The organism is Brachybacterium halotolerans subsp. kimchii (assembly GCF_020792675.1).
Lineage (GTDB): Bacteria > Actinomycetota > Actinomycetes > Actinomycetales > Dermabacteraceae > Brachybacterium > Brachybacterium halotolerans.
In genome coordinates, this window is record NZ_CP086254.1 from 1,581,494 (window position 1) to 1,639,164 (window position 57,671).

43 protein-coding genes and 1 tRNA gene (2 of these 44 running past the window's edge) are annotated in these 57,671 nt (G+C 70.6%); 21 read left to right on the forward strand and 23 right to left on the reverse strand.

What is annotated here, in order from left to right:
• From Bra3105_RS07360 to topA, 3 genes are all read left to right on the forward strand, one after another.
• Positions 1-654, forward strand: the end of a protein-coding gene (locus Bra3105_RS07360; RefSeq protein ID WP_228359240.1) for a DUF7059 domain-containing protein. The gene continues 1,005 nt to the left of window position 1, outside the view; only the last 654 of its 1,659 coding nucleotides appear in the window; its start codon lies beyond the left edge, outside the window; the stop codon is at positions 652-654.
• A complete protein-coding gene (locus tag Bra3105_RS07365; RefSeq protein ID WP_228359241.1) occupies positions 651-1,835 on the forward strand; it encodes a phosphatase PAP2 family protein in 1,185 nt (394 codons plus the stop codon). Before Bra3105_RS07360 ends, Bra3105_RS07365 begins: the two co-directional genes overlap by 4 nt.
• A 110-nt stretch (positions 1,836-1,945) precedes the next feature.
• The gene (gene topA, locus Bra3105_RS07370) at positions 1,946-4,708 is read left to right on the forward strand and encodes a type I DNA topoisomerase (protein WP_228359242.1); all 2,763 of its coding nucleotides are present in this window, start codon (positions 1,946-1,948) and stop codon (positions 4,706-4,708) included.
• 209 nt (positions 4,709-4,917) lie between these two features.
• Here topA and Bra3105_RS07375 read toward each other — a convergent pair whose 3' ends face one another.
• The 3 genes from Bra3105_RS07375 to Bra3105_RS07385 are packed head-to-tail and all read right to left on the reverse strand — an operon-like array spanning position 4,918 to position 8,141.
• Positions 4,918-5,847: a carbohydrate ABC transporter permease gene (locus Bra3105_RS07375; RefSeq protein ID WP_228359243.1), complete on the reverse strand. Its 930-nt coding sequence runs from the start codon at positions 5,845-5,847 to the stop codon at positions 4,918-4,920.
• Positions 5,844-6,815: a carbohydrate ABC transporter permease gene (locus Bra3105_RS07380; protein WP_228359244.1), complete on the reverse strand. Its 972-nt coding sequence runs from the start codon at positions 6,813-6,815 to the stop codon at positions 5,844-5,846. Before Bra3105_RS07380 ends, Bra3105_RS07375 begins: the two co-directional genes overlap by 4 nt.
• A 3-nt stretch (positions 6,816-6,818) precedes the next feature.
• On the reverse strand, positions 6,819-8,141 hold the full coding sequence (locus Bra3105_RS07385) for an ABC transporter substrate-binding protein (RefSeq protein ID WP_228359245.1): 1,323 nt from the start codon (positions 8,139-8,141) through the stop codon (positions 6,819-6,821).
• 272 nt (positions 8,142-8,413) lie between these two features.
• On the opposite strand from Bra3105_RS07385, the gene Bra3105_RS07390 reads away from it, so the two are divergent.
• Genes Bra3105_RS07390 through Bra3105_RS07400 form a run of 3 tightly spaced genes read left to right on the forward strand, consistent with a single transcriptional unit; the run spans position 8,414 to position 11,450 of the window.
• Positions 8,414-9,508: a Gfo/Idh/MocA family protein gene (locus Bra3105_RS07390; RefSeq protein WP_228359246.1), complete on the forward strand. Its 1,095-nt coding sequence runs from the start codon at positions 8,414-8,416 to the stop codon at positions 9,506-9,508.
• Positions 9,508-10,242, forward strand: a complete 735-nt coding sequence (gene tmk, locus Bra3105_RS07395) for a dTMP kinase (protein ID WP_228359247.1) — start codon at positions 9,508-9,510, stop codon at positions 10,240-10,242. The genes Bra3105_RS07390 and tmk overlap by 1 nt, the downstream gene beginning before the upstream one ends.
• Positions 10,239-11,450: a DNA polymerase III subunit delta' gene (locus tag Bra3105_RS07400; protein ID WP_228359248.1), complete on the forward strand. Its 1,212-nt coding sequence runs from the start codon at positions 10,239-10,241 to the stop codon at positions 11,448-11,450. Before tmk ends, Bra3105_RS07400 begins: the two co-directional genes overlap by 4 nt.
• A 47-nt stretch (positions 11,451-11,497) precedes the next feature.
• Here the strand turns inward: Bra3105_RS07400 and Bra3105_RS07405 are convergent, their stop codons facing one another.
• The 4 genes from Bra3105_RS07405 to Bra3105_RS07420 form a co-directional block, all read right to left on the reverse strand.
• Positions 11,498-12,550 (reverse strand): DUF3027 domain-containing protein, encoded by a 1,053-nt coding sequence (locus Bra3105_RS07405; protein WP_228359249.1) that lies wholly within the window; start codon positions 12,548-12,550, stop codon positions 11,498-11,500.
• Positions 12,551-12,569: 19 nt separating this feature from the next.
• Positions 12,570-12,956, reverse strand: a complete 387-nt coding sequence (locus Bra3105_RS07410) for a cold-shock protein (RefSeq protein ID WP_152352267.1) — start codon at positions 12,954-12,956, stop codon at positions 12,570-12,572.
• 261 nt (positions 12,957-13,217) lie between these two features.
• The gene (locus tag Bra3105_RS07415) at positions 13,218-14,015 is read right to left on the reverse strand and encodes an NUDIX hydrolase (protein WP_228359250.1); all 798 of its coding nucleotides are present in this window, start codon (positions 14,013-14,015) and stop codon (positions 13,218-13,220) included.
• The gene (locus Bra3105_RS07420; protein ID WP_228359251.1) at positions 14,012-14,734 is read right to left on the reverse strand and encodes an endonuclease III domain-containing protein; all 723 of its coding nucleotides are present in this window, start codon (positions 14,732-14,734) and stop codon (positions 14,012-14,014) included. Before Bra3105_RS07420 ends, Bra3105_RS07415 begins: the two co-directional genes overlap by 4 nt.
• A gap of 190 nt (positions 14,735-14,924) precedes the next feature.
• On the opposite strand from Bra3105_RS07420, the gene Bra3105_RS07425 reads away from it, so the two are divergent.
• The gene (locus tag Bra3105_RS07425; protein WP_152352270.1) at positions 14,925-15,602 is read left to right on the forward strand and encodes a Crp/Fnr family transcriptional regulator; all 678 of its coding nucleotides are present in this window, start codon (positions 14,925-14,927) and stop codon (positions 15,600-15,602) included.
• Between the two features lie 145 nt (positions 15,603-15,747).
• Here Bra3105_RS07425 and Bra3105_RS07430 read toward each other — a convergent pair whose 3' ends face one another.
• The 3 genes from Bra3105_RS07430 to Bra3105_RS07440 all read right to left on the reverse strand — a co-directional run bounded on the left by Bra3105_RS07430 (position 15,748) and on the right by Bra3105_RS07440 (position 17,206).
• Positions 15,748-16,584, reverse strand: coding sequence for an MBL fold metallo-hydrolase (locus Bra3105_RS07430; RefSeq protein ID WP_228359252.1), 837 nt, complete (start codon positions 16,582-16,584; stop codon positions 15,748-15,750).
• A complete protein-coding gene (locus Bra3105_RS07435) occupies positions 16,584-16,754 on the reverse strand; it encodes a Sp36 family protein (RefSeq protein WP_214651268.1) in 171 nt (56 codons plus the stop codon). The genes Bra3105_RS07430 and Bra3105_RS07435 overlap by 1 nt, the downstream gene beginning before the upstream one ends.
• A 149-nt stretch (positions 16,755-16,903) precedes the next feature.
• On the reverse strand, positions 16,904-17,206 hold the full coding sequence (locus Bra3105_RS07440) for a WhiB family transcriptional regulator (RefSeq protein WP_283257913.1): 303 nt from the start codon (positions 17,204-17,206) through the stop codon (positions 16,904-16,906).
• A 334-nt stretch (positions 17,207-17,540) separates the two neighbouring features.
• On the opposite strand from Bra3105_RS07440, the gene Bra3105_RS07445 reads away from it, so the two are divergent.
• The 6 genes from Bra3105_RS07445 (at position 17,541) to Bra3105_RS07470 (ending at position 25,500) form a co-directional block, all read left to right on the forward strand.
• Positions 17,541-19,913: a transglycosylase domain-containing protein gene (locus Bra3105_RS07445; RefSeq protein WP_228359253.1), complete on the forward strand. Its 2,373-nt coding sequence runs from the start codon at positions 17,541-17,543 to the stop codon at positions 19,911-19,913.
• A gap of 14 nt (positions 19,914-19,927) precedes the next feature.
• Positions 19,928-20,971 carry a metallophosphoesterase gene (locus Bra3105_RS07450; RefSeq protein ID WP_228359254.1) on the forward strand — a complete coding sequence of 348 codons (1,044 nt, stop codon included), beginning with the start codon at positions 19,928-19,930 and terminating at the stop codon, positions 20,969-20,971.
• An 80-nt stretch (positions 20,972-21,051) separates the two neighbouring features.
• Positions 21,052-21,128: transfer RNA gene (locus Bra3105_RS07455), tRNA-Pro, on the forward strand.
• 800 nt (positions 21,129-21,928) lie between these two features.
• The gene (locus Bra3105_RS07460) at positions 21,929-23,020 is read left to right on the forward strand and encodes a C40 family peptidase (protein ID WP_228359255.1); all 1,092 of its coding nucleotides are present in this window, start codon (positions 21,929-21,931) and stop codon (positions 23,018-23,020) included.
• A gap of 389 nt (positions 23,021-23,409) precedes the next feature.
• On the forward strand, positions 23,410-24,819 hold the full coding sequence (locus Bra3105_RS07465; protein ID WP_228359256.1) for a beta-N-acetylhexosaminidase: 1,410 nt from the start codon (positions 23,410-23,412) through the stop codon (positions 24,817-24,819).
• A gap of 21 nt (positions 24,820-24,840) precedes the next feature.
• Positions 24,841-25,500, forward strand: a complete 660-nt coding sequence (locus tag Bra3105_RS07470) for a LytR C-terminal domain-containing protein (protein WP_228359257.1) — start codon at positions 24,841-24,843, stop codon at positions 25,498-25,500.
• 64 nt (positions 25,501-25,564) lie between these two features.
• Here Bra3105_RS07470 and Bra3105_RS07475 read toward each other — a convergent pair whose 3' ends face one another.
• On the reverse strand, positions 25,565-27,736 hold the full coding sequence (locus Bra3105_RS07475) for an Ig-like domain-containing protein (RefSeq protein WP_228359258.1): 2,172 nt from the start codon (positions 27,734-27,736) through the stop codon (positions 25,565-25,567).
• Between the two features lie 279 nt (positions 27,737-28,015).
• On the opposite strand from Bra3105_RS07475, the gene Bra3105_RS07480 reads away from it, so the two are divergent.
• Both Bra3105_RS07480 and Bra3105_RS07485 read left to right on the forward strand, forming a co-directional pair.
• A complete protein-coding gene (locus tag Bra3105_RS07480) occupies positions 28,016-30,058 on the forward strand; it encodes an acyltransferase family protein (RefSeq protein WP_228359259.1) in 2,043 nt (680 codons plus the stop codon).
• 157 nt (positions 30,059-30,215) lie between these two features.
• A complete protein-coding gene (locus tag Bra3105_RS07485; protein ID WP_228359260.1) occupies positions 30,216-31,673 on the forward strand; it encodes a maltokinase N-terminal cap-like domain-containing protein in 1,458 nt (485 codons plus the stop codon).
• Here the strand turns inward: Bra3105_RS07485 and Bra3105_RS07490 are convergent.
• From Bra3105_RS07490 to Bra3105_RS07520, 7 genes are all read right to left on the reverse strand, one after another.
• Complete coding sequence (locus tag Bra3105_RS07490) at positions 31,660-32,271, reverse strand: hypothetical protein (protein ID WP_228359261.1); 612 nt, start codon at positions 32,269-32,271, stop codon at positions 31,660-31,662. The two genes, Bra3105_RS07485 and Bra3105_RS07490, sit on opposite strands and share 14 nt — an antisense overlap.
• A 239-nt stretch (positions 32,272-32,510) precedes the next feature.
• Positions 32,511-35,897, reverse strand: a complete 3,387-nt coding sequence (locus tag Bra3105_RS07495; protein ID WP_228359262.1) for an ATP-binding protein — start codon at positions 35,895-35,897, stop codon at positions 32,511-32,513.
• A 148-nt stretch (positions 35,898-36,045) separates the two neighbouring features.
• Positions 36,046-36,978 (reverse strand): hypothetical protein, encoded by a 933-nt coding sequence (locus tag Bra3105_RS07500; RefSeq protein WP_228359263.1) that lies wholly within the window; start codon positions 36,976-36,978, stop codon positions 36,046-36,048.
• 339 nt (positions 36,979-37,317) lie between these two features.
• A complete protein-coding gene (locus tag Bra3105_RS07505; RefSeq protein WP_228359264.1) occupies positions 37,318-38,682 on the reverse strand; it encodes an ABC transporter substrate-binding protein in 1,365 nt (454 codons plus the stop codon).
• A 137-nt stretch (positions 38,683-38,819) separates the two neighbouring features.
• Positions 38,820-39,764, reverse strand: coding sequence for a carbohydrate ABC transporter permease (locus Bra3105_RS07510; RefSeq protein WP_228359265.1), 945 nt, complete (start codon positions 39,762-39,764; stop codon positions 38,820-38,822).
• Positions 39,761-40,702, reverse strand: coding sequence for a carbohydrate ABC transporter permease (locus Bra3105_RS07515; protein ID WP_228359266.1), 942 nt, complete (start codon positions 40,700-40,702; stop codon positions 39,761-39,763). The genes Bra3105_RS07510 and Bra3105_RS07515 overlap by 4 nt, the downstream gene beginning before the upstream one ends.
• A 315-nt stretch (positions 40,703-41,017) precedes the next feature.
• The gene (locus Bra3105_RS07520; RefSeq protein WP_228359267.1) at positions 41,018-41,845 is read right to left on the reverse strand and encodes a DUF4194 domain-containing protein; all 828 of its coding nucleotides are present in this window, start codon (positions 41,843-41,845) and stop codon (positions 41,018-41,020) included.
• 41 nt (positions 41,846-41,886) lie between these two features.
• Between Bra3105_RS07520 and Bra3105_RS07525 the strand changes: the two genes are divergently transcribed.
• From Bra3105_RS07525 to Bra3105_RS07550, 6 genes are all read left to right on the forward strand, one after another.
• Positions 41,887-42,228, forward strand: a complete 342-nt coding sequence (locus tag Bra3105_RS07525) for an MGMT family protein (RefSeq protein WP_228359268.1) — start codon at positions 41,887-41,889, stop codon at positions 42,226-42,228.
• A 190-nt stretch (positions 42,229-42,418) separates the two neighbouring features.
• Positions 42,419-44,302 carry a glycosyltransferase gene (locus tag Bra3105_RS07530; protein WP_228359269.1) on the forward strand — a complete coding sequence of 628 codons (1,884 nt, stop codon included), beginning with the start codon at positions 42,419-42,421 and terminating at the stop codon, positions 44,300-44,302.
• Positions 44,302-45,603, forward strand: coding sequence for a CDP-glycerol glycerophosphotransferase family protein (locus Bra3105_RS07535; protein ID WP_228359270.1), 1,302 nt, complete (start codon positions 44,302-44,304; stop codon positions 45,601-45,603). Before Bra3105_RS07530 ends, Bra3105_RS07535 begins: the two co-directional genes overlap by 1 nt.
• Before the next feature lie 289 nt (positions 45,604-45,892).
• On the forward strand, positions 45,893-46,729 hold the full coding sequence (locus Bra3105_RS07540) for an ABC transporter permease (RefSeq protein WP_228359271.1): 837 nt from the start codon (positions 45,893-45,895) through the stop codon (positions 46,727-46,729).
• 476 nt (positions 46,730-47,205) lie between these two features.
• Positions 47,206-47,922 carry an ABC transporter ATP-binding protein gene (locus Bra3105_RS07545; RefSeq protein WP_228359615.1) on the forward strand — a complete coding sequence of 239 codons (717 nt, stop codon included), beginning with the start codon at positions 47,206-47,208 and terminating at the stop codon, positions 47,920-47,922.
• A 41-nt stretch (positions 47,923-47,963) separates the two neighbouring features.
• Entirely contained in the window at positions 47,964-49,865 is a 1,902-nt protein-coding gene (locus tag Bra3105_RS07550) for a CDP-glycerol glycerophosphotransferase family protein (RefSeq protein WP_228359272.1), read from the forward strand.
• 27 nt (positions 49,866-49,892) lie between these two features.
• On the opposite strand, the gene Bra3105_RS07555 is transcribed toward Bra3105_RS07550, so the two are convergent.
• The 5 genes from Bra3105_RS07555 to Bra3105_RS07575 form a co-directional block, all read right to left on the reverse strand.
• Positions 49,893-51,893 carry a glycosyltransferase family 2 protein gene (locus tag Bra3105_RS07555; RefSeq protein WP_228359273.1) on the reverse strand — a complete coding sequence of 667 codons (2,001 nt, stop codon included), beginning with the start codon at positions 51,891-51,893 and terminating at the stop codon, positions 49,893-49,895.
• Positions 51,894-52,027: 134 nt separating this feature from the next.
• Entirely contained in the window at positions 52,028-53,986 is a 1,959-nt protein-coding gene (locus tag Bra3105_RS07560) for a CDP-glycerol glycerophosphotransferase family protein (RefSeq protein WP_228359274.1), read from the reverse strand.
• 193 nt (positions 53,987-54,179) lie between these two features.
• On the reverse strand, positions 54,180-55,769 hold the full coding sequence (locus tag Bra3105_RS07565) for a glycosyltransferase (protein ID WP_228359275.1): 1,590 nt from the start codon (positions 55,767-55,769) through the stop codon (positions 54,180-54,182).
• A 230-nt stretch (positions 55,770-55,999) separates the two neighbouring features.
• The gene (locus tag Bra3105_RS07570) at positions 56,000-56,881 is read right to left on the reverse strand and encodes a CDP-glycerol glycerophosphotransferase family protein (RefSeq protein WP_228359276.1); all 882 of its coding nucleotides are present in this window, start codon (positions 56,879-56,881) and stop codon (positions 56,000-56,002) included.
• A 183-nt stretch (positions 56,882-57,064) separates the two neighbouring features.
• Positions 57,065-57,671, reverse strand: partial view of a hypothetical protein gene (locus Bra3105_RS07575; protein WP_228359277.1) — the 3' portion only. It continues 38 nt past the right edge of the window; only the last 607 of its 645 coding nucleotides appear in the window; its start codon lies beyond the right edge, outside the window; the stop codon is at positions 57,065-57,067.

Sequence of the window (57,671 nt, forward strand, 5' to 3'; positions counted from 1 at the left end):
GACGTGCATCCGCGGGCATGGCTCGAGCCGGTCCTGGCCGACGGGATCGACGCCTGGGTGATCCAGCGCGAGAGCGAGGACGCCGCCCAGTACGCGGAGACCTGGGCGCGCGACGGCGGGATCACCGTGCGGGACGCCGCGTGGCGGAGCATGCAGGAGGCCTGGCTCGAGGACTTCGAGGCCCGCGGCACCACCGGCATCGGCTTCGGCTACCTGTTGCTGCACCGCCCCGGGACGCCGCGCCCCGACGGCGCCCAGGTGCTCCTCGAGGAGGTCACCGGAACCGGGAGCGGCACCCTGTCCGAGCACATCGGGGCGGGCCTGACGGCCCTCGACGCCCTGGCCCGGCTCGACGACGAGGCCCTGCTCGCCTCCCGTCCGGTGCGCGCGGCGGACGTGGTCGAGCGCCGCCACCTCACCCCCGGCGAGTTCGACCCCATGCTCATCGAGCTCGTGCAGGGCGGAGGCTTCGCCCGCACCATCCGGGAGGACCAGGTGCTCGCCGCCGTCGTCGGCGCGCTCGACGGGACGCTGACGCTCGGCCAGGTCCTGGGCGCGGTCTGCGCCCTGACCGACGAGGACGAGGCCGCCGCCCGCGAGCGCGTGCTCCCGCAGCTGCGCGAGATGATCCGCACCTCGATGGTGACGCTGTGAACGCGCGGCGCGAGGACAGGCGGCACGAGGCCATGCGGCCCGGGGACGATCCGCACGGCTCCCGTCGCCCGGGGTCCGGGTACGGGCAGAGCACGCCCGTCGAGCCCGACGAGCCCGATGAGGTCCGTGCGCCCGACGATTTCCCGGGTCCCGACGAGTTCCGTCGGGCCGACGAGTTCCATCGGGCCGACGACCTCCCGGGGCCCGACGGGCCACGTCACCCCGAGGACGTCGACGCACTCGACCCGACCGCCCCGGCCGCGGTCCCCGTCGGCCCCCATCGCCGCAGCGGCCTCGTCCCCCGGCTGCTCGTGGGTCTGCTGGGCGCCGCGGTCTGCACGGCGCTCACGGTCCTGCTCGCGAAGGGCGCCGTCGGCACGGCGCGCGGGCAGCGGCTCGACCAGCTGATCCTCTCGGCGGCGCAGAACGACCACGGCCCGATCACGCAGGTCATCTTCCCCGCACTGAACACGGTGACGGTCCCGGTGGTGCTGATCCTGCTCGCCCTGGCCGCAGTGTTCGCGCTCGTGCGGCGGCGGCCGTCCCTGCTGCTGCAGATCCTCGTGATCGTGGCCGGCGCCAACCTCTCGGTGCAGATCGTGAAGTCCTTCGTCGTGGACCGCACCGCGCTCGCGCAGGACATCGACGTCACCCCGAACTCCTTCCCCTCCGGCCACACGGCGCTCGCGATCTCCGTGGCCCTCTCCCTGATCCTCGTCTGCCCCGCGCGGATCCGCGGCCTGGTCGCGATCCTGGGGACGGCATGGGTCGCCGCCGCCGGGGTGGGCACGATCGCGGGCGGCTGGCACCGGCCCAGCGACGTGCTCGGCGCCCTGCTGGTCACGGGAGCGTGGGCGTTCCTGCTGCTCGCGGTCGACGCGGCGCTCGCCCTCGCCCGCACCCCGCGCGGCCCCGAGGGGCTCGCGCATCCGCGCGACGCCCGTGCCGGGCGCGGGGCGGGACCGCTGCTCGCGGTGCTCGGCGCGATCGCTGTGGCCGCGGGCATGGTGGTGCTCGCCACGGTCCCCACCCCCATCGACCTCGACGACGCCTCCCACCAGGCCCGCGCCTACCTGGCCACGGTGCTCGTGATCCCGGGATGCGTCGCCGTCCTCACCGCCGCCGCGCTGGGACTGCGCGTGCCGGACCTCGCACGTCCCGCGGGACCCCTGTCCCGGTGACCACGTGGCCGGAGCGTGTACGGTGAGCACGCCGGAGCCACCCAGGCACCCGCGCAACGGCTTCCCGGACCCGCTCCGGCGCCGCCAGAACCCCCGGAAGGACGGTACAAGTGACCGGCTCGCGCCATCTCGTGATCGTGGAGTCCCCTGCCAAGGCGAGGACGATCGCCCGGTACCTCGGGGACGACTACGTCGTCGAGGCGTCCGTCGGCCACATCCGTGACATCCCGGTCCCCCGCGATCTGCCGGCGGACATGAAGAAGGGGCCCTACGGCAAGTTCGGCGTCGACGTCGAGAACGGCTTCGACCCCTACTACGTGGTCAGCGCCGACAAGAAGAAGACGGTCGCGGACCTCAAGAAGAAGCTCAAGGACGCCGACACCCTCTACCTCGCCACCGATGAGGACCGCGAGGGGGAGGCGATCGCCTGGCACCTGCTGGAGACCCTCAAGCCCAAGAAGTCCCTGCCGGTGCACCGCATGGTCTTCCACGAGATCACGCGCGACGCGATCCAGGCGGCGCTGACGAACACCCGCGAGATCGACGACCACCTGGTCGATGCGCAGGAGACCCGCCGCATCCTCGACCGGCTCGTGGGCTTCGAGCTCTCCCCGGTGCTGTGGCGCAAGATCCGCCCCTCGCTCTCCGCGGGCCGCGTGCAGTCCGTGGCGACCCGCCTGGTCGTGGAGCGCGAGCGCGAGCGCATGGCCTTCGTGCCCTCCGACTACTGGGACGTGACCGGCACCTTCGCCGGCTCGGACGCGGCCTTCTCGGCCCGCATCGCGAGCGTCGACGGCTCGCGCGTCGCGACCGGCTCCGACTTCGCCGACGACGGCACCCTGAAGCAGAAGGCGTCCGCTGCGACGGTGCTCACCGAGGAGTCGGCGACCGCGCTGGTCTCCGCGCTCGAGGGCGCGCAGGCACGGGTCGCGAGCCTGGAGTCCAAGCCCTACACCCGTCGGCCCGCCGCCCCGTTCACCACCTCCTCCCTCCAGCAGGAGGCCTCGCGCAAGCTGCGCCTGGGCGCCCGTCAGACCATGCGCGTCGCGCAGGGGCTGTACGAGAACGGGTACATCACCTACATGCGTACGGACTCCGTGGCGCTGTCGGGCGAGGCGATCAGCGCCTCGCGCGCCCAGGCCGCCGAGCTCTACGGCTCGCAGTACGTGCCCGAGAAGCCGCGCCACTACCAGAACAAGTCCCAGAACGCGCAGGAGGCGCACGAGGCGATCCGCCCCGCCGGGGACCGCTTCCGCACGCCCGCGCAGGTCGCCGGCCAGCTCTCGGGCGACGACTTCCGTCTCTACGAGCTGATCTGGAAGCGCACGGTCGCCTCCCAGATGGCCGACGCCAAGGGCACCACGAGCTCCGTCGAGCTGGCCGTCGAGAAGGCCGGCCGCGCCGCCACCTTCCGCGCCTCGGGCACTGTCATCACCTTCCGCGGTTTCATGGCCGCCTACGAGGAGGGCCGCGACGCCTCGCGCTACGGCGAGCAGGACGAGAACGACAAGCGCCTGCCGCAGATGGACGAGGGAGACATGCTGGACGTCGAGGCGCTCGTGCCCGACGGCCACACCACCACCCCTCCCCCGCGCTTCACGGAGGCCTCGCTGGTGCGGGCGCTCGAGGAGCGCGGCATCGGCCGCCCCTCGACCTACGCCTCGACCGTGACCACGATCCAGGACCGCGGCTACGTGCTGCGCCGCGGCTCGGCGCTCGTGCCCAGCTGGACGGCGTTCGCCGTGGTCAAGCTGCTCGAGGAGCACTTCGGGCCGTTCATCGACTACGACTTCACCGCCCAGATGGAGGAGCAGCTCGACAAGATGGCCCGCGGCGAGCTGGGCCGCAGCGAGTACCTCGACGACTTCTATCGGGCCGACGGGACCGACGGCCCCATCGGACTGCAGCCCATGGTCGAGCACCAGGGCGACATCGACCCCCGCGAGATCAACTCGATCCCGATCGGCGAGGACATCACGCTGCGCGTGGGCCGCTACGGCGCCTACGTGGAGCGCCCCGCGCCCGTCGACCCGGACGCCGCGCCCGCGGCTCCCGACGCCGAGCCGGCCCCGCCGCAGCGCGCGAGCCTGCCCGACGATCTCGCGCCCGACGAGCTGACCGTCGAGAAGGCCCGCGAGCTGCTCGAGCGCCAGAAGGACGACGGCCGCGTGCTGGGCGAGGACCCGGAGACCGGCCATGACGTGATCGTCAAGGACGGCCGCTACGGCCCCTACGTCACCGAGGTGCTGCCGGAGGACCCGGACGACAAGACCCCCAAGTCCAAGCGCCCCAAGCCCCGCACCGCGTCGCTGCTGAAGTCCATGGACCTGGCCACCGTCGACCTCGACGACGCCCTCAAGCTGCTCTCGCTGCCGCGCGTGGTGGGGGCCGACGAGGACGGCACCGATATCACCGCGCAGAACGGCCGCTACGGCCCGTACCTCAAGAAGGGCACGGACTCGCGCTCGCTGGAGACCGAGGAGCAGATCTTCTCGATCACCCTGGACGAGGCGAAGAAGATCTACTCCCAGCCCAAGCAGCGCGGCCGCGCGGCCGCGAAGCCGCCGCTCAAGGAACTGGGCACGGATCCGACGAGCGAGAAGCCGATCGTGGTGAAGGACGGCCGCTTCGGCGCCTACATCACCGACGGGACGACGAACGTGACCCTGCGCCGCGACGACTCCCTGGACGCCCTCACCCACGAGGTCGCCGTCGAGCGCCTCGCCGAGAAGCGCGCGAAGGGGCCGGCCAAGAAGGGCGGTCGCAGCACCACCCGCAAGACCACGACCAAGAGCGCGTCGAAGAGCACGGCCAAGAGCACGACGAAGAAGGCCGCGCCGAAGTCCGGCAGCTCGAGCACCACGAAGAGCTGACTCCCGCGCCGCCAGGTCACGACCTCGCAACAAAGCGACGAATCACGCGTTCCGGTTGTGTCCCGGATCACCGGAAAGGCCTAGAGTGACGGCGTCATGGTGACGCCGGGCCCGAGCAGCATCCGGCCGCCCGCCCCGTGATCGTCCGCCCCCGTCAACGTCGCCGGGGGCGGACCCGTTCGTCCGCCCCCCGCGCCTCGACGTCGGCGCTATTTCACGGACCCCGCCGCGAGGCCGCCGATGATGCGGCGCTGGAAGACCAGCACCAGGATGATCAGCGGCACCGTGACGATCACGCCGGCGGCCATCTTCGTGCCGTACGGGGTGTCGAACTGCGAGGAGCCGGTGAACTTGGAGATCGCGACGTTCGCGGTCTGCATCGCGGGCTGGTTCACCATCGTCAGCGCGATGAGGAACTCGTTCCATGCCGCGATGAAGGTGATGATCGCGGTGGTGAACACGCCCGGCGCGGCGAGCGGCAGGATGATCCGCCAGAACGCGCCGAAGCGGGTGGTGCCGTCCACCATCGCCGCCTGCTCGAGCTCGACCGGCAGCTGCCGGAAGAACGCGTTGAGGTTCCACACGGCCAGCGGCAGCGCGAACGACATGGTGGGCAGGATCATCGCCTGGTAGCTGTTGATCCAGTTGAACGGCCACCACTCGAATCCGCCGCTGAACAGCTTCAGCAGGGGGACCACGAGGGTGATCACCGGGAACATCGAGGTGGCGACGATCATGAACATGACGAGCACCTTCCCGGCGAAGTCCAGCCGCGCGAGGGCGTAGGCGCCGAAGGTGCCCAGCAGGAGCACCAGCACCGTCGTGCCGCCCGCGACCACGAGGGAGTTGGCCAGCGCCCGGGCGAAGTGGTTGTCCGGGTCGAACACCGCCACGTAGTTCTCGAAGCTGATCGGGTTCGGGATCAGCTCCGTGGAGCGGCCCTCGCTGGGCAGGCGGAGGGAGGAGACGGCCATCCAGTAGAAGGGCAGCAGGCAGTAGACGAGGATGAGCGCCATGCCGATCGCGATGACGATCGACCCGGCGCGCCCGCCCTTGATCTTCTTGGGCGAGAGCACCTCGCCGGTGCGCGAGCGGATCTGCGTGCCGCCGCCGGGTGCGCTGCCGGATGCGCTGGTCATGCCATGCTCCCCTCTGCCGTGGTGCGGAGTCTGCGGGCCGTGCGCCGCGCGGGCTTGTTCTGCTCGCCGATGACGTCGGCCCCGAGCACTCGGATGAACACGAACGCCACCAGGCAGATGTAGGCGAACAGGATCATCGAGTACGCCGAGGCGAGGCCGTAGTTCGTCTTGCCCGCGGCGTCGGAGGCGAGCATCGAGAGGGTCTGCCCGGATTCGAGCCGGCCCAGCAGGACGTAGGGCAGGTCGAACATGCGCATCGCGTCCAGGAGGCGGAAGAGCACCGCGACCACGAGCACGGGGCGCACGAGCGGCAGCGTGATCCGCCAGAAGGTGTCCCAGCGGTTGGCGCCGTCCATCTTCGCGGCCTCGTAGACCTGGTCGTCGATCGTCTGCAGACCCGCGAGGGTCAGCAGCCCGATGTACGGGGCGGTCTTCCAGATGTCCGCGATGAGCACGGCGGCCTTGGCCTGCCAGCCCTCGGTCGTCCACAGCACCTGGTAGTGGATCACCCGGTTGAAGATGCCGTTGGCGTCGAAGATCAGCTGCCACATGAGGGCGGAGACCACGGTGGGGATCGCCCAGGGCACCAGGATCGAGGCGCGCACGATGCCGGTCGAGCGCATCGCGCGCGCCATGATCAGGGCCATGGACACGCCCAGCACGGTTTCGATGCTGACGCCCACCACGGTGAACAGCGTCGTGTTCCAGAAGGCGTTCCAGAATCCGGCGCCGGCGCCCGAGCCGGTGAACGCCTCCGCGTAGTTGTCGAGGCCGACGAACGTGTCGCCCTGCTTGATGATCCCGGTCTCGGGGTCGATGTCACCGCCGGACTGGGTCAGCGACTGCCAGGCCGAGAGCACGAGCGGGAAGCCGACCACGAGGGCCAGCAGCACGAGCGTCGGCAGCAGCAGGAGATAGGCCATGCGGCCCTGCCCGCCGGTGACACGGCGGGAATGCGGGTCTGCCATGGCTCACTTCTCGGTGAGGTCGGTGAGCTGCTTCTGCAGATCGCTCAGCGCGGCGTCGGTCTCGGTGTCACCGGAGAGGCAGCCGTAGGCGGCCTCCTGGATGGCCTGCGTGACGTCGCCGTACTTCACGACCTGGGGACGCACGGCGCCCTTGTCGATCGAGTCCTTGAGGGTGTCGAGGAACGGGTACTTCTCCTTGAGGTCCTCGTCCTCGTAGACGGCGGTCGCGGCGGTCGGATTGCCCGTCTGCAGGAACCAGGCCTTCTGCTGCTCCGCGGCGCCCATGAACGCGATGAAGTCCAAGGCCGTGCCCATGTTCTTCGCGAACGCGCTGATCGCGTAGTTCAGGCCGCCGACGGTCGACGTGCCCTCGCCCTTGACCGCGGGCACCAGGGAGACGGAGACCTTGTCCTTGACCTTCGAGGAGCCGTCGTCGGCCTGGAACTTGTCGTACACGTACGGCCAGTTCTGCAGGAACACGAGCTTGCCGTCCTGGAAGGCCTGGCGGGACTCCTCCTCCTTGTAGGTCAGCGCCTCCTTGGGGATGTACTTGTTGTCGAAGCCGTCGCGGAGGGTCTGCAGGCCGAGCTTCGCGGTGTCGCTGTCGGCCTGAGGCTTGCCGTCCTTGTCGAACAGCTCCCCTCCGGCGGACTTCACGACCCCGGTGAGCTGGCAGGTCAGGCCCTCGTACTTGGCGAACTGGCCGCCGAAGCCGTTGATGCCGCTGTCGTCGGCCGTGACCTTCTCGATGATCTCGTACATCTCGTCGTAGGTGGCCGGCGGCTCGTCGTACCCGGCGTCCTTCAGCAGGTCCTTGCGGGAGAACAGCAGCTGGCCGTTGGTCGCGTAGGGCATCGCGTAGAGCTTGTCGAAGTAGGTCGCGGTCTCGACGGTCGCGGGGATCATGTCGTCGATCGGGAGCTTGTCCTTGGGCAGCTCGACGACCCACTGGTTGGCCGCGAACTCCGCGGTCCACACGACGTCGAGGCCCAGCACGGTGTATGCGTCGGACTTCGCCTGGGCGTTGTTGATGAACTGGCTGCGCTGGTCGTCGGCGCTCTCGGGGAGCTCGACGAGGGTGACCTTCTCGTCGGAGTGGTCCTTGTTCCAGCGGTCCAGGAAGTCCTTGAGGACGCCGGTGGTGTCCTTGCCGGTCGCGAACGTGATCGGCCCGCGCTCGTCGAAGTCCGCGCTCGCGCCGCCGCCGGAGCCGCCCGAGGACGAGTCGTCCGAGCCGCCGCACGCGGCGAGACCGAGCGCGGAGGCGCCGAGTCCGCCGGCCGCGAGGACCGAGCGCCGACCGAGACCGTGATTGCTGCTGCTCATCTGGGGCTCCTTCATGCCGTGTTCCGTGCCGCGTGCATGCGGTGGACGATGCGCTGACGGCGGTCGCCGCCGACGTGTGGTGCGAAGGACCCGCGGAGGCTCCGTCGCCTGGGCCGAGAGTAACCCGGGCTCACCTGTGGCGTAGCTCTCAGTCGACATTTCGGGCACTTTCTTCACCGATCCGTGACCTGCGGGCTCGTGGGTTCGGCCGACGGGACGCGGCCCCGTCCACACGAGCCCCGGGTGTCGGGGCGGACCGATAGATTGAAGGCATGACGTCCCGACCCCCGCTGGAGCTGCCCGCGTCCACGGTCGCGGACCCGCGCGAGGCCCCGCCGCTGCGCTGGGCCGTGGTCTCCCCGGGGCACATCGCGACCCAGTTCACCGAGACCCTGGGCCGGGCCACTGCCTCGCGCGCCGTGGCCGTGGCCTCGCGCTCCGCCGAGCGCGCCGAGGCCTTCGCCCGCACGCACGGTCTGGACGCCGCCTTCGACTCCCTGCCGCGGATGCTCGCCGCCGGCGGCTTCGACGCGGTCTACATCGCCTCCCCGCACTCCGCGCACCACCAGATGGCGCGCACCGTGCTCGAGGCCGGGTACCCGGTGCTGCTCGAGAAGGCCTTCACGATGACGGCCGACGAGGCCGGCGACCTGGTGGGCCTCGCCCGCGAGCGCGGGCTGTTCCTCATGGAGGCGCTGTGGTCGCGCTTCCTGCCGCGCTTCGACGTGGTGCGCAGCGTGCTCGCATCGGGCCTGCTGGGCGAGATCGTCTCGCTGCGCGCGACCCACGGCCAGCACTTCCCCTTCGACCCGGGTCACCGGCTCCACGCCCCGCAGCTGGGCGGCGGCGCCCTGCTGGACCTGGGCGTCTACCCCCTGAGCTTCGCGCAGATGGTGCTCGGGGACCTCACGGAGCTGACCGCCTCCGGCACGCTCACCCCCGCGGGGGTCGACGAGACCGTGCACGTGCTCGCGTCCTCGACCGCGCACCCGCGGGCCCGGGCCTCGCTCGTGACCACCCTCGCGGCGCGCGCGGGGAACGACGCCGAGATCCTCGGCACCGAGGGGCGCCTCGTGCTCGAGGGCATGTTCTTCGCCCCCGGCGAGGTCCGCGTCGAGATGCACGACGGCAGCACCGCATCCGTCCCCGACCCGACCTCGACCCACGACGGCCCCGTCGGCCCCGACGACGGACTCGCCTACGAGGCCGCGGAGGCGGCGCGCCGGATCACCGCCGGAGACCTCGAATCGCCGCTCATGACCTGGCACGACACCATCGCCGTGATGGAGGCGCTCGATGCCGCGCGTGCGCAGGTCGCCGCACCGCGCACCACCCCCGATGCCCGACCAGAGGAGACCGCCCGCTGATGACAGGATCGTCGATCGGCATGCGCACGCTGCGCGTCCCCGCGCCCCATCCCCCGCGCCGGGGGCTGTTCATCTCGTTCGAGGGCGGGGAGGCCGCGGGCAAGACAACCCAGATCGGGATGCTCCTCGATCACCTCGTGCATCGCCGCGAGGTGGCCGAGGACCTCGTGCTCACCACGCGCGAGCCCGGAGGCACCGAGCTCGGGAAGAGCATTCGCGAGCTCGTGCTGCACGGCGGCGACGTGAGCGCCCGTGCCGAGGCCCTGCTGTACGCGGCGGACCGGGCCCACCACATCGAGACGGTGGTGCGCCCGCACCTGGCCCGCGGCGGCCTCGTGCTCGCCGACCGCTACCTGGACTCCTCGATCGCCTACCAGGGTGTGGGCCGCTCGCTCTCCCAGGAGCAGATCGCCGCCCTCAGCCTGTGGGCGACCGACGGCCTGCTCCCCCATCGCACGATCCTGCTGGACCTGCACCCCGACGCCCTCTCGGAGCGCCGCGAGGCCCATTCGCTGGACCGGCTCGAGCGCGAGGGCCGCGCCTTCCACGACGCCGTGCGCGCCGAGTTCCTCGAGCTCGCCGAGGCCGACCCGGACCGCTTCGTGGTCGTGGACGCCTCCCGCAGCCCCCAGGAGGTGCACGAGGAGGTCCTCGCGGCGATCGCCGACGACCTCGCGACGCTCGACCCGACCTTCGAGGTCGACACCTCGCACCCCGGGGCCGACGACCGATGAGCACGCCGACGAGCGCCGGTCCGACCGGAACGGGTCCGACGGGAGCGGGTCCGACGGGTGCCGGGCCGGCAGGCGTGTGGGCAGACGTCGTGGGCCAGGAGGCCGCGGTCGCGCAATTCCGCCGCGCCGCCTCCCCCGAGGGCTCCCTCGCACAGGCCTGGCTGATCACGGGCCCGCCCGGCTCGGGCCGGTCGACGGCGGCCCGAGCCTTCGCCGCGACCCTGCAGTGCGAGACCGGTGAGGGCTGCGGGCACTGCCACGCCTGCCGGACGGTCCTCGCGGGCACCCACCCGGACGTCACCGCGGTGGCGACCGACAAGCTCTCGATCTCCAAGGAGGAGGTCCGCTCCCTGGTGCTCACCGCGCAGCGCTCACCGGCGACCGGCGCGCACCGGGTCATCATCATCGAGGACGCCGACCGCATGAGCGCGGGCACCTTCAACGTGCTGCTGAAGTCGATCGAGGAGCCGCCCCCGCACACGGTGTGGATGCTGTGCGCGCCGTCGGCCGAGGACCTCGCGCCCACGATCCGCTCCCGCTGCCGCGTGGTCACCCTCGCGATCCCGCGAGCGTCCGACGTCGCCGAGCTGCTGGTCCGCCGCGACGGCGCCGACCCGGACCTCGCCGAACGCGCGGCCCTCGCCGCGCAAGGCCACATCGGACTCGCCCTGCGGTACGCGACGCAGCCCGGCGCGCTCGAGGCGCGCGAGGAATCGGCCCGCACCCTCCTGGGTCTGCGCAGCAGCGGCCAGGCAGTGCTCGCGGCCGGCACGCTCATGGAGCGCGCGAACGCCGAGGCCGCCGCGACGGCGGACGACGTCGCCGCGAAGGAGAAGGAGCGCTTCCTGCGCTCGGCGGGCATCGAGGACGGCAAGGTCCCCCCGTCGCTGCGCTCGCAGATGCGCCAGCTCGAGGACGATGCGAAGCGCCGGCGCACGCGCCTGGTGCGGGACGTCCTGGACCGTTACCTGCTGGACGCCCATTCGGTGCTGCGCGATGTGCTCGTGCTGCAGCTGGGCACGGGCGCGGAACTCGTGAACCCGGGCGTGCGCGAGGACATCGTGCACGCCGCCGAGGGCGGGGATCCGCAGGTCACCCTCGCTCTGCTCGACGCCGTGCAGCAGGCGCGCACGAGGATCGCCGGCAACGTCCCGCCGCTGCTCGCGACCGAGGCGCTGCTCGCCCGGATCGCCGTCCGCGCCGGCTGAGCCTCCGCGTCGGCTGAGCCCCCGCTCTGGTCAGAGGCAGAAAGCGCTCAGAGAGCGGCGCTCGGCGAGTCCTCCGTGGTCTCCTCCGAGACGGCGTCAGGTGCGTCGGCTGCGTCTCCTGCGGCCTCGGCCTCGCCGGGCTCCGCGGTCGCAGCAGAGTCCGTGGCCTCGGCAGCGCCCTCAGTCTCGGCAGCGCCTTCGGTCTCCGTCGCTTCCTCGACCACCGCGGCATCCTCGTCGCTGCTCGTGCTTCGGTCGACGTCGACCCGGTACTCGTCGACGACGACACCCTCCTCGGGGTCGGAGTCCTGGTGGGACTCCTCCTTGCCGGTCTCCGAGTGCGAGCCGCAGCCGTAGTCGAGGTGCACCACGTGGCCGTCGGCGACGGACCACTCGTTGGTGCACACGCCGAACTCGGTGCGCAGCGAACCGGCCATGAGCGTGAGGAACCCGCACGAGGAGCAGGTCGCGGTCACGGTGCCCCGACGCTTGCGGGCCGAGACGGGACGCGGGCCGAAGTCGCCGGCGAACCAGCGGTCGGCGGCCTCCTCGCGCCCGACGGGCGAGAGCACGCGCGGGCGTCCGAGCCCGAGCTCCCACTGTGCGACGCGGTCGGCGTCGGCGTCGTCGGTCTGCTCGTAGCCCTGCTCGAGGCGCTCGTCGGCCTCCTGGTAGGGCAGCAGGTCGTCGGCGCCGACGTCGGAGGGCTTCAGGCGCTCCGCCCAGGGCTCCCAGTCGGGGGCGAGCAGCGCGCTGTCGCCGGGAAGCAGCACGGTCTCGCACACGGTGGCCTGCTTCGCGCGGGGAGCGCGGGCGAGGACGACGTTCCACACCCAGCCGCTGTAGCCGGGCATCGCGCACGCGAACACGTGCGTGACCAGTCGTTCCCCGCTCGCCTCGACGCGCAGGTGCTCGCCGACCTGGTCGGGCTCGGTGACCTCGATCAGCGCCTCGCGCGCGAGGTCGACCGCGGCGGCGCTCACGGCGTCGAGCTTCGGGCGCGCGGTGCGCGCGCGGGGCCGACGCTTGGCGGCGGCGGCCGGGGCGGTGGCGGGAGCGGCGCTCTCGCTGGTCTCGGGGGTGTCGGTCTCAGCAGTCATCGGCATGCGGTGGGTGTCCTCAGGCCTCGAAGTTGTCGGCGACGGCTCGCAGCACGGTCGCGATCTTGTGGGAGTGGCCCGCGTCGGGGTAGCGCCCCTTGCGCAGGCCGTTCCCGGCATCGTCCAGCAGACGGATCAGGTCCTCGACCATCCCGGCCATGTCGTCGGGCTTGGGCCGACGGGCACGGGTCACCGAGGGTGCGGCCTCCAGAAGGCGCAGCGACAGCACCTGCGGACCGCGGCGGCCGTCGGCGATGTCGAACTCGACCTTGGTGCCCGGGCGCAGGGTCTCGGCGCCCTCGGGGAGGGTGGAGGCGTGCACGTACACGCTCTCGCCGGACTCGTCGTCCCGCACGAAGCCGAAGCCCTTCTCGGCGTCGTAGAACTTCACCTTGCCACGAGGCACGCGGATCCCTGTCCTTCACGGAGTCGTCTGGGTGATGGTGATCGCCGCGTCGGGCCCTCGCGGGCGGCCCCGGCGGGCACTGCCCGGGGCGGTATCTGCGGGCGCAGACGCGGCGCTCCAGTCTAACGCCCGCGCGGGCGCGGACGCGCGGGTATTCCCCGCCGCGGTGAGGGGCGCCGCATCGGGGGCGACGGGCGCCGCATCCGGGGCGGCAGACACCGCATAGGAGCCGGCGAGACCGCAACGGCGGCGACGCGCCCGTCAGGCGCGCGGACCCTCGCGGCGGCGCTCGGGCGGGATCTCGATGCGGGGCGGTGCGGCGGGCACGGCGCTCCGTTCATCCGACGCGTCCGCGGCGCGGCCGGCGGCGGCGCGCGCCTCGCGGGCGGCGTCGTCCGGGGCCAGGCCCATGATCTCGAGCGCGCCCTCGACGAGCATCGCCGTGAATCCCCAGACGAAGCGGTCCTGGCTCAGGGAGAACACGGGGCCGACGGCGCGGCCGTCGAAGCTGCCCATGAAGCGGCAGGACGGGTCGGTCAGGGAGTCTGGGCCGACGAGCGGGAGGCGGACCACGCGCTCCACCTCCACGGGGTCGCCGACGGCGAGATCCGGACGGCGGGGCGCCCAGGCGGCGACGGGGTGGACGACCTGGCCGCGCCAGGGCATGCGGATGGGCGCGAACTCCCCGAGCACGTGCACCTGCTCGGCGTCCAGGCCGATCTCCTCGCGGGCCTCGCGGAGGGCGGTCGCGCGGACGTCGGCGTCCTCCGGCTCGACGCCGCCGCCGGGCAGGGCGAACTGGCCGGGCTGGGAGCGCATGCGGTGTCCGCGCTCCTCGACGACGAGCTCCGCCTCCTCGAGCGATGCACCGCTGACCAGCAGCAGGACAGCGCTGCGCCGGGTGATATCGCGCGCAGGACCAGGACTGCGGGGCAGGGCGAGCGTGTGGTCGCCCGCGCGAGCGCGCTCGGCGAGCGGGTGCAGGAAGCCCGGCAGCTCGGGCCGGTCCGGAGCGTCTGCTCCCGCACCCGTCCCCCGCGCGCCGTCGGGGCGGCTCATGCGGCCACGCCGATCCGCGGGCAGAGGTCGGCGAGCGCGCACTCCGCGCAGTGCGGCGACCGCGCGATGCACACGCGCCGGCCGTGCAGGATCAGCCGCAGGGACAGCGCCGTGAGATCGGTGGTGGGATCGGACGTCTCCGCCGCCGCGTCGCCCTCCTCTGCATCGCGCTCCTCCGCAGCTGCGTCGGCGCTCTGCACGAGGGCGACGACGTCGTGCTCGACCGTGCGGGCCTGCCGTGAGCGGGTCCAGCCCAGGCGACCGGCCACCCGGGCCACGTGGGTGTCGACGGCGAGCAGAGAGCGGCCGAAGTGCACGCCGCGCACCACGAACGCGGTCTTCCGGCCGACCCCCGGCAGCGCCTCGAGGGCGTCCTGGTCGTCGGGCACCTCGCCCCCGTGGTCCGCGAGGAGCGCGCGTGCCAGGGCGATCACGCGTGCGGCGCGCGTCGGCCCCATGCCCAGGGGCTTCAGCACCTTCTCGACCTCGGCGGGGTCGGCCCCTGCGAGCCCCTCCGGTCCCGGCCAGCGCCCGAACAGCTCCGGGGTCACGGAGTTCACGCGGGCGTCGGTGGTCTGGGCGCTGAGCACCGTGGCGACGAGCAGCTCGAAGGCGTCGCGGAAGTCCAGCTCGGTGCGCGCCCGGGGGTGCTCCGCGCGCAGCCGGGAGACGACCTCGCGGACGTCGGCCGGTCCGTCGGCCGATGAGACTCCCGACACTCGCTGCTCCTTCGTGGACCCTCCGCGGCCCCTGCTCCCGGCACCCCGGCGGCCTCCGCGGGGCGGGCCGGATGCGCCGTGCGACGCACGGATCAGGTGAGCAAGCACGCATATCCGCGCCACATCGGTCACAATGGTTCCCATGACGACGGTCCCGGACCCGACGGGATCACCTAGATCAGGAGGTTCCGTGGACGAGAACATCGTACGTTCATCCCCGCTCTTCGCGGCGCTCGACGACGACGGCAAGCAGGCCGTGCTGGCCTCGATGTCGCAGGAGGACTACCACCGCGGCGCGGTGATCTTCCGCGAGGGCGACCAGGGCGACCGCCTGTTCATCATCGGCGCGGGCAAGGTCAAGGTCGGCCACGCCTCGGGCGACGGCCGCGAGAACCTCCTCGCGGTGCTCGGCCCGGGCGAGACCCTGGGCGAGCTCTCGCTGTTCGATCCCGCTCCCCGCAACGCGACCGCCACGGCCGTCGCCGAGTCCACGCTGTACTCCCTCACCCAGCAGGACCTGTACCGCGTGCTCTCGCAGCGCCCCGAGGTGGCACGCCACCTGCTGGCCTCGCTCGCCCGTCGTCTGCGCAAGACCAACGAGTCGCTCGCCGACCTCGTCTTCGCGGACGTCCCCGGCCGCGTCGCCAAGAACCTGCTGGACCTCGCCCAGCGCTTCGGCCGCCAGACGGACGACGGCGTCATGGTCTCCCACGGCCTCACCCAGGAGGAGCTCGCCCAGCTCGTCGGCGCCTCCCGCGAGACTGTCAACAAGGCCCTCGCCGACTTCGCCTCGCGCGGCTGGATCCGCCTCGAGGCCCGCGCCGTGCTGCTGATCGACGTGGAGCGCCTGCGCCGCCGCGCACGCTGATCCCGCGCTGACCGGCCGGCGCCCGCACCGCGGGGGCCGTCGGCGCACGAGAAGCGGGGCGTGACGATGACTCCGGTCATCGTCACGCCCCGCTTCTCGTGGAGCTGCCGGGGCTTCTCATGGAGCGACCGGCCGCCGCCCGAGCTCAGCGCGTCCGGGCGATGTGGTCGAGGATCGCGCGCAGCGAGTCCTCGGCGGCGCCGCGCAGGGCCGGGTCGAGGCCCTCTCCGTAGACCGCGCGCAGAAGCCGGTCCATGCTCAGGGCACCCGCGGCGCGGGCCTCCTTCACCTGGGCGATGCGCTCCTCGCGGTGGGAGATCATCGCCTCGATCGCGTCGATCGCCTCGAGAGGATCGGTCGCGGGCGAGCCGTGCCCGGGATGCAGCGAGGAGATGCGCCCGTCGATCGCCAGGGCGCGCAGGATCGCGAGGGACTGCATGTGCTCGGTGAGGCTGCCGTCGGGCGGGCTGATCACGGTCGAGGAGCCGTCGCCCAGCAGGGTGTCGCCGGTGAGCATGCGTCCGCCGTCGACCAGCAGGCCGAGGGAGTCGGCGGTGTGCCCGGGCAGGTGGATGACATGGCCGACGACGCCGGCCTCGCTGATCAGGGAGGCCGGGGGCTTGCGCGATCCGGCGACGGCACGGGTGTCGGCCGCCCACAGCGCGACCTCGCAGCCCGTGCGGTTCTGCAGCTGACGTCGCAGGGTGCCGGCGCCGTCGGTGTGGTCGGCGTGGCGATGGGTCACGAGCACGCCCACGGGGCGCGAGCCGCAGGCGCGGATGATCGCGGCCAGGTGCTGGGCGTCCAGCGGACCCGGATCCACGACCCAGGACTCCTCGCCGTCGCGCAGCACGTAGGTGTTGGTGCCCTGCAGCGTCATCGGCCCCGGGTTGTCCGCGCGGATGAGCTCGAGCGCGACGGGCGGAGCGTCGGGGTCCCTCTGGAAATCGTCCTGGGCGCCCGCGGGGACGTCGTCCTCCATCAGGCGTCCGCGAGGGGGCGCTTCATGTAGGCGACGAGCGACTCGGGGTTCGGGCCGGGGACCACCTGCACGAGCTCCCAGCCGTCGGAGCCGTAGTTGTCCAGGATCTGCTTGGTCGCGTGGATCAGCAGGGGCACGGTGATGTACTCGAAGCGCGTCACGGAGGTCATGCCCCGAGCCTACCGGCCCGTACTCGCGCCTTGGGCGGGCGCGCGGACGCCTCGGGCGGCGCTGTGACGGTCATGGCGCACGGCAGGCGATCATGGCGCACGGCAGGCGACGCGTCGGCGAGGCGCGGCGCCTCGGCGACGAGATCGATTCACCCGCCGGCCGCACGGCGTGCGGTGCGGCCCAGCACGTCGTACCAGTCCTCGACGTCGGGATGCTGGCGCAGCAGTCGGCGCCGCTCGCGCTCGGTCATGCCGCCCCAGACGCCGAACTCGATCCTGTTGTCGAGCGCGTCGGCCAGGCATTCCATGCGCACCGGGCACCCCTGGCACGCGATCTTGATCTTCTGCTGGTCGGCCCCCTGCACGAAGAAGCCGTCCGGATCCAGCTGTGTGCACGCCCCCCGGGCGGCCCAGCTGCGATCATCCGTGCCGCGGATCCTGCTGATCGTCACGAATGTCCCCTCTCGAATCCTCGTCGATCCGTTCTGGTGCGTCAGAGTATCGAGATCGGCTCAGGGGCGCCAATCCCGCCTCCGGCCGACTCCCGCCGCCGATCCGGTATCGGCGACGGGACTTCGCACGCGCCGTGCCGGGACGACCGGAGCCATCCGGCCGCGACCAGGGGCGCGAGCACCGCCCACGGACCCCGTCGCCGGCGTCCCGATCCCCCGCCCGATGCACATCCGGGGCCGGGGCGGGATCCATGCGTCCGTGAGCGCCGGGTGATATGCGCCGGCACGGCCGCGCCTCGTGGTCCGCGCGCGCCGGGGGCCGTACTGTGTTCCCATGGCTGACCGTGACTCCGCTCCGCTCGGGAACCTCAGCTCCGAGGCGACCTCCGCGTCGCCGACGGGCCCCGCCACCGTGCCCGGAGCCGCGCTGCGCGCGCTGATGCTGCTGCTGGGGATGCTCGCCGTCGCGGGCATCGCCGGCGTGCTGCTGGCCGCCTTCTTCCTGCCCGCGGTGTCGATGAGCTCGGCCGTCGCGAAGGACGGCGTGGACCTGTTCGACTCCCTCCCGGCGGAGCTGGAGACCCAGCCGCTGAACGAGGCCAGCCGGATCGAGGCGTCCGACGGGTCGCTGCTCGCGACGTTCTACAGCCAGAACCGCATCATGGTCCCGCTCGACGAGATCTCGCCGAACGTCCAGCACGCCGTCGTCGACATCGAGGACCACCGCTTCTACGAGCACGGCGGCATGGACTTCACGGGCACGGTCCGCGCGCTCGCGAACAACGCCGCCTCCGGCGCCACCCAGGGCGGTTCGACCCTCACCCAGCAGTACGTGAAGAACGCGCTGCTCATGGACGCCGAGCAGCGCAACGACAAGGAGGCGCAGGCGGAGGCGACCGAGCAGAGCTACGGCCGCAAGCTGCGCGAGGCGAAGCTCGCGATCTCCCTGGAGAAGCGCTGGAGCAAGGACGAGGTCCTCAACGCCTATCTCAACGTCGCCCAGTTCGGGCCCTCGCAGTACGGGGTGCAGACCGGCGCCCAGCACTACTTCTCGAAGGACGCCAAGGACCTGAACCCCGGTGAGGCGGCGCTGCTCGCGGGCATCACGAACTCGCCCAACGGCAACGACCCCGTCGCGAACCCGGAGGCCGCGAAGAAGCGGCGCAACGAGGTGCTCTCGGCGATGCTCCGCTACGACCACATCACCCAGAAGGAGTACGACAAGTACTCCAAGCAGTCGATCGACGACATGCTGAAGGTCAAGAACGTGAAGGCGGGCTGCGGCGACGCCGGCACCAACGGCTTCTTCTGCGACTACGTGACCCGGTCCCTGCTGAACGATCCGACCTTCGCGGACACCTACGAGGAGCGCCAGAAGCTCCTGTACGGCGGCGGCCTCACCATCAAGACGACCCTGGACCCCGACCTCCAGAAGGACGCGCAGGAGATCGTGGACCGCAAGGTCCCCCAGGACTCCGACAGCGGATTCGGCCACTCGATCGTGACCGTCGAGCCCGGCACGGGCAAGGTCCTCGTGATGGCCGAGAACCGCACCTTCGATCCCCACGCGGACGCCAGCGCGGGCGAGACCTCGCTGAACTACAACGTCCCGCAGGCGCTCGGCGGCTCGAGCGGCTTCCCCGTCGGCTCGACCTTCAAGCCCTACGTGCTCACCGACTGGCTCGAGCACGGCAAGTCGATCTACGACAAGGTCGGCACGGCCCGCCAGACCTTGAAGACCTTCCCCGCGCAGTGCCTGGATCGCGGGCGCTGGTACGAGACCCAGGGCTACAACCCGGACAACGCGGTCTCCGTGCCGCTGTCGGCCCAGGAGACGGTGCTGAACGCGACCAAGTTCTCCGTGAACACGGCGTACGCGAACATGGCCCGCCAGCTCGACCTGTGCGACATCGCCGAGCAGGCCAGGTCGCTGGGCGCGATCCCCGCGACCTACAACCCCTTCGACAAGTCCACCTGGGACATGTCGATCGAGGACATGTACGGCACCGAGCTCGCGCCCTCCGTGGTGGTCCTGGGCGAGCTGCGCATCTCAGCGCTCGACCAGGCCGCGGCCTACGCGACCTTCGCCGCCGAGGGCACCTACTGCAAGCCCACCGGCATCTCCGAGGTCATCGACCGCGACGGCAAGAAGATGAAGGACGTCGGCGCCGGTCAGTGCGAGCAGAAGATCGACAAGAAGACCGCCGACCAGGTCGCCTGGACCCTCGAGCAGGACCTCAAGGACCCGCGGGCGACGGGCAAGGGCAAGGTCATCCCGGGCCATGACGCCGGCGGCAAGACCGGCACCTCCGGCTCCCAGTTCCACACCTGGTACGTGGGCTTCACCCGCCAGATGTCGACCGCCGTGTGGTTCGGCAACCCCACGCGCAACGTCCGCCCCGGCGGGTTCTCCGTGGACGGCGAGTACCTCGAGCGGGGCAAGGTCTGGGGCAACACGGTCTCCCTGCCCACCTGGCAGGAGTTCATGATCAAGGCCCACAAGGGCCTGCCGGACGAGAAGTTCCCGAAGCAGCCCGCCGGCGCCCCGAAGGACACCGACCCGGGCAACGGCAGCGGGGGCACCGTCGACACGGGCGGCGCGGCCGGCGGCACCAACGACACCGGCGGAGCCGCAGGCGGCGACGGCGGGGACACGGGCGGAGACGGCGGAGATCAAAACTCCGGCGACCAGGACACCGGCAACTGAGCGGGCGAGCGAGCATGACCCGCACCCGATCCTGCGGCGCGGGCGCCCGGCGCGCCGCGCTGGCCCTCGCCGGGGCAGGCGCGGTCGCCGCCGCAGCGGCCCACGTCTGGTCCCGGTACGTCGAGATCCACCGCTTCACCGTGCGCGAGCACGAGCTGCGGATCCTGCCGCCCGGCACGCGCCCGGTGCGCATCCTGCACGTCAGCGACGCCCACCTGATGCCCGACCAGGACCGCAAGATCGCCTTCCTGCGCCATCTGGAGACGCTCAAGCCGCACCTGGTGATCGACACCGGCGACAACATCGCCTCCGCGGCCTCCATCCCCGTGCTGGCCGACGCGATCGAGCCCCTGCTGCACCGTCCGGGCGCGTTCGCGATGGGGTCGAACGACATGTTCGCTCCGCACCGCAAGAACCCGCTGCGCTACTTCCTGCGCGATCCCCGGCCCGAGGGGTTCACGAAGCGCCACCACGAGCCCGACCTGCCCCTCGGCTCGCTGCGCCGCGTGCTCACCTCGCACGGCTGGAAGGACCTCACCAACACCCGCGCGAGCCTCCGCCTCACGGGGCTGCAGGTGGACCTCGTGGGCGTGGACGATCCGCACCTCGAGCGCGATGAGTTCCCCGCGCCAGATGCTGCGCGGGACGCGGCGCGGGGCGCGACGGGGGAAGCGGGGGCCGACGGGACCGGACGGACGCCTGCCGCAGAGGCCGCCGCGACCTCCACCGAGGCCGACGAGGCCCTCGCCGCCGATGTCCCGCACCTGCGGATCGGCGTCGCCCACGCGCCGTACCAGCGCGTCCTCGATGCCTTCGTGGACGACGGGGCGCAGCTGATCTTCGCCGGCCACACCCATGGCGGACAGCTGCGCATGCCCGGCGTCGGCGCCCTGGTCACGAACTGCGACCTGCCCCGTGCACAGGCCCGGGGCCTCTCCACCTGGCGCGGCGTGCCGCTCAACGTGAGCGGGGGGCTCGGCGCGAATCCCTACTCGAACTTCCGCTTCGCCAATCCGCCGGAGGCGACCTTGCTCACGTTGCGCCCTCAGCGGCGCTGAGAGGTCGCGACCACCGCGGGCGGCTTGGTATCGTTGCTCGTCGGAGAGCGGCGCTCGCGTCTGCTCGCCGAACACGACCTCGGGGTGTGGCGCAGCTTGGTAGCGCGCCTCGTTCGGGACGAGGAGGTCGCAGGTTCAAATCCTGTCACCCCGACCAGATGATGAAGGGCCCCGCTGCGGCGGGGCCCTTCGTCATGTCCGGGGCCTTCGTCATGTTCGGGGTCCTTCGTCAGGTCCGGAGCCCTTCGTCATGTCCGGGGCACCCGGCGACAGACGCGTCGGCGGCGACGAACACATCGACGGCGGTTTCGGCATCACCGGCAGCACCGGCAGCACCGGCAGCACCGACAGCCTTCGAGGCGTCAGCACCCCTCGGGCACTCCCGGGCGGCGCCGGCCGGGCGACGGGGCATGTCACGCATCGGCGTATAGCGGACATCTCTGCCATATATGGCAGAGATGTCCGCTATACGCCGGTCGCCGACACCAGCCCTGCCACCCCCCGCACTCCTAAAGGCCCTCGCGCACTCTTCGAGGCCCTCTCGCACCCTCCCGCACTCCGAGAAAAGGCCCTCTCGCACCCTCCCGCATCCCGAAAAGACCCACTCGCACCCCGTCGAACACCCCTGAATCACAACGGCGTGATTAACATATCGAATTCGGACATCGACGGTGCGACACGGCGAAAATCGTCGATTTAGTTAAAATCTTGGCAAAGGCCCTTGATAGCAGTCGCAAAGGCCCTGCGTGAAGGGCCTGGGTGTGCCCATACAGTGACCACGGTGCCTCTCCCCAGGCACCGTTCGAGAAGTCGCTCCCGCCACCGTTCTCGATCACTTCCTCACTTCCCTGGGTGGCGGGCGCAGCGAACCCCTCGGGTGTCGCCTCTCGGGTGTCGCTTCCCGTGGGCGGAACGCGATCGGTGGCTGTGCGGCGACAGAGAAAGCGACCTCATCCGATGTTCCGCTCCAGCGCCCCGCGCACGCATCGCGCCGCGGGCCCTGCCGTGATCGACTACCGGGGCCTCACGGCTCCCGTCGGTCGCACCGTCGGCGGTCTCGCCGTCGTCGGTGCCGTGACGGCCACGGCCTCCATGCAGGCCATGGGTTCCGCCGATGCAGCAACCACCCCCGCCCCCACTCACCCGGCCACCACCGCCCCGACCTCGCCCCTTGCGGGCGCGGCTGCCGCGACGGCCGCGAAGTCCCTGGCACCCGCCGCCTACTCGAACGTGAAGCTGCGCTACGGCGCACGCGGATCGGCCGTGTCGGAGCTGCAGCGCAGCCTCCGCTCGCACGGTTCGGGCATCGCGGTCGACGGCGTCTTCGGATCGAAGACCCTGAGCGCCGTGAAGTCGTTCCAGCGCAGCGCCGGCATCGGCGTCGACGGGGTCGTCGGCCCCAAGACCTGGAACGCCCTCGGGTCGTCCGCGTCCACGGGATCCTCCTCGTCGAGCCACCCGAAGCTGCGCAGCGGCTCTCGCGGCTCGGCGGTCAGCACCCTGCAGAAGCAGCTGAACCAGCACGGTGCGGGCATCTCGGTCGACGGTGTCTTCGGGTCGAGGACCCTGAGCTCCGTGAAGGCCTTCCAGCGCGCGGCCGGCATCTCCGCCGACGGCGTGGTCGGACCCACCACCTGGTCGAAGCTGTCCTCGAGCAGCGCGTCCATCGGCGGGTCCGGCGGCTCCTCGAGCGGTTCCTTCAACGGGCAGAGCATCATCGCCAAAGCCCGCAGCGTGAAGGGCACCAAGTACACGTGGGGCGGCTCGAGCCCCTCCACCGGGTTCGACTGCTCGGGCCTGGTGAAGTACGCCTACAACGCGAACGGCATCACCGTGCCCCGCACGGCGAAGCAGCAGACGTTCGGAGGCCGGATCATCCCCCAGTCGCAGGCGAAGCCCGGCGACCTGGTGGCCTTCACCGGCAACGACTACGGGCACATCGGCATCTATGTGGGCAACAACCAGATCATCGATGCCTCGGGCTCGCAGCAGAAGGTCGTGGAGCGCACCATCTGGAGCGATCCGCACGTCTTCGTGACCTACCGCTGATCAGCGCAGGCCACCCGGACCACGTCATGCCTGCTCGGTGCTGAGCGCACCAACGGGAAGGAGCAGGACGGCGTGTGAGGAGCCCGGTCGGGGAACCGACCGGGCTTCTCTGCGCCCGGGGCGGGGCGGTACGGTCCGGGGCGGTGCGCCGCCCGTCGGACCCTCGGAACCGCCGCCCCGCCGCCCGCCGGCACCCCGGCACGTCCGGGCGCGTCGGCCCAGCACGACCGGTCGCGTCGGCCCGTCACCTCCGGTGGTCGTCGGCCCGACACGTCCGGTGGTCGTCGGCCCGACACGTCCGATGGTCGGCGGCCCGTCACGTCCGGTGGGCGGCGGAGTCTGTGACAGACTTGACCTGCACCACATCCCGGTCAAGGAGGATCCCTCGCATGTCCGACCCGATCAGCTTGGTCCCGCTCCCCCGCTCCGTCATCTGGTCCTCGGGGACATGGGAGACGACCGACCCCTGGGCCGGCCTGTCGGTCGGCATCTCGGAGGATCTCCCGCGCGCGGAGTACACGCTGTCGATCACGTCGTCGGGCGCGAACCTCACCGCCGGCAGCGAGGCCGCCCTCGCCGACGGCCGCAACACCTTCAACCAGATCGTGCTCACCGGCGAGACCTCGATCCCCTGCGTGACGATCAGCGACAGCCCGAAGTACGCATGGCGCGGTCTGCACCTGGACGTCTCTCGCCACTTCTTCGACATCGACACCCTGCACCTGTTCATCGACGCGATGGCGCTGCACCGCCTGAACGTGCTGCACCTGCACCTGACGGACGACCAGGGCTGGCGCGTGGAGATCAAGGGCTACCCGCGGCTCACGGAGGTCGGCTCGAAGCGTCCGCGCTCCCTCGAGGGCCACATGAGCGGCGACCCCGACTCCTGGACCTTCGACGACACCCCCGTCGAGGGGTTCTACACGCAGGACGAGCTGCGCGAGCTCGTGGGCTACGCGCAGAACCGCGGCGTGATGATCGTGCCGGAGATCGACCTGCCCGGCCACATGCAGGCGGCGATCGCGGCCTATCCCGAGCTCGGCAACTTCCCCGCCAGTCCCGTGCAGGTGCGCGAGGTCTGGGGGATCTCCGACCACGTGCTCGGCGTCTCCGACGAGGTCTTCGACTTCGTGCGCGACGTGCTCACGCAGGTCGCCGACATCTTCCCCGCGCCCTTCTTCCACATCGGCGGCGACGAGTGCCCGCGCGTCGAGTGGGAGCAGTCGGCCGATGCCCGCACGCGCATGAACGAGTGGGGCCTCACCCGCGTCTCCGAGATCCAGGGGCGCTTCACGGACTTCGCCACCCAGGTGCTCGCCGAGAAGGGCAAGACCGTGGTCGCCTGGGACGAGGTCCTCGAGTCGCACGTGCCCGACGACGTGGTGGTCATGAACTGGCGCACGGAGGACGGGCTCGAGGAGTCGCTCGAGCGCGGCTTCCGCACCGTCGTCTCCACCTCGAAGGATCTCTACTTCGACTACGCCCAGGGGCCCCTGAAGAAGGAGCCGCTCGCGATCGGCGGGGACATCACCCTCAAGGACGTGTACACAGACCGCCTGCTGCCCAAGAAGCTCGACGACGAGAAGGCCGCGCTCGTCCAGGGCATCCAGGGCCAGCTGTGGACCGAGTACATCGCCACCCCCGAGCACCTGGGCTACATGGCCTTCCCGCGCGTGTGCGCGCTGGCCGAGCGCGCCTGGGGCTCGCCCGAGCAGTCCTACGGCGAGTTCGTGGAGCGGCTGCGAGGCCATCTCCCCCGTCTCGACGCGCTCGGCGTCTCCTACCGTCCTCTGGACTGACCGAGAGCGGATGGCACGGCCATGAGCTCCTCGCACCGCGACGCGCACCCCTACGGTCGCTCGAACGACGACGTGCGTCGGCGCGACCAGCGCCGGCGCCGTCAGCGCCGCGTCCGGATCACCCAGCTGGTGGTCTTCTCGCTCGCGATGATCGGCATGATCTGCGCGCTCACCTTCGCCTTCACCCAGCTCACCGCCGACGACGACGTGGTGGCCGCAGGTCCCTCCGACGCCGGGGCCGACGTGGCCACGGGGAAGGACGGCGTGCACTGCCCGGACCCCGGTGCGAAGCCCGCGAAGCCGAAGAAGGTCGAGGTGAGCGTGCTGAACGGGACCTCCCGGAGCGGGCTCGCGGCATCGGTCAGCGAGACCCTCGCCGATCGCGGGTTTTCCACGGGGAAGGCCGGCAACACGAAGGCCGCCTCGGGCTCCGTGACGATCGTCTACGGGCCCGCGGGATACCTCCAGGCCTCCGCCGTGGCCGCGGAGTTCTCCAAGCCCGCCCTGAAGCTCGACGACCGTGAGGACACCACCGTCGACGTCCTCGTGGGCGACGGCTTCAAGGACGTGGTCGACGAGGACGTCGCCGCCAAGACCCTGAAGAAGGCCGTGAAGATGCCCGCGGGATGCTCCGGGGCCGAGGACTCCCAGGACTCCTCGACGCAGGACACGAAGGGCTGACCGGCCGAGCGGGCAGAACGGGCCGAGACGGCGGACGGCTGACCGGGTCCGGCAAGCAGCCGGCTCAGTCCTTCCAGGTGCGGCGGTCGGACTCCATGCGGGCCCCGATGAACAGCGAGATCACGCCGGCGAAGCCCATGAGGACGACGATCGTGAGGAACACAGCCGAGGTCGAGGTCGCGCTGGGCATGAGGCCCGAGAGCATCGTGTTGATCCCGGCGCTCGAGTCGCCGCGCGGGTCCGAGGCGCTGCCGAGCTGCGGGTCCACCTGCACGGAGACGTTCGCGCGGTACTGGACGCCCTCTGCGTCCTGCACCGTGTAGCTGATCGACGTGGTGCGTCCGCGGAAGCCGCGGGCGGGCGTGAACCGCAGCACGCCGTCGCTGCCCACCTGGTACTCCCCCTCGCCGGGGACCACCAGATGCGTGCCGGAGTAGCGCTCGAGGTCGTCGAGGTTGGAGGCCTCCAGGGAGCTGATCCGCACGGTGGCCGGGGACAGCGGGTCGGAGGGGGCGCCGGCGGTGTCGTTCGCGAGCAGGTCCACCTGCACGGACTTCCCGGGCGCCGTGCGCAGCTCGTCGTCGCGCAGCACCGCCCCGCTGTCGGTGACCAGCGCCGTGAGCGTCGCGCTCGAGCTCGTGGAGTCGGCGTACGAGCCGCTGCCGACGAGCTGCACCGTGCTGCGCAGACCGTTCTCGGCGCCGTCGGCCGGATCGAAGGTGACCGCGCGGGCGTCGAGATCGATCTTCCAGCTGCCCTGCCCGGGGATCGTGAGCTCGCGGCCGTTGGAGGACACCTTCGCCCCGCTGAGCAGGTCGTCGTGCGCGAAGCGGAGGGAGTCGGCGCGCACGAAGCGGGCGTCGTCCATGGGCGCGAAGGTGATGGAGGAGCCGGCCGTGCCCACCTGCGTCTGGTCGAGCATCGCCGGGTAGCCGGGGGCGAAGGTCGCGACGCCCGCGGTGTTGCCCTCGGAGTCCTCACCGGTCAGCCCGATCGGGTCGGCCGCCTTCACCGAGTCGTCCGCGGGGGCGAAGCGGACCGTCTGCGTCGTGCGGTCCAGCGTCCAGGTGCCCTGACCGGCCACGACGGCGCGCGTGCCCTTGCTGTTGACCTCCACGCCGTCGTCGGCCGGGTCGTCGGTCGTCGGGCTCCCGTCGGCCCCCGACGTGGAGTCCCCGTCGGCCCCGGCGGTGGAGTCACCGTCGGTCCCGTCCCCGGCAGCGGCTGATCCGCTGCCATCCGAGCCGCCGTCGCTCGCGCCCGTCGAGCCGGCGTCGGCGCGGGTGAGCGGGACCAGGCGCAGCGTCGAGGTCTTCACGTCCTCCTGGCCGTCGGCCACGTCGAACTCGATCGGATCGCCGAAGGGCGCGGCGCGCACGAGGTCGGGCAGCACGGGCGTGGTGAGGCTGACGATCCCCGTGGTCAGCACGGTGCCGTCGGCCGATTCGGCGACATAGCGCATGGGCTCGGGCGAACGGCCCAGGTGGCTCGAGGACGGCGTGAACGTGAGCTCGGTGCCGTCCTCGGAGACCTGCCATTCGCCCTCGCCGACGGCGATCAGGCGGCGGCCGTCGCCCGAGAGCGTGCTACCGGCGGGCATCGTGTCCAGCAGCAGGCGCACGCGCTCGGTGCCCGACGGGCGCAGATCACCCTTGAGGGACACGCGGATCTCGCCGCCGGCGGGCGCGGCGATGTCCGCGTCGGCGACGGGGCTCGGGTCGACGGGGAGGTCGGAGGGCAGGGAGCGGATCCCGTTGGTCGCCTCGATGGTGATCGCGATCGGAGCCGGATCGCTCTCGGACTCGGACGCCGGCGTGAAGACGAGCTCCTCGCCCTGGATCGTCCAGGTCCCCTCCCCCTCGACCGCGAGCGAGGTGCCGTCGGAGGCGAGGGTCATCGCGGACAGCTGCGCGTCCGAGGCGTCCGACGGGACGGCGAGCCGCACCGTCTCCAGGTTCAGCTCCGACTCGGCGTCGTCGTCGAGGAGACTGGTCAGGGGGATGCGGTTGACGACGCCCGGCGCGATGGTGATGGTGTCGCGCGAGAGCGGCAGGTCGAAGGGGCCCTTCTCGCCGAGCGCGAGCGCCGCGGGGGCGGTGAGCGAGGTCAGCACGCCGAGGGCGAGCGTCAGCATGAGGACGAGGAGGGAGCGCCCGGGCGCCGTGCGGGCACGCACCCGGAGCGCAGGCGCGGGTGTCGCGCGCGCGAGCGGAGTGTTCGCATCCCTGCCTGGCACCCGGTCACGGTATCAGCCGAGGATGCGCGGACCCGGGTGAGCGACGCATGCGAGTCGGGGCGGACGAGGGAGAGCTTGCGCCCCGGAAAGCGCGGATGGCCAAGAGCATCACGGCCCCTGACCGACGACGTCGCGGCACACTCCCACGTGCTGCTCCCGGCGGCGAGCATGCTCTGCCCGTTGCCCCCGTGACTCACCGAAGGGACAGGCCTGCCGGAGCCCGCCCCGGGGCCGGGGATAGACTCCCCGCACCCTTGTCCTCCACTGCCGAGGTGTTCCGTGACCGCCACCGCCCGTACACCCGCCGTGGCCACGTCAGGAAAAGCCTCAGGCTTCCGGCCGGACATCCAGGGGTTGCGCGCCATCGCCGTCCTGCTCGTGGTCCTGTACCACTCGGGCGTGCACGTGCTGTCGGGTGGATTCGTCGGCGTCGACATCTTCTTCGTGATCTCGGGCTTCCTGATCACTACGCACCTGCTCGAGACCCTTGCCGCGCAGGGCCGCATTTCGTTCGGCAGCTTCTATGCGAAACGCGCCCGACGGATCCTCCCGGCTTCGCTGCTGGTCGGCGCGCTGACCGTCATCGCCTCCTGGATCTGGCTTCCTCCCCTGCAGATGCAAGAGGTCACGAAAGGCGCCATCGCGGCGGCCGCCTACGTGCCGAATCTCCTGTTCGCCGTGCAGGGCACCAACTACCTGGCGGAGTCCTCCCCCTCGGTCTTCCAGCACTACTGGTCCCTGGGCGTCGAGGAGCAGTTCTACCTGTTCTGGCCCGCCATCCTGGGAGTCGGTTTCTGGCTTCTCCGCCGCAGCGAACGGAAGCTCCTGATCCTGGTCACGGTTCTGACGATCGGCTCGTTCGTCTTCAGCTGCGTGATGATGCCACTGTCCCAGCCCTGGGCGTTCTTCTCGCTGCCCACACGAGCATGGGAGCTCGGTGCGGGCGGACTCGTCGCATTCTTGGTGCGCACCCGCGCCCACTGGCTGCGCTCCCCGATCACGGGGATCCTCTCGTGGATCGGCCTGGCCCTGATCCTCACTGTCTCGCTGCTGTACACGGAGGGCACGCCGTTCCCAGGCCTCGCCGCCGCGCCGCCGGTTCTTGCCACGTCCCTCCTGCTCATCGGCGGGGCAGCACCGGCCCGAACGAACACGAACCGAATCCTCAGTCTCCGTCCGCTCCAGTGGATCGGCGCGATCTCCTATTCGCTCTACCTCGTGCACTGGCCGCTCCAGGTCATTCCGCAGGCGCACGTCGGCGAGGACGACGTCCTGCCGCTGGTGGTGCGTCTCCTTCTGGGCGCCCTATCGGTCCCCTTGGCGTGGCTGCTTTTCCGCTTCGTGGAACGACCGGTCATCCGCTGGAAGTTTCTGAGGCGACGGTCCCAGATGTGGACCGGGGTCGCGGCGGTCGCCTGCTCGATCGCCCTTGTCGCGACCGCGGGCGGCGCCTTCGTCGCGTCCTCCTCGGAGTCCACGGCCACGCAGCGCACGGCCCAGGACGCCCCGCTCACCGAGATGCCCGAGGGGACCTCTTACGTCCCGGCGAACCTCACGCCCACCCTCGAGGACGCGGCGTCGGACAATCCGGAGATCTATGCGAACGGCTGTCACCGTTCGCAGTCCAGCACGGACTCGAGCGGATGCCAGATCGGCGACAACGACGCCGCCCCCGTGGTCTTCCTGTTCGGCGACTCCCATGCCGCCAGCTGGTATCCCGCTCTGGCGAAGCTCGCACGAGAGGGCCGCATCCGCCTGGACGTCAACACCAAGAGCTCGTGCTACTCGGCCCATATCGACGAGGAGAACGACGGCGTCCCGTACACCGAGTGCGCCCAATGGCGACAAGGGGTGATAAAGCGGATCAACGCCGAGAATCCAGACCTGGTGCTGCTCGCGAATTACCCAGGTGCACACGAGGAGCTGGTCGCCGACGACGCGGACTTCGCCTCGACCTGGAGATCAGGTCTCGAATCGACCATCGAGGACATCGACGGCCCGCGCGTCGCGGTGATGGCGGATGTCCCCCATCGGGACGAGACGCCGTCGATATGCCTCTCGGCCCATCTCCAGGACACGAGCGAGTGCGCAGCCAGCGTGGACGAAGCGCTCGAACCCGACCTGGTGCAGGCCGAAGAGGACGCGACGTCGAAGACCGGCGCGGACTACTTGAACCTGACGGACTATCTCTGCAACCGCCGCGACTGCCCGCCGATCATCGGAGACACCCTGGTCTATCGGGACGGGCACCATCTGACCGCGCGATTCAGTGCAGAGATGGCCCCTCCCCTGTGGAAGAAGCTCAAGCCCCTTCTCGACTGATCGTCATGTTCGCGCCTCAACGGTGCTCATGCCAGGCCCCAGGCTGCCTCCGCGCCACCGGGACGCGTCCTCGACGCGGGTGATGCCGCGGCGGCGGGCGAGTCCGGCTCCCAGCAGAGCCGATCCCTGCTCGAACCGCCCTGCGTAGTGTGTCCCCATGAGCAGACGATCTCCGCGGGTCCCCGGGCATCAGCCGCTCCCGGCGCCCGCCGCCGACAACGCGATCCGGGCAGGGATGCTCCCCCTCGTCGCCGCGTGGATGCTCGAGCAGCGCTGGTACATGGCGAAGGACGCTGGTGTCCCCCGCCTCGCACTGCGTGGATCCGTCGCGCTCGCCGCGACGGACGATGGCGTGAGCGTCCTGGACCTCATCGTCCGGACCGACACCGGCGGCGACGACCTTCCCACCGATTACCAGGTGCCTGTCGTCATCCGCCAGGGGGCCGCGACCGAGGGGACGCCCACTGACGATCCGCGAGCGGTGATCGCCTCACTCGACTCCGCACACGGGACGCTGCGGATCGAGGACGCGTGCCGCACCGACGTGGGACGGCGCGCCCTGATGGACGTGCTCACCGCTGATCGCCCGCTCGTCGGCCCCGACCTCTCGCTGGACCCCGCACCGGTCCCCGGGCGCACCGGTGCCCGCGTCGTCGCGACGCGCCTGCTCAGCGGCGAGCAGTCGAACTCCTCGATGATCTTCACGCTGGAGGACGCCGACCCCGTCATCCTCAAGCTCTTCCGCGTGCTCGCCGCGGGCGAGAACCCCGACGTGGTCCTGCAGGGCGCTCTCGACCGCGCCGGCTGCACGCGGATCGCCCCGATGATCGGATCCGTGCGGGTGCGGGTCGGGGGTGAAGAGAGCGCTGAGGCGAGCGCCGGAGAGAGCGCTGACGCGCTGCTCGCGCAGGGCTTCCTCCCCGACGTCGAGGACGCCTGGCGGGTGGCGCTGCAGCAGGCCTCGGGCGGCGTCGACTTCCGTGCGGGCGCCCGTGATCTCGGCGGCGCGGTCGCCGAGGTGCATCGCCTGCTCGCGTCCGAGCTGCCGAGCGCACCGGCGGCCCCTGCGGACCGCGCGCGCGTGCTCGACCAGATGCGCGCCCGGCTCGACGAGGTCGCCTCCCAGGTCCCGGAGGTCCTCCCCCATCGCACCGCGCTGCGAGGGCTCATCGACGCCGTGGCCGACGCCTCGTGGCCGCCCCTCCAGCGCATCCACGGCGACCTGCACCTGGGCCAGGTGCTCGCCGATCCCTCCCGAGGCTGGGTGCTGCTGGACTTCGAGGGCGAGCCGCTGCGCCCGCTCGCAGAGCGCACGCTCCCGGACTGTCCGGTGCGCGACGTGGCGGGCATGCTGCGCAGCCTCGACTACGCGGGCGGCGCCGTGCTGCACGAGCACGGTGTGGACGCGTCGGCTTGGGTCGCGGAGTCCTCGCGCGCCTTCCTCGACGGCTACCTCGACGCCATGGGGATCGCGCACGAGGACGCGTCGTTCCTCGCGCTGCTGCGCGCCTTCGAGGCCGACAAGGCCGTCTACGAGGTGCTCTACGAGGCGCGGAACCGTCCGGGTTGGCTGCCGATCCCCCTGGGCGCGCTGGCCCGCCTCAGTTCTCGGTGAGCACCGAGGACTCGGGCGTGGGCGCGCTGATCGTCATCCCGGCGGGCGCGACGGCAGGCATCGGCAGGGCGGCGGGCACGGCATGCGGACTCGGGGCAGGGCGCAGCACGCGCCGCACGGCCGACGGCGTGGTCGACACGTCACCCTGCTCGACACCGGGCAGGAAGGGCGCGCTGATCACGCGCAGGAGCAGGCGCGCGCCGACGACGACCTCCGCACGGTCCCCCTCCGGTCCCTCCCACACGCGGGTGCGCACGCCGCTGACCTCGCCGTCCTCGCTCATGGCGAGGCCGACGCCGCGCAGCGCGCGGTCGGCGACCCGGAGCAGCGATGCGGGGCTGGGCGAGGCGGGCGGCGCCGCGGTCGAGCCGATGAGGGCGCTCACGTGCTGGATGGTGCGCACGCCCAGGTAACGGGTGCCGGAGGCCCGGTCGCGACGGGGCTTGTGCTCGATGAGCTCGAGGGCCGGTGCGCCGGCGTGGGGTGCGGCATGCGTGCGTAGGGCGTCGACCACGACGCTGAGGATCTCGTGCACCCGACTGCGGGCCTCGGCAGGGCCGCTCGGGACGTGCTCGGTGGTGAGGGGCCCGCCCGTCATCGGCTCACCTCCACGCTGCGTCCTGGCCTGATGCTCTGGTGTCGTGATGCCCTGGTGCCCTGCGGCTCGGACCACCGTATCGGCGCGACGCTCCCGATCACGATGGGGAGAAGTCCCCATCGACAGTCCCGTCCGATGCCTCTTCGGGCCGTGCGCGACGTGGCGGCCGGCCGGGCGTGTGTCCGTGCAGACGGGCCATGCGCCAGGACCGGCCTGGCGCGCCGGCCGCGCCTCCGGGCTCAGTCGACGGGGACGAACTCGATCGGACTGACCTGGGAGTAGCGGTCCTCGCGGATCGCGACCACGCCCACGCCGCCGATGAACGGGGCGAGGGCCTGGGGGTTCTTGCCGGGGTTCGCGAGGATGACCTGGAAGCCGAAGTGGCGGAAGGACTCCATGGCGGCCGTGATGAACTTGCCGGCGCCCTTCGAGAAGGCCTCGTCGATGATGATCGGCGCGTAGCGCGGGACGTCGATCCCGGTGCCGGCCAGTTGGTAGCGCAGCGCGGCCGCGAGGCAGAACGTCGTCAGACGCTCGTTCTGGCCGCCCGAGAGCGGGCCGCCGGACTCGTGCGCGTGCACGACCTTCCCCTCGGCGTCGACCTCCTCGGCGTGGAAGTGCACGTGGCGGCGCACGTCCAGGATCGCCCGGGAGACCTGGTCGTCCTTGGTGCGGGCGTTGGAGATCAGCTCCATGAGGTGGCGCAGGGAGACGAAGCGCTCCTCGGCCCGGTCGCGGTCGCGGGTGATGTCGTTCTCGATGGTGCCGGCGACGGCGTCCTCGAGGGCCTTCTTGAACTCGTCGAGGGCCGCGAGGTGCACGGGCCGCATGGACAGCTGCAGGTAGCGCCCGGAGTGGAACTCCACCTGGGAGAGCAGGGCGTTGATGCGCTGGAGGCGCTTCTTGATCTCGGCGGGCTCGCGGGCGATCGCGGTGGCGAGGGCCTGGACGTCGCCCAGGGTGTTGCCGGTGAAGAACTCGAAGAAGCGGTCCTCGACCTCGGGGAGCTTCTCCTCCTCGATGCGCTGCAGGATCGCGAGATGGTCGCCGGCCGCATCCAGGGAGACATCGGTGTCGCCGGCCTCGGCGGGCCAGCGTCGGGAGAACTCGCGCATCGCGGTGCGCATGTCCTCCTCGGCGCGGGAGGTGCGCTTGGTGAGGTCCACGAGCTCGGCGTCCAGCGTCGCCGAGGCGTCCTTGGTGACCTGGTCGATCGTCGAGAGCACGATCGTGGGCGCGATCGCGTGGAAGCGCTCGGAGAGCTCCTCCTCGACCTCGGGGGTCAGGCTCCGCTCGCTCAGGCGCTCCTTCGCCTTCGTGAGGCGCTCGGCGGCGCGCTCGGCCTGCTCGCCGAGCTTGCCGGCGCCGCGGGCGACGTCCAGCAGCTCCTCGTCGGCGTCGGTGATGGACTGCTCGACGTCGTCGATCTGGCGGGCGAGGTCCGCGAGGGCCTCGGAGCCGGACTCGGCGGCGCGGACCATGTCCCGCAGGTTCGCGATGCGGCGGGCGACGGACGCGGCGTCGATGTCGTCCCATTCGACGGTGGCGAGCGCCTGCAGCGCGAACAGTCGCTCGCGGCGACGCTCGGCCTCCGCCTCGACGTCCTTGCGTCGGGCCTGGGCCTCGAACAGGGCCTGCTCGGCGCGGGTGCGCTCGTCCTCGAAGACCGCGCGCTTGCCGCGGTTGTCGAAGCCCAGCACCCACTGGGAGCGGTCGTTGATCGCGCGGTCGGTGTTCTTCTCGTGCCGGGACGCGGAGTGCTTGATCTGGCCCGAGCGCAGCACGGCGCGGTTCAGCCGCGTGAACTCCTCGAGGTCCTCCGCGCACACGTAGTCCATGCGGGCGGCGATCTCCCCGGAGAGCCAGGTGTGGAACTCGCCGTCCTTGACGTCGAGCTTCGCCGCGAGCGTGGTCGGGTCGATGCGCCGCGAGGGCCGGGTGAGGTCCGTGTTCACGCGGTTGTAGGAGATGCGGCGGCGCAGGCGCGTGCGGTCGATGACGCCCGCGACCTCGCGGTAGACGCGCTCGGGCACGAGGATCGAGCGGGCGAGACCGCGCAGCGCCTGCTCGGCGGCGGCGGTCCACTCCTGCTCGCCGTCCTTGACCTGGAGGAGCTCGGCCGCGAAGGGCAGATCGGTGGGGGCGACGCCGACCTCGCGGGCGATCATGTCGCGCACGGCGACGTCCTCGGAGTGCAGGTTCGACGCACGGGAGGTCAGCGAGTTCAGCTCGGCGACGGTCTGCTGGAGTTCCTGCTGCAACTCGCGGACCTTCGCCTCGGATTGCCAGCGGTTCTCGTCGGCGTTCTTCTCCTCGGTCTCGAGGGTCCGACGGAGATCGGCGACCTCGCGCTGGGTCGCCAGGAACAGGTCCTCGCTGACAGGGGTGCGCAGCTCGACAGTCGCGAGCTGCGCGGCGAACTCGGCGGCGCGCTCCTTGCGGCGCTCGCGCTCCACGTCGAGGCCCGCGATCTGCTGCTTCCAGTCGTCGATCTCGCCGCCGCCGGCGCGACGGCGCTGCTCCTTGAGCTGCGCGAGGTCGGCGCGGGAATCGGCGAGGTCCTGGGTGAGGCGGCGCTGCTGGGCGCCGACGCGGTCGCGCTCGAGCTGCAGGCGCTCCTGCTCGTCCTGCAGGAGCCGCACCAGGTGCTGCGCGGCGTAGACGTCGATGTCGCTGCGGCGGTCCACGAGCTCCCCGCCGCGCTCCCGCATCTCCTTCCACGAGGTGTGCGCGTCGCGCAGGCCGCGCAGCAGATCGCGCTGCTCACGGGCGGTGACCAGGGCGTCGTAGACCTCGGAGAGGTTGTGGAAGTTCGTGAGCGCCTGGTCCGCGAGCTCGAAGGTGCGGGGCTCGTCGAGCATGTAGTCGCGCAGCAGGGCGTTGACGTCGCCCAGCTCCTTCGCGCTCTGGATCTTGTGGAGGAGGCCCAGGGCCTTCTCGTCGGGGATGCCCAGCAGCTGGCAGAACTTCGCCCGGTACTCGCGGAACTGCCGGAAGGTCTCGGTGCCGGGATGGGCCGCCTCCAGGGCGCGGCCCTCGATCTGGCTGGAGACGAACTGGCGCAGGTCGGTCGCGTCCAGCGCCTTCCGGGAGATGACGTACAGGCTCTTCACGTCGGAGTCCGAGGTGTGCCCGGCCTGCAGGAGCAGCAGGCGGGACAGCTGCACGACGCCGCCCTGCCCGTCGGAGAAGCGCAGCGAGAGCACCGTGAGGGTGGTCTTCTCGCGCAGCACCTCCTGGTTGAACTCGCCGGTGGCGGCGTCGTAGTGCATCGCCCAGGCGCCGCGCACGTAGCTGGCGACGGTGCGGCGGTACTTCGAGCGCGCCGGGCCCGCGTCGGACGCGGCGGCGTTGAAGTGCAGGGTGCGCGGCGGGGTGAGCAGGGCGCTGATCGCGTCCAGCAGCGTGGACTTGCCGGTGCCGGGACCGCCGGTCAAGAAGTAGCCGCGCGGAGAGATCTCCAGGTCATGGGTGCCGTGGAAGGTCCCCCAGTTCGAGACCTGCACGTGCACGAGGCGCCACTGCCCGGGATGCGGGTGCTCGGGGTCCGTCTGCGCGGCGTCGGCGCGGTCGCCGGTGTCCTCGGCGAGGCCGGGCAGGTCGAGGGTCGTTGCGTCGGATTCCACCCCAGAAGGGTACCGGGACGGGCGGGGTCGGGGTGCGGGTGTCGCGAAGCGCGGAGGGCAGGGCGACGGCGGGTCGCGAGACGTTCGGCCGTCGACGGCGGGCGACGAACGCGACGGCGGGCGACGAGCGCGACGGCGGGTGGCCGTGTCAGCGCGTCCGCCCATGGCGACGCAGTGCGTCGTCCACCCTGACCACCGCGCGCGAGCACCCGTCGTGCAGATCCGACGCGACGGTGCGCACTTCGATCCAGCCTGCGCTCACGCGGCGCTCCGTGCGCTCGATGTCCCGCTCCTGCTGAGCACGCGTGAGGTGGCGCGGCCCTTCGTGCTCGAGGCACACCCGGTAGCGCGGCCAGGACAGATCCGGCTCACCGAGGTCCACTCCCCCGTCGTACGTGCGCGCGTTGAGCCGGGGCTCGGGCAGGCCCGCGTCCTCGAGGGCAAGACGGAGCCTCGTCTCCGCCGGGGAGTCGCTGCCCACGCGGGCCCGGACGAGCGCGTCGCGCAGCGCGCGCACGCCCCGTCGTCCTCGGCGTCCCTCGAGCGCTGCGGCGAGATCATCGAGGGACGCGTAGGGCTCGGTGCGTCCCTCGAGACGGGGCCGGGGCCGACGCACGAGGTGATCGGCGATCGACACGAGATCGCCGGACTTCAACAGCGAGGCGAGATCGCACCACGTGCTGATCCTCGTCGTGGCCCGGACCCCTCCCACGAGGATCGCGTCCTTCGCCTCGGCGTCCGAGCTCATGTGCCACCGGATCAGGGCCGAGTCCTCGTGCTTGAGGGTGCTGCCCACGTGGACGGTCCGGCTGCGCACGGCCGTGAGGCCGCGCGGGATCGGCATCTCGAGCAGCTCCGCGGCGGTCGGTCCGCAGGCGAAGGCCGACGGGTCGTCGAAGCACAGGGCGCGCACGATCTGCGCGGCGCTCGCCCCGGTCCCCGCCCTCGCGTAGAGCCCGCGCGCAAGGCTTCGGATGTCCGGGCAGCGCAGACGGGCGACGCCGACCCCGGCGGCCCTCGCCTCCCGTGCGGTGAACACCGGCGGCAGATGCGCAGGCAGCGGCGCACGCGGCTTCGACATGGGCACCAGCGTCCCCGACTCGCACCCGGAGGTCGGGAATCATCCACAATGCCCAGTTCACAGGACGGATCTCGCCCACCTGGGCGGTCTTCGCAGCGCCCGGTCGTCGCACGTGCGTCGGCACCGGCGCGCGTCGGCGAAAGGTGAGTCCCACGCCGGCGAAAGGTGAGTTGTCGTCGTCATCGCCCGGTGAGAGGTGAGTTGTTGTCGTCAAAAGCGCCTTTTGACGACAACAACTCACCTCTCGCGGGCGAAGGTGCCGGCGGGGGGGGGGGGGAGGTGCGCTGGGGTTCAGGGCGGGGCGGTCGCCCTGGCGGGTCGGTCAGCCTGCTGAGTCGGTCAGCCTGCCGAGTCGTTGTACTGGTCGAGGGCGGACTGCAGGCCCTTGACGGCCTTGGTCAGCCCTTCCTTCGGGTCGTCGCCCTGGAGGATGCCCTCCCAGGCCTCCTCGACGGCCTTGCGGGCCTGGGGCATGATGCCCGCGGTGCCGCCCTGGGTGGGGGTGCTGAGCTCGGTCTCGTCGAGCTGCTGGATGGCGACGTCGAACTGCGGGAAGTCCTTGCGCCACTTCGTGTCCTCGGGCTCGTCGAGCGCCTTCTTCGAGACGGGGAAGTAGCCGGTGCCCGTGTGCCAGGTGGCCTGGTTCGCGGGCTCGTTGCAGAACTGCACGAACTTCCAGGCGGCCTCCTTCTCCGCGTCGGAGTGCTTCTCCCCCACCACGTAGAGCGAGGCGCCGCCGATGACCGGCCCGTACTCGTTCTTCTCGATGCGCGGGTAGAAGCCGACGCCCAGCTCGAAGTCCTGCTCGTCGGCCGCTTCCTTCATGCCGCCCAGCGCGCCGGTGGATTCGAGGGTGATGCCGATCGTTCCGGACTTGAAGGCGTCCTGCGCATCGGCCGGGGCACGCCCCGTGTTGCCGGCGATGCCGTCGTCGACGAGCTTCTTCCACCAGGTCAGGAACTCGACGGCGGCGTCGTTGTCGAAGGCGAAGGCGCTCGCGCGCTCCTTGCCGCGGCCGTTGTCGGGCGTGCAGTAGAGCTCTCCGGCGGTGGCGATGATCTGCTCGACGAACCAGCCGTAGATCGCGCCGTTGAAGCCGAACTCCGCCGGGCCGTCGTTCTTGTTCGACAGGGCCTTGGCGGCCTCGGCGACCTCGTCGAGGGTCTCGGGTGCCTTGTCGGGGTCGAGTCCGGCCTTCTCGAAGAGCTTCTTGTTGTAGTACAGGACGGGCATCGAGGTGTTGAACGGCATCGACCAGAGCTTGTCGGCGACCGTGTAGTACCCGGCGATGTTGGGCTGGATGTCGGAGACGTCGTAGGAGTCGCGGTCGATGAACGACTGCATGGGCACCACGGTCCCGGAGTCGATCATGAACTGCAGGCCCAGGTCGTATATCTGCACGAGCGCGGGTGTGCTGCCCGATTGCACGGCGGCCTTGTACTTGGTGATGCCGTCGTCGTACTCGCCCTGGTAGACGGGCTTGATCGTGATCTTGCCGGAGTTCTTCTCGTTGAACGCCTTGACGAGCTTCTCGAGGGTGTCGCCGTTGGTGCCGTCCATCGAGTGCCAGAAGGCGACGGTGGTCTCGCCGTCGGCCTTGTCGAGAGCGCCGGAGTCCGGGGCCTTCGCCTCGGAGCCTCCTCCGCCTCCCGAGCAGCCGGCGACCAGCGGTGCCGTCGCCGCCATCCCCGCCATCGAAGCCATGACTGTGCGCCGTCGGATCATCGTCGGGCCGCCTTTCGTTTCCGTGAGGTGCGGGATCGGTTCTGTGGGGGTGCGGGATGCTCAGGGGTCGAGTGCCGCAGCGGGTACGTGCGCAGGCGCCGACGCGTCCGCGCCGCTCATTTGATCGCTCCGCCGGTGAGGCCGCGGACGATGAACCGCTGCCCGAAGATGAGCAGCAGCAGGGTCGGGACCACCGCGAGCACGGTGCCGGCGAGCACGAGGCCGGCGTTGAAGTTGTCGGCCGACTTGAGCTGGGTGATGCCGATCTGGATGGTCTGCATCTGCGGGGTCTGCGTGACCAGCAGGGGCCAGAAGTACATGTTCCAGGCCATGAGGAAGGACCAGAATCCGAGCGCCATCAGCGTGGGCCGCGACAGCGGGATGAGGATCCGCAGCAGGAAGCGCGGGTTCGAGCAGCCGTCGATGCGGGCGGCGTCGAACAGCTCCGCCGGGAACGACATGAACGCCTGGCGCAGCAGGAAGATCCCGAAGCCGTGCGCGAGGAACGGGAGCGTCAGCGCGGGAAGGGTGTTGATGAGGCCCGCGTCGGAGATGAAGAGGTAGTTGGGGATGATGATCGCCTCGACCGGGACCATCATCGTGCTGAGCAGCAGGAAGAACCAGAAGGTGCGCCAGCGCATCGGCAGGAACACCAGCGCGAAGCTCGCCAGCACGCTCGTGATCATCTGGCCGGCGGTGATGATGCCCGCCATCGCCACGGAGTTCCCCCACTGCCGCAGCAGCGGGATCGCGTCGAGGGCGCCCGCGAAGTTCCGCAGCACCGCACCGCTCCTGGGCCACAGGGCGGCCGGGTAGGCGTTGATGTCGCCCGGGCCCATGAGCGAGCCGGCGAAGCCGAAGTACACGGGGAACCCGATGAGCACCAGGAAGATCAGCAGCACGACATAGGTGCCGACCTTCGAGGCGATGCCTCCGGAAGGTCGTCGACGGCGCGCAGGGCCCGACGGCCGCGCAGGGTCCGACGGCCTCGCGAGGCCCGACGGCGTGGTCGGCGCCGGGCGGGCCGCGGACGACGGCGCGGTCGAGGAGTGCTCGTTCACTGGTAGAACACCTTCCTCTCGACGAGCCCGAACTGCAGGGCGGTGATCACGACGACGACGATCAGCAGCACGATCGCCTGGGCGGAGGCGTATCCGAAGTTCGAGTTGCCGTAGGCGAAGGCCTGCTCGTAGATCGAGTAGACGAGGGTGGTGGTCGACCCCTGCGGCCCACCGCGGGTGAGGATGTGGATCTGGCCGAAGCTCTGCAGGGAGTTGATGGTGCCGGTGACGAGCAGGAAGAAGATCTGCGGGGTGAGCAGCGGGATGATGATCGAGCGCTGCAGGCGCAGGCCGCCCGCACCGTCCAGACGGGCCGCCTCGATGATGTCGTCGGGCACGGACCCCAGGCCCGCCGAGAGCACCAGCAGGTTGTAGCCCATCTGCATCCACACGGTGGTCAGCGCGATCGAGATCAGCGCGATGTGGGGGTCGGTGATCCAGCCGACGCGGCCGATGCCGAACGTCCCCAGGATGCCGTTCAGCACGCCTGTGGCCTGGTTGAACATGACCGCGAAGATCACCGAGGCGGTCGCCACGGAGAACGCGAACGGCGAGGCGAACGCGGTGCGGAAGAAGCGGATGCCGCGGATCCTCTGGTGCAGTAGCAGCGAGAGCATCAGCGAGATCGCGATCACCGGGACCACGGTGAGCACCACGAAGGCGATCGTGCGCAGCAGGACCGCATGGAACTCGGAGTCCTGCAGCAGCTTGAGGTAGTGCTCGGCGCCGACGAAGCCCGCGGGACGGCCCAGGATGTCGTTGCCCTGGAAGGACAGCACGAACGAGCGTGCGAGCGGGAAGAACATGAAGACCGCGAACACGGCGAGCGCCGGCACCAGGTAGAGCCAGGAGCTGTACTGGCCCCGTCGTGAGGGCTTGCGGCGCGGGATCTCGGATGCGTCCGAGACGGTGGATGCGTCGGTCGACGTCGTGGTCATGCGACCCCTCCTCTCCTCGTCTTCGAGGCGGTGGGCGGGCGGTCGCCCTCAGCAGCGCGACCGCGGGTGGGGAAGGTCAGGGAATGGCCCGAGCACAGGTGAACGGGAGGTGAACACGGTGATCCAAGTCACCGTAGCAGAGGGTGTGCGGCATATGCCGGAACCCGGCGTCGGCGACCTCATCGACCCCTGCGCCGCCGTCCGGGATGCACGGACGTGTGCTCAGCGTCCGGGGTCCGACGCTCCGGGGTCGGTTCCCCTGGATCGGCTCCCCGAGGTCAGGTTCCCGCGGCGTCGGCCCTCATCCCTCGGTGCTCAGCGCTCCTCGTCCCCGTCCACGGGGTCGATCAGGCTGTCCACGGTCTCGTCCTCCGCGTCCGTGGTGGCCCCGCCATCAGCGTCGACACCCTCTGCGTCGGCGTCCTCGGCGTCGGCATCCTCTGCGTCGAGGTCCTCGGCGTCAGCATCGTCAGCGTCGGCGTCCTCGGGGTCGGCGAGGCCGCCGGCTCCTGCCTCGCGGTAGAGCGCGATGAACTCGCGCGCGGTATCGGGGCCGATCATCAGGCGCAGCACCGGGGAGACCTCGAAGGAATCGCCCTGCTCCTCGAGCAGGCCCGCACGCTGGATCTTGGTGATGGAGGCGCGCACCTCCTTGGCGAAGCCGGCCTCGTCGGTCGAGGTGGAGCGGCGGTAGGCGGCGAGCGCCTGCTGGATCTCCGCCTCGGAGACCACCGCGCGCTGTCCGCGCGAGGACTGGGTGAGCAGCATCTGGCGCAGCACCAGCAGCAGCACCGAGTCTAGGCGGTTCAGGCCGGAGAGGCGGCGCAGCAGCTTGGGGGCATCGGGGTCGGACTCGCTCTGGCGCACGAAGGCGACCTGGGCGTCGTCGTCCAGGACCAGCTCGAGGAACATGTCGGCGAGCCGGGCCTCGATGGCGGCGCGGTCGCGCAGCAGCTGGCCGTAGCGCTGGGGTTCGCGCCGGCCGTCGACGAAGGGTCCCTGCAGGAGGGCCACGAGGACGCGGCGGGACTCGTCGACGAGCGCGCCCAGTCCGGAGGTGGTGGGCGCGTCCGGGTCGTCCGGGGACGGGGCCGAGCCCGAGGGGTTCGACGGGGCCGCGGCGGGCGAGGCGGGGGATGTCATGGGAGCCACGATCATCGAGGGTACCTGCGAGACTGGCCGTCATGGACGATCTCACCGTGGAGCGGGTGCTGCGCACCGTCGAGGCCATCCCGCCCGGCCGCGTCGCGAGCTACGGCCAGGTGGGCGATGTGTGCGGGGTGGGGCCGCGCCTGGTGGGTCGGATCATGAGCCAGTGGGGCTCCGGGGTGACCTGGTGGCGCGTGACATCGGCCGACGGGGACCTGCCCGCTCCGCTCCTCGCGCGCGCCCGCGACGCGTGGGACGAGGAGGGCATCGCGCTCAAGCCCAACGGCCGCGGCTGCCGGATCGCGCGGTACCGGGCCGACCACGAGCAGCTCGTGGCGGATGCCCGACGAGCCTGGGCGGACCTGCCCGAGGAGTGAGGACCGGCCCGCACGACCCGACATCGGTCACGCCTCGTTCGTCGGCCGTTCGCCCTGTTGTAACCTCAGGAACGGCCCGGCGAGAGCCCGACCCCTTTCCGTGCAGACCCGTGTTCCGAGCCCAGGGATCGAGCTCACCGCGGCCTGCCGTCCATCACCCGTTCATGACCGCGCGTTCCGAGGAGGCCCCGTGCACGTCGGGACGACGCTCCAGCGCACCTCGAGCGCGGCCGCGCCCCTGTGGGATCAGGCCTTCGCCGTGTGGGCGTGGCGCCATGCCGTCGGGGCGCGCCCGGTGCACGTCGCGATCGAGGCGCCCGGGTCCGACGGCAGCGACAGGACGGACGGGGTCGACAGGACGGCCGGAGCTGACAAGGCGGGTACGGCCGACATCCCCGTCGCTGCGCACCCCTCCGCCCGTCGCCCCCATCTCCTCGGGGCCGAGGGGGGCTCCGTGATCGACCTGGGCGAGATCGCCGCCGAAGGCCGCACCGTGGATCTCGCCGATCCCTCCACCCCCGCCTGGCTGTGGGTCGAGGGGGCGACCGCTGGGTCCGGCGGAACCGGGTCCGGCGCGACCGGCACCGGCGTGCGCTGGTGGGTCGACGAGCAGGTCGAGCTGCCGCGCGTGAGCGCCGTCGTCCCCACGTTCCGCCGCGAGGACGACGCGACCGCGCAGGCCCGCGCCTTCGCCGCCATGCCCTTCGTCGCCCGCGTGCTCGTCATCGATCAGGGCGGCACCCTCGCGGACCACGCCCCCTTCACCCGGCTCCTCGAGGCGCAGGAGAGGGCGTCGGCCGAGCTCCCCGACTCCCCCGCGCGCATCGAACTCCTCGAGCAGCCGAACCTCGGCGGCTCCGGCGGGTACGCGCGCGGCATGCTCGCCTCCCTCGAGGACCCCGCCCAGGCCGTGTTCCTCTCGGACGACGACGCCCTGATCTCCGAGGAGTCCCTGCGCCGCCTGCTCACCTTCCAGGCCCTCGCCGAGGCGCCGACGATCCTGGGCACAGGGCTGCTGGACGCAGGCTCCCCCGTCGACGCCCCCACCCTGCTCAACGAGGCCGAGCATGTGGAGCGATCGACCTTCTTCTGGCGCTCGGCCGACGGCATGCACGGACCGCTCGACCTCGCCGGCACCACGCCCGCCGACTGGGACGCCCTGCTGCCGCGCACCGCCGCGGACTACTCCGGCTGGTGGGGAACACTGCTCCCGCCCGGCGCCGTCGGGACGCTGGGGCTCCCCGCCCCCTTCTTCCTGAAGTGGGACGACGCCGAGTACGGGCTGCGCGCGAGCGCGCACGGCTATTCGACGATGGTGCTGCCGGGCGCCTCCGTCACCCACCCCTCCTGGGACGCGTACCGCACGCAGATGAGCTGGAGCGCTCGGATCCTGCACCGCAACCGCCTGGCGACCGCCGCCGCGCATCGCGCGGGCCGCGGAGTGCTCGCCGATTCGCTCGCCCATCAGCTCAAGCACGTGCTCTCCGGCCTCCACCTCACGGCGCGCCTGTGGGACGAGGGGGCGCGGGCCGCGCTCGCGGGCCCCGATGCATGGCTGGGCACGGACCTGCGCAGCGCGCGGGCCGACGGCCAGGCGGTGGTCGACGCCTGGCGCGTGCGCCAGCGCTCCCGCACCGAGGGACTCGAGCCCACGCGCACCTCCCCGTTCTCCCTGCCCGCGGGGGCGCTGCGGGCGCTCGCGCGCGTGCTCTCCCCCGCCCGCGCTCCGCGCAGCGTGCTGGAGATCCCCGCGAGCACGGTGTCCTGGCGCACCGTGCTCGGGGCCGACGCCGTGATCATCACCTCCGCGCAGGGCGAGAGGATCGACTCCTTCGCGATCGACGGGCACGATGATCGGTCCCTGCTCATGCGGGTGCTGCGCACGCACGTGCGCCTGGCCCTCCGCTGGGGCTCGCTGCGCCGCCGGTATGCGCGCGCCCTGCCGCGCTGGACCACGGCGGGCACCTGGCGGGAGATCCTGGATCACGCTGAACGGGCCGAGCAGGCGGGGAGCACGAGCACCGAGGAGCGCAGGGACGACAGCGCTGACGCGAGCCAGGAAGGAGGCCGCTAATGGCCGCACGCGGCAACTCCCTCAAGCGCCGGCTGCGCAGCACCGGCGGCAAGCTCCTGCGCCGCTTCCGCCTGCTGCCCGGCGGCGTGCCCGACGGCCTGGGCGATGACGACCGCCTGGGCGAGACCGTCCTCGAGGGCGACGTCATCCTCTACTTCCCCGATACCCTGGAGAGCCTCTACCAGCTCGACGACTGGTTCGGGCCGCTGCGCGAGCTGCACCGCCAGCGGGGCGTGACCATCGTGTGCATGGACTCGCGGGTCGCCGCGGCGCTGCGCGAGAAGGTGGAGATGACGGTGATCACCGTCGCCCGCGACGCGACGCTGGACGCGCTGATCCTGCGCAGCGACATCAAGCTCATCCTCTACGTGAACTACAACCCGCTGAACACGGCGCCGCTGCGCAGCCGTTCGGCGCTGCACGTCTCTCTGCTGCACGGCGACTCCGACAAGGGCGTCTCCGTCTCCAACCAGATCAAGGCCTACGACTTCTCCTTCGTGGCCGGGCAGGCGGCGATCGACCGCCTCGAGCGCTACTCGACGCTGTTCGACGCGCGCACCCGCTGCATCCCCGTCGGCCGACCCAGCCTGGACACGGACCGCGCGAGCACTCCGGCGCGCTCCGAGGGCGCGCCCCGCACGGTCCTCTACGCGCCGACGTGGGAGGGCGGGCAGGCGAGCGTCGCCTACTCCTCACTGCTCACGCAGTCGGAAATGATCGTGCGCTCGCTGGTCGCCGCCGGTCTGCACGTCATCTACCGGCCGCACCCGCTGACCGGGGTGCGCGTGCCCGCCTTCGGGGAGGCCGACGCCCAGCTGCGCGAACTGCTCGCCGAGCGCGGGCAGGAGGTCGCCGAGCGCCACAGCATCCAGCAGGACTTCGCCCGCGCCGACCTCATGATCTGCGACGTCTCCGCCGTCGCGACGGACTGGCTGGCCACCGGCAAGCCGCTCATCGTCACCGAGCCCGACCGCGCCGAGGGCGGCCCCCGCGAGGCCGCCACGCGCCTGCTGCAGACCACCCCGCGGCTCACCGCGGAGCGGTCTCCGCGCGCCGGCGAGCTCGCCCTCGAGCAGATCACCGAGGACCCGCAGCGCGAGCAGCGCCATGAGCTCACCGAGTACTACCTGGGGGACACGACCCCGGGGGCTTCACTGCAGCGCTTCCTCGACGCCTGCACCGACCTCACCGTGCTGCGCGATCAGCTGTGGGCGTCGATCCAGGAGGAAGGGCAGTCGGACGGGGCCGGCGATCCCGCCTCCGGCCACGAGGGGCAGGCGGCGCCCGGAGGCTCGCTCTGACCACGTTCGTGCTGGCGACCTGGGGATACGATGAACTGGCCCGTCGAACGCGCAACATGGAGAGGATCACTCCGTGTCGGCCGACACCGCGCTCTCCACTCCTCACCGAGTACGATCGCGGCGACGTGAGCCCGGGGTCGTCGTCACGACGCCGCCGGGTCGCCTGCACGGATCCGGTCGCGCTCCGCGATGAGATGCGGCAGTCGACCGAGCAGGACGAGAGGAAGACACCGACCGTGGAACCCAGCACCGCGAGCCCCGCCCGGCAGTGTCCCGAGGGGAGCCGCCCGTGACCGTCGCGATCCGCAACGGGGCGGGCTCCAAGCGCAGCAGCCTCGGCATCATCCGGGAGCTCGTCGACACCCGCAAGACCCTCTGGGTGCTCATCCGCCGTGACCTGAAGCTGCGTTACGCCGGCTCGATGCTGGGCTGGGTGTGGACCGTCCTCGAGCCGCTCATGATGAGCTCGATCTACTGGTTCGTCTTCACGGTGATCTTCCACCGCAGTGTGGGCAACGACCCGTACATCATCTTCCTGCTGGCCGGCCTGCTGCCCTGGTTCTGGTTCACCAACGGGCTCACGCAGGGGGCGGATGCACTGGTCTCGCAGAGACGCCTGCTGGCCTCGACAGCGCTGCCGCGCCAGATCTGGGTGCTGCGGTCGGTAGGAGCGAAGGGGTGCGAGTTCCTCTTCTCCGTGCCCGTCTTCCTGCTGTTCCTCATCTTCTACCACCCGCAGTACAACTGGCAGCTGCTGTACATCCCGCTGGGTCTCGTGCTTGAGCTGGTCCTCCTGGTGGGCCTGGGCTTCCTGCTCTCGCCGATCATGGTGCTCGTGCGCGACCTGAAGCCCATCATCCGGCTCATCACCCGCGTGATGTTCTACGCCTCACCCGTGATCTACGGGTACCACGACGTCGCCTCCCTGAAAGTGCCCGAGTTCGTGAAGGTGCTGTACGGGCTGAACCCCGTGACCGGCATCCTCGAGTGCTTCCGCTCCGGCTTCTTCGACCAGCCGGCCGCAGGGCACGTGATCCTGAGCGCGACCATCGTGTCGGTGCTCGTGCTGTTCCTCGGCTGGTTCGTCTTCAAGCGCCTCGAATCCACGGTCCTGAAGGAGATCTGATGGCCCGCACACAGCGCAGCGAGGAGCCCCGTCGGCTCGCGACCGCTCCTCGCCACGTACGACGCGGCCCCGCCCCGGCCTCGTCGAGCACCGTGTCCGCATCCCGCACCGGTCGTGGCAGTGCCGCAGGCGCTGCGAGCGATCAGGTCGCGACATCCGGCGTGGCGGCGGCACAGCCGATCCCGCCCGACGAGGCCCCGGACACCTCCCCCGGCGCCCTCGGTTCGGGCTCCTCCCCCGATGCCTCGGCGGACTCCGCGGACTCGCCGAATACGGAGGCGAGGGCCGCAGCGACGCCCACCGAAGAGACGAAGCCCGTCGAGACGAAGCCCTCCGAGAGGAAGCCCGCGACGGAGAAAGCCCCGTCGGCGATGACCTCCCCGTCCGAGCAGACATCCGCAGTCGCGACGACCGCGGGCCGACCGGAAGAGCCCTCAGGCGCGGGTCCGGCCGCCGCCGACAGCGCACAGGCGCCCGTGATCTCCCTGCGTGACGTGGGCGTCGAGTTCTCGCGCACCCGCAAGGACATCGGCCTGCGCGACCTGCTGTTCCGCCGCGACACCGGCCCCAGCCGCGATGCGTTCTGGCCGCTGCGCAACGTCACCTTCGACATCGCCAAGGGCGACGCAGTGGGCGTCATCGGACGCAACGGCCAGGGCAAGTCGACTCTGCTCAAGCTGGTCGCCGGCGTGCTCCTTCCCGACGAGGGCGAGGTGGCCGTGCGCCAGGGCGTCGCGCCGCTCATCGAGATCACCGGCGGCTTCTCGCCGGATCTCACCGGCAAGGAGAACGTGTATCTCGCGGCGGGCCTGCACGGCATGCCCAAGGAGCTCATCGACGAGAAGTACGACGAGATCGTCGACTTCGCGGAGATGAAGGACTTCATGGACACGCCGTTCCGCCACTACTCCTCGGGCATGAAGGTGCGTCTCGCATTCAGCGTGATCTCTCAGCTCGAGGAGCCCATCCTGCTCGTGGACGAAGTCCTCGCAGTGGGCGACAAGGTCTTCAAGAAGAAGTGCTACGACCGGATCGACTCGATGCTCGCCGAGGGCCGCACGATGTTCCTGGTCTCACACTCCAACAGCGACCTGAAGAGGTTCTGCACCAGGGGCCTCTATCTTCGAGAAGGCGCTCTGCGGGCCGACGGCCCGATCAAGGACGTCCTCAAGCAGTACGACGAGCAGGGTTAGCAGCGCGCGCTGCACCGCACGACCGAAGGATTTCGACACCGATGGCCCAGACCGATCAGGCCCCGCAGACCGAGGCGAGCAACCCCTCCGCCGTCGCCCACAAGATGGTGATGCCATGGCAGCGGATGGCGGGCCTGCGCCGCCGCCTCACCCAGACGATCTTCGCGATCGCGCCCCTCGTGCTGCTCGCCATCGGTGTCCACCCGGCCATCGCGGCGATCCCAGCGATCTACCCGTTCTTCATCCTCATCCGCCGCGGATACAGGCGACTGCGCAAGCACGTGGGTCGCACGGCCCTGAGCGGCGAGCACGGCATCCGACTGCTGCTGGGACTGCTGCCGCTCGGCATCTGCTGGGCGCAGGGCACGACGGGCCCCGTCGGCTGGATCACCGCCGTCCTGCTCGCCCTGGTGCCGCTCTCCGAGCCCGTGGTGACCCGCGTGGCGCCCGGTCGCAAGCTGCGCGTCGCCAACCTGCCCGGAATCCCCGACCACCGCGGTGCCGCATTCCCGGTCAACGTCGTCCTGGTCGTCGATCTCTCGCTCACCGCGCTCGCCTCGCTGCTGCTGCTCGTGCGCGTGCCCGCCGGCGCCCTGCTGCCCCTGCCGCTGATCGCACTCGCCGTGGCCGGCTACCACGCCCTTGACTCCTTCCGGCGCGTGCGGGATTCCGTCAACGCCGACAACAACCTCTACGCCGCCGTCGAGGCCTACGCCCCGAAGTTCGTGCTCTACTACGGCGTGCCTGCCGGTTCCGCCTACCAGGTGGGCATGTGGATCGAATACCTCGAGCGGATCGGCGAGCCCTTCATCGTGGTGCTGCGCAAGACATCCGCCTTCCGCGAGATCCGGCGCCTGACGGACGCGCCCGTGGTGGTGCGCACGAACATCTGGCAGCTGGACGATGTGATCACGCCGTCTATCACCACCGCCTTCTACGTCAACAACTCGGCGCCGAACGTGCATCTGGTGCGCTACCCGCAGATCACCCACGTGCAGCTGCTGCACGGCGACAGCGACAAGGCCTCGAGCTTCAACCCGGTCACTGCGCTGTACGACAAGATCTTCGTGGCGGGCCAGGCCGCGATCGATCGCTACGCGAACAACGGCGTGGAGATCCCGCAGGAGAAGTTCACGATCGTCGGCCGCCCGCAGGTGGAGACCGTCGAGCAGCAGGGCCCGGAGAACATGCCGGTGCGCACGGTGCTGTACGCGCCGACGTGGGAGGGCCACTACGCGGACACGAACTACGGCTCGCTGCCCGTCGGCCCCCAGATCATCCGCAACCTGCTGGAGCGCGGGATCACGGTCGTGTTCCGTCCCCATCCCTTCAGCTATCGCAATCCCGAGGCCTCCCGGAACATCAGCGAGATCAAGCGTCTGCTGCGCGAGGACCGCGAGGCCAGCGGCCGCGAGCACCTGTGGGGTCGCGCCGCGGAGAAGCACCTGGACGCCTTCGGCTGCTTCAACGCCGCCGATGCGATGATCTCGGATGTCTCCTCCGTGGTCCCGGACTTCCTGTACTCGGGCAAGCCCTACGGCCTGGTGACGATGTCGTACACGGTCGCGGAGTTCGAGCGGATGTTCCCGCTCGCACGCTCGGCCTACGTGATCCCGAAGGACCTCTCGAACCTCGACGAGATGCTCGACCAGCTGCTGGTCACCGACCCCAAGGCCGAGGCCCGCAAGCAGACCCGCGTGGACTACCTGGGCCCGTTCCCGGCCGAGAACTACGCCGAAGCCTTCGTGGGCGCCGCGCGCAACGTCGTGCTGCACGATCGCAAGCCGGTGCTCGCCCTGCAGGCGGCGACCGGCGATGCCGACGAGGGCTCGCAGGAGGCCCGTCTGTCGAGCCGCGGAGCGGCCGACGAGGGCGAGGTCGGCGACGAGCGCTCCACCGAGGACGGCTACGGCGCAGACAGCGCCGACGAGGACGAGGACTGACGCCAGGCGGGGGCAGTCCGCCGCGTGTCAGCGGTCCGCCGGCCCCTGCCGTGCTCGTTGCAGGGCCCTGCGGAGGCGCCCGGTGCCGCGTGCACCGGGCGCCTCCTGCGCATTCGACCCTCCTGGCAACGTTCCTCGGAGCACCTCCGATCGACCCGCAACGGCATCCTGCGGCTCCTCGGCACCGGACCCCGTGCCGACCGCTCCCCGCAGCGTCCTGCCCTGGAGGGCGCGGGTGTCCAGGTCGCTCGCGAGTTCCACGGCGCCGGTCCCGGCGTCGTTGGTCAGCGCCAGGTGCAGCGTCTCGCCGGCCGCGACGAGGGTGAGCGGAAGCCAGAGGCTCAGCACGCTCGCACTGGACTGCCGGGCCTCGAGCTCGCGCAGGCGGCGCCCCTGGGCGTCCCGGATCTCCCCGCGGGCGGGCACGGGCCGGTGCAGCGTGACCACGGCGATCGCCGACTCCTCCCCCTGATCGGACAGCAGCGCGACCACGGTGCCCAGGGGGCCGGCCGACGGATGGAGACGGAACCCGATGTCCAACGAGAGATTCTTGGCCTTCTTGGTGAAGTAGACGACTCCGTGCGGGGTTCCCTCGGGGTCCACGAGCTCGGCTGTGGAGGTGGGCACTCCTTCCTGACGGCGTCCGCCCAGGCGCGTGGCGATGTCCTCGTCCCCCGCCCGCTGGATGATCCAGAGATCCCAGACGCCGACGGCGAGGTCGTGCGTGGGCAGGGCTACCTCGATGCGAGACCCTGCGCCCTCCGGGGAGGTGATGGCTCGACTCCGGTCCACCGGGTATTCGAGGCGCTCCCCCGACTCGCGGCATCGCGCGGAGAGGACCACTTCCGGGGCGGGCGTGGAGGAGTCGCCCACGAGCACGTCCATCTGCACGTGGACGGTGTCGCCCTGGACGGACCACTCGCGCAGCTCGGCGCGGCCCTTCGGTGCGGGGGCGTGCAGGCGCTGGGTGTCGATGTGCGCTGCGAGGTCCGCGGGAAGGTCGAGCGAGACGCCCTCGCTGTCGAGGCGGAGCAGTCGGGAGGAACGGGTCGCCGCGATCTCCCACGCGATGAACCGCCGGAGCGTGTCCACGTCGCCGGAGAGGGCGATCTCCGTCTTGGTGCGCAGGATGTCCTTCTGGTGGACGGCGAGAGCGGGGGACCACACCGGTCCGAGGACCTGCTGGATGCGCTCGACGACGTAGCGCTGGTCCGCCTCGGTTCCCTTGAGGAAGCGGGCATCGAGCGGCTTGCCCAGCGACCAGGTCACGGCGCGCCACATGACGGCGTCCCGCAGTCGGCCGGGCTCCGTCTCCTCGAGGACGACCTCGGTGAGATGGGTGAAGGCGTCCACGAGCTCGGCCGGGCCCCTGACGGTGCGGGTGACGTTGCCTCCGTCGGCACGCTGGCGCAGCAGATAGTAGTCGCGGTCGGCGAGGATGCTGATGGTGGACGCCGTGAGGTAGGCCCGGGCGACCAGCAGCTGATCCTCGGCGACCTTGACGTCGGTGCGGAAGCGCATCGCGTGCTGTTCGATCAGCTCGCGCCGGAAGAGCTTCCAGGGACCGAGCGTCCTGAACACGTTGTCCTCGAGGAGGTCCACGTGCAGACGGGTGCTCGGGAACGTCGCGCCGCGCGCCGAGCGTCCGTCGATGCCCCGCACCTGACCGAGGACGACATCGGACCCCTCGCGGTCCGCGACGGCGGTCATGTCGCGCAGTGCGCCGTCGGTGAGCTCGTCATCGGCGTCCATGAAGAACACGTAGCGGCCGCGGGCAACGTCGAGACCGGCGTTGCGGGGTGCCCCGGGCCCGCCCGAGTTGGCCTGGTGCAGGACGCGGATGGACGGGAAGCGGGCGGCGTAGCCGTCCAGGAGCTCGCCGGATCCGTCGGTCGAACCGTCGTCGACGGCGATGACCTCGATCTGGTCTCCTGCCAGGCCCTGCCTCTGCGTCGAGTCCAGGGCCTGCGCCAGGTACTCCCCGGCGTTGTAGACCGCCATGATGACGGAGACGACCGTCTCTCCCATTGGTGACCCCCTCTGATCCCCGACGAGTGCTCCCCCGAGCACCCGACATGAGGACGATAGTCCGAGAGCCTGCGTGTTCCGGTCGCGCGCGCCCCACGATCCCGGAGAACTGCGTCACCACGCCGGTCGGCGGCTCACTCCTCCGCCATGACCTCGGCGTCCTCGAGGGCGTCGGCGGGCTCCTCGTCGACGTCCGCGCCCTCTACCTCGGTGTCCACGGCCTCCAGGGCGCTCGGGCTCTCGCCCAGATGCAGGACCTCCCGTGCCACGTCGAGGAAGCGCTCGGAGTAGCCGTCACGGGGAATGTCCCCCAGGTAGTAGTCCGCGAGCTGGAGCCGTTCACGGCGCTTGGGATCGGTCTCGAGGAGCTCGGTGAGGACTGCGTCGAGCCTGGGCACGACCATCGCGCCCCGCGGGCGGGGATCTCCCTGGATCGTCGACGGATCGGCCGACTGCGCCGGCGGAGCGGTGTCGGCGTCGGATGCTGGGGCTGCGCTCTCGTCGGCTCCTACTGCCTCCGCTGGTTCGTCGCCGACATGATCCACCTGGGCCCGTGCCGCCTCGAGGATGTAGGCGGCACGGGAGGTCGGGAACTCGTGCACGAAGGCCTCCGCGGAACTGTGCACGGCGACCATCGCGAAGGGCTTGCCCGAATGGAGGTAGTCGCCCACGACGCTCGAGACGTCCGAGACCATGGCGTCCGAGGCATTGAAGCAGTCGAAGACGCTCATCTCCTTCTCCGCCGCGAAGCCGAACAGGTGCTGTCGCCCGGCCTGCTCCGCGTCCGCCGCGAGCATGGCCTTGATCCTCCGGCACGCGCGACGCAGCGACCCGGAGCGATAGCTGTAGGGATGGGGCCGGAACACCACGGTGCATCCGCGCTCGAGCAGCCCGGCGACGATCTGGTGCCCGACGGCCAACGAGGTGTACTGCGTGTCCAGGTGGAATCCGAGCCACGTGGGCGCGTACAGCACCGTCGGCGCCGACAAGGCACCGATGGGACCGCGTGCGGGGGCCACGTCCTCGACCTGGGGGCGACCGACGATCCGGAATATGTCCTCGCGCATCGGAATGTTGTGCGCAGCGAACCGGTCGATGGCCGCCTGTCCCGCGACGAAGTCGTAGTCGAACATCCGGGTGACCGGGTTGTAGCTCGCGGCCTTGTCCGATTCCCCGTGGAGAAGCTGGACGTGGGTCAGGTGGGAGTACCTGACCATGTGGTTGTTGCGCATCGCGTTGTTCACGTAGAACACGCCGCGGACGCTCGGCACCATCAGGGGTTCGAGGTCGGCCATCGTCCTGCACAGCACGACCGGAGCGTCCGTGGCGCGCGCGACCTCTCGGAAGTTGCCCACCGTCCGCACCACGACGGCATAGGGCACCCCTAGCCGTTCGAGGTAGGGCAGCCACATGGTCACCTGGAAGACCGACCCGGCCTGCGCATGCCAGTACAGGTAGAACACGGGCGCCATGTCCTCGAGGATCGTCCCCATGTCCCGCCGGAACTCCCGTCGAGCGGTCACGCGCCGCGTGATGTCCACGAGGCTCGCCAGGGCGACGCCGATCGGCACCAGGGAGTACGCGAGCAGGACGTATGCGGCCCAGGAGGGCAGCAGGGGTGCGATCGCGACGGCTGCGACGAGAAGCACGTCCAGCGGGAACAGGATGCCGTAGGGGAAGGACGCGGCATTCCGCGCCTCCACGCCGGGCAGGCTCTGCGCGTAGGGAACGGCGACGCCGTTCAGGGAGCGGATGCGCTTCTCCGCTTCGACGAGTGCCGCGGCGATGATCAGGACGATCACCCATGCCCAGGTCCAGGTCTCCGCCACGAAGAGGTGGACGGCTGCGGTGCCGATGAGCATGTATCGAGCCAGCCCGTATCGCGTGATGCCACCGACGCCCCGAGGGCGCCGCAAAAGCACCTTCCGCTGGCGATGCACGATGATGATCAACGGGACGAGCGGTATGAGCGCGACCGCTGCCGAGTGCGGATAGATGACCGCGAAGATCACCGCGATCAGGATCAGAGCTTTCACGAAGGTCGGCCAGAACTGGACGACCTTCGAGATCGACTTCCGATTGACGGTTTTCATGCCAGCGATAACCCCTCTTCGCCCGCTCGACGGCCCCCCCGGCGCGGGTCTACGACTGTCGTCCCTGTGTGCTGTCTCTGCCAGTGCGATCGGTCTTCCGGGCTTTTGCGTCCTTCGCGCAATCGGCGATCAGTGCGAGGCATCCATGTGACGAAAACGCCGCGCCTCGGCGACCACCACGCATACACCCGACCTAGGTGAGGCCGTCCTTCCCGAACTCGTCTGCGGCGGTGAAAGCTGCTCGCCACGCCTCAAGAGTCGATTCGAACGAGAAACCGGACCTCATCTTCTTCGCCCCCTCCTCGCCCATCCGTCGAGCGAGGTCCGGATCGGAGAGGAGGCGAACGACCGCGGCGACGAAGGCGTCGGCATCCCCCGGTTCGATCAGGAATCCGCTGACACCGTTCGAGAGGATGTCTCGGGGTCCGTAGTTGACCGCGTAGGAGACCACGGGTGTCCCTGCGGCAAGCGACTCGGCCACTGACAGACCGAAGGACTCCGTCGCGGAAGCCGACACGGTCGCGACGCATTTCGCCATCTCATCGCCGACCTGCGAGGTCTTCCCATGGAAGGTGACGAGGCCTTCCAGGGCGAGCTCGGTGCTCAGAGACTCCAGCGAGCGCCTCTCAGGTCCGTCACCGAACACATCGAGTCGAGCGCCTGGAAACTGCCGCTGCACTTCTTTGAAGATTCTGAGAAGTTCGTCGATCTTCTTGCTGGCCGCCAAGCGCCCGAAGTAGCCGATCCGCCCGGGGACCTTGTCGATGCTCTCCCGGCTTCTCTTGTCGACGACGACGTTCGGGATGCCCTTGACGCGGATCTCCTTGCCGAACTGGCGCTTGATGTCGTCTGCTTGTGCGTTCGTGGGGACCACGAGCAGTGGCATCTCTGCGAGACGACGCGGGGCGGCACCATAGTCTGCGCGGACCTTCGCTCCGAGGGTGTATGGCGCCGACAGGTGATTCTCGTGGAACATGTAGAGGCGGGTCGCGGTCTCGGGTGCGAGATCCAGCACCTTCAGCACCCCGCTGGCGGACTCGCCGATAGCGAAGGGCCTGCCCGCCCGTCCGGTTCTCGAATCAAGAAGCTCCTGCAACCACGCTCCATGCCACGGAGTGTTGTGCGCGAATCGCAGAGTCGTCCCAGAACCTCTGTCCATCCAGAAGACTCCTCGCTGCTTTCCGGACTCCGGGTCAAGTCTCCGCGTCGCATAGCAGTGACCGTCCGGCGTGAAATAGCGCTCTTCCGCAGTCGTCGATTCAAGCCCCACCAGAGTGAGTTCCCGACTGCAGAATCCTCGTCCATCATATTCTCGCGCGACAGACGGAAGCCCGTCGCAGAAGAATGTAGTCCTGACCGGCACCTCGTCACGCACTTGCCGAATTTTTACACAGCGTCCACGCTTATCGAGATACGTGAAGTGCTCCTGGTCCCCTGCCGCATGAACCGCAACGGAGAGGCCCTCGGAATCGAGATCCTCGTCATCCGACCACGATCGGGAGTAGTCTTCAGTAAATCGCTCGACCGCAGCCTCGTAGAGATTGAAGACGGAAGTTCCCCGCGGGAAGCCCGATGACTCGAGCGCCTTATCGGAATTTACCTTGAAGTTTCTGTCGAAATTGAAGGTGACTATCGAGGGATAGAGCCCCAGCTGCTCGAACATTCGACACTGATCACCGATGGCGACGGTGCGCCCTCCCGACCCGAGGGCATAGAGCACAATAAAGACTTCACGTCCAACCAGATCCCCCACGGAGACTCCATTCCGTTCGATGGCGACCACCCTGTCACACCCACCCAAGGGAGACTGTACCCGATCATCTCGGGTCGACCCATCTCGGGAATGGTCGAGAAACTTGGCACCAGTTTACCACAGGTTTGCCCGCCGTTAATGCGCCGCACACGACACACCTCTCCGCCCGGAATCCGAACTCGACCGAAGTGACGGGCGTCGGATTCGCGCCGCCTCTCCGCTGGAGCACACATTTCACGCGACGGATTTCACCGGCCCCCTCACGGGAGTACTCGATTCAGCTCTGAAAGGCACGCCCTCACGAACCCATCGGCGTACGAACCACTGGAGAATCCCCCCAAGTAGTACCGGGACAGCACCTCCCGGGCCCGCGCCCGAGAGTCCACATGCAGCAGTTCTCGCAGGACGTTCGGAAGCGAAGTAACGTGCGGATCACGTCCGTCCACACAATATGCCGCACGCGCCATGGGGAAGTGCCGCTCGAAGTTTTTCTCGTCATCGTGCATCGACACCATGGCCATCGGCTTCCCGGAGTACAGGAAGTCCCCGACCACGCTCGAGACATCGGCGACCATCGCGTCGGCTGCGTTGAAGCAGTCGGTGATGCTCCACTGCTGCTCCGCCCGCGGCCCGTGCACATGCGCACGGCCGCTGCGCTCGGCATCGCGCTCGAGCAGACCCTGGATCTCCTCGCACATCGCCGCGAAGTGCCGGGAGCGGTAGCTGTAGGGGTGCGGCCGGAAGATCACGGTGCACCCCGCCTCGAGCAGACCTTCGACGATCCGTGCACCGAGGGCCAGGGAGGAATAGTCCGTCTCCTTCTGCAGCCCGTGCCATGTGGGGGCGTAGAGCACGGTCTTCTGCTCGATCTCCCCGATCGGGGCACGCGCCTGTTCCACTCCCTCGACCTGAGGACGGCCCACGATGCGGAACATCTCGCGGGGCATGTCGATGCCGCGGTCGGCGAAGCGGTCGATCGCCGCCTGGCCGGCGACGAAATTCCTGTCGTACATGCGCATCACGGGGTTCACGCTCGCGGCCTTGTCCGACTCGCCGTGCAGCAGCTGAATGTGCGTGAGGTCGCTGTACCGGACCATGTGATTGTTGCGGATGGAGTTGTTGACGTAGAAGACACCGCGCACGGACGGGACGATGAGGTCGTCGAGGTCATCGATCGTCCGGCGGAGGATCACGGGCCTGTCCGTGAGCCGCGCGAGCTCTTAGAGATTCCCCGGCGCCCTCACCACGATCGCGTACGGGACCCCGATCCGGTCCAGGTAGGGCAGCCACATCGTCACCTGGAAAGCCGATCCGACCTTCTCGTGCTAGTACACGTAGAAGACGGGCTTGCGGCGCTGCAGCACCTTGTGCAGCTTCGCCTCCAGGTAGGCACCGGCACGGTTACGTCGGACCAGGTCGGCAAGAGCGCCGAGCACGACCCCCAGCGACCCCGCCGCGAGCACGAGGGCGACGACCACGGCCCATCCCGGCAGGATCGCGCTGCACACGATCGGAGCGATCGACACGAGGTTCAGCGGGTACACCAGCCAGTACGGATAGCGATCGTCTTCGGCCACGGCCCCCGGAAGGTTCACCGCCGTGCGCCGCAGTCGCAGATAGCGGGTGCGGACCAGACGCTCCCCTTCGAGGGCGACCACCGCGAGGAACGTGGCGATCACCCAGAGCGGAGAGTGGGCCGCGCTCAGCACGGACTGGGTCAGGGAGCCGGCGAGCAGAATGTACCGGCCGATCACGTAGCGCCCCGCGCCTCCGACCCCGTGCTCGCGGAGCCGTCGACGGAAGATCACCTGCCGCTGACGGATCACCACGACGAGCAGCGGAGCAACGAGCGCCAGGGCCACGAGCCAGGAACCCGGGAACAGGACGGACACGAGGACTGCTGCGAAGCACAGCGCATTGACCAGCAGCGAC

Bases quoted from the DNA above. Each gene is read 5' to 3' on its own strand.
- Bra3105_RS07375 (WP_228359243.1), bottom strand. From the start codon at position 5,847: ATGACCAGCGCATCCGGCAGCGCACCCGGCGGCGGCACGCAGATCCGC.
- Bra3105_RS07380 (WP_228359244.1), bottom strand. From the start codon at position 6,815: ATGGCAGACCCGCATTCCCGCCGTGTCACCGGCGGGCAGGGCCGCATG.
- Bra3105_RS07385 (WP_228359245.1), bottom strand. From the start codon at position 8,141: ATGAGCAGCAGCAATCACGGTCTCGGTCGGCGCTCGGTCCTCGCGGCC.
- Bra3105_RS07390 (WP_228359246.1), top strand. From the start codon at position 8,414: ATGACGTCCCGACCCCCGCTGGAGCTGCCCGCGTCCACGGTCGCGGAC.
- tmk (WP_228359247.1), top strand. From the start codon at position 9,508: ATGACAGGATCGTCGATCGGCATGCGCACGCTGCGCGTCCCCGCGCCC.
- Bra3105_RS07400 (WP_228359248.1), top strand. From the start codon at position 10,239: ATGAGCACGCCGACGAGCGCCGGTCCGACCGGAACGGGTCCGACGGGA.
- Bra3105_RS07405 (WP_228359249.1), bottom strand. From the start codon at position 12,550: ATGACTGCTGAGACCGACACCCCCGAGACCAGCGAGAGCGCCGCTCCC.
- Bra3105_RS07415 (WP_228359250.1), bottom strand. From the start codon at position 14,015: ATGAGCCGCCCCGACGGCGCGCGGGGGACGGGTGCGGGAGCAGACGCT.
- Bra3105_RS07430 (WP_228359252.1), bottom strand. From the start codon at position 16,584: ATGGAGGACGACGTCCCCGCGGGCGCCCAGGACGATTTCCAGAGGGAC.
- Bra3105_RS07435 (WP_214651268.1), bottom strand. From the start codon at position 16,754: ATGACCTCCGTGACGCGCTTCGAGTACATCACCGTGCCCCTGCTGATC.
- Bra3105_RS07445 (WP_228359253.1), top strand. From the start codon at position 17,541: ATGGCTGACCGTGACTCCGCTCCGCTCGGGAACCTCAGCTCCGAGGCG.
- Bra3105_RS07450 (WP_228359254.1), top strand. From the start codon at position 19,928: ATGACCCGCACCCGATCCTGCGGCGCGGGCGCCCGGCGCGCCGCGCTG.
- Bra3105_RS07460 (WP_228359255.1), top strand. From the start codon at position 21,929: ATGTTCCGCTCCAGCGCCCCGCGCACGCATCGCGCCGCGGGCCCTGCC.
- Bra3105_RS07465 (WP_228359256.1), top strand. From the start codon at position 23,410: ATGTCCGACCCGATCAGCTTGGTCCCGCTCCCCCGCTCCGTCATCTGG.
- Bra3105_RS07470 (WP_228359257.1), top strand. From the start codon at position 24,841: ATGAGCTCCTCGCACCGCGACGCGCACCCCTACGGTCGCTCGAACGAC.
- Bra3105_RS07485 (WP_228359260.1), top strand. From the start codon at position 30,216: ATGAGCAGACGATCTCCGCGGGTCCCCGGGCATCAGCCGCTCCCGGCG.
- Bra3105_RS07490 (WP_228359261.1), bottom strand. From the start codon at position 32,271: ATGACGGGCGGGCCCCTCACCACCGAGCACGTCCCGAGCGGCCCTGCC.
- Bra3105_RS07500 (WP_228359263.1), bottom strand. From the start codon at position 36,978: ATGTCGAAGCCGCGTGCGCCGCTGCCTGCGCATCTGCCGCCGGTGTTC.
- Bra3105_RS07505 (WP_228359264.1), bottom strand. From the start codon at position 38,682: ATGGCTTCGATGGCGGGGATGGCGGCGACGGCACCGCTGGTCGCCGGC.
- Bra3105_RS07515 (WP_228359266.1), bottom strand. From the start codon at position 40,702: ATGACCACGACGTCGACCGACGCATCCACCGTCTCGGACGCATCCGAG.
- Bra3105_RS07520 (WP_228359267.1), bottom strand. From the start codon at position 41,845: ATGACATCCCCCGCCTCGCCCGCCGCGGCCCCGTCGAACCCCTCGGGC.
- Bra3105_RS07525 (WP_228359268.1), top strand. From the start codon at position 41,887: ATGGACGATCTCACCGTGGAGCGGGTGCTGCGCACCGTCGAGGCCATC.
- Bra3105_RS07535 (WP_228359270.1), top strand. From the start codon at position 44,302: ATGGCCGCACGCGGCAACTCCCTCAAGCGCCGGCTGCGCAGCACCGGC.
- Bra3105_RS07550 (WP_228359272.1), top strand. From the start codon at position 47,964: ATGGCCCAGACCGATCAGGCCCCGCAGACCGAGGCGAGCAACCCCTCC.
- Bra3105_RS07555 (WP_228359273.1), bottom strand. From the start codon at position 51,893: ATGGGAGAGACGGTCGTCTCCGTCATCATGGCGGTCTACAACGCCGGG.
- Bra3105_RS07560 (WP_228359274.1), bottom strand. From the start codon at position 53,986: ATGAAAACCGTCAATCGGAAGTCGATCTCGAAGGTCGTCCAGTTCTGG.